This window comes from Sphaerisporangium sp. NPDC049457, from assembly GCF_055586705.1.
The window spans coordinates 170,439-226,830 of the sequence record NZ_JBVJHR010000004.1; the positions used below are offsets into that span (position 1 = coordinate 170,439).

A 56,392-nucleotide genomic window follows, 5' to 3' on the forward strand; every position below is an offset into this window, starting at 1 on the left:
GGGGGCGGGTGGGGCTTCGGGACACCGAGGCCCCAGAGAGGGCACCCTTCGTGGTGAGCGCGAGCGTGTGGGACGCCTTCATCGACGGCGCCAAGAAAGGCGAGTTCGACTTCTGACATCCACCCCCGCAAGCACATCCCCCAACACCTGTCAGAGAGGCGACGAGGACATGGAGTTGAGTGAGGAGCTCCAGACAGCGGCGTGGCGAAAGGCCGCCAAGAGCGGCCCCAACCAGGGCGACTGCCTGGAGGTGGCGCCGCTGTCCGGGGGGCGGGTGGGGCTTCGGGACACCGAGGCCCCAGAGAGGGCACCCTTCGTGGTGAGCGCGAGCGTGTGGGACGCCTTCATCGACGGCGCCAAGAAGGGCGAGTTCGACTTCTAGCCAGACCGGCGCCGGCGTCATCGAGGCTGGATGCGGAGTTGGCGCGCTGCGATGAGACGATGGTCGAATGTGACTTTCTGTACCGATATGGGTACGTTGAGCGACGACCATAGAGGCTGTGGAGCTGGTTCGTCAACTGGCTCGGCATCGTGACGCCGACTTACGTCGGCCTTCCTCAGCAAGGGGGCGGCCCAAGCGGCGATGGCGGCCGTTGATGGGTTAGGCAGCAGGTCAGGGCGGGAGGCTGCTTCGATCGCAGTCCTCCCGCCCCTCCATCATCAAGTGTGCCGGGCCCCCAAGGGGTACCGCTCTGCCGCGCGCGCCACGGTTCAACTCCGATCAACATCGATCGGTACCATGGCCTTCTCTCGGCGAGGAGGAGCCATGACTGAGACCGCCGGACGGCCCTCGCCCACCCCGCTGCCGTACGAGCGCCGCGCCCAGGTGATCGAACTGCTGCGCCGGCGCGGCGTCGTGCGCGCCAACGACCTCGCCGCCGAGCTGGACGTCTCGGTCATCACCATCCGCCGGGACATCGCGCTGCTGGCCTCCCGCGGGCTCGTCCGCCGGGTCCGCGGCGGAGCCGTCCTGTCCGACGGGGCGCCGGACGGCGGGTACGAACCGGAGCGGCGGGCGGTCGCGGACGCCGCCGGCGTGGCCAGCGCGGTCGCCACGGCCGGGCGGCAGGTCACCGTCGGCGTGGTGGTGCCGTCGCTGACCTACTACTACCCGGACGTGATCCGCGGCGTGCGCGAGGCGGCCGCGCCCTCGTCCGCCCGGGTCGTGCTGCGGGCAGCCACCTACCAGGCCGAGGACGAGCGGCGGCAGCTGTCCTGGCTGGTGGAGTCCATGGATGTGGACGGCCTGCTGGTGGCGCCGACCACCACCGGCGAGGAGGGCGAGGCGCTGGTGCGGTGGCTGCGGTCGGCCGAACCGCCGGTGGTGCTGCTGGAGCGCGCCGCGACGGCGGGGCCCTACCGCGAGGCGATGGAGTCGGTGGTCAGCGACCACGCGCTCGGCGCCGCCATGGCGGTACGGCACCTCGCCACGCTGGGCCACCGCCGGGTCGGCGTGCTCACCTCGGCGCAGAGCCCGACCACCGCGCACGTGCGGCGCGGCTGGCGGCAGGCGTGCGAAGAACTCGGACTCGCGCTGGACGGCACCCCGGACGTGAGCCCGGCCGGCCACGGCGAGGCCACGAAGGCGGCCGTGCTCGACGGTGTGCTCGACGCGTGCCTGGCCTCGGGGACGACCGCCATGCTCGTCCACTCCGATCCTGAGGCGATGTCGCTGGTGGAGCGCTGCCAGGTGCGCGGCGTCCGGGTGCCCGGCGATCTCAGCCTGGTCGCCTATGACGACGAGGTGGCCGAGCTGTGCGATCCGCCGCTGACCGCGGTCCGCCCGCCGAAGGCGGCCGTCGGCCGGGCGGCCTTCGAACTGCTCGCGGCGCGCCTGGCCGACCAGGACGCGCAGCGCCCGGCCCACCGGGTGGTCATCGCCCCTCGCCTGATCGTGCGCTCGTCCTCCACGCCGCCCCGCTGACCATCGGCCTTACCTCCTTGGCGGGGTGCCGGACACGGCAGCGATGGTGTCGATGACGTCGGTCGTTCCGTCGGGCCAGTTCACCCGGGCGGACGCCGGGTCGTCCCACGAGACGGACGGCCACCCGGCCGGCTCGCCGTGTCCCAGGTAGACCAGCGCCTGGTACCACTCGTCCGGCCGCGCGGCCGACGGCGTGGCGCACCACGGCACGAGCGTCCAGGGGGCGAGCGGGGAGGAGTCTTCGGCCGAGAGGACGCCGGACGCCGCCAGGCCCGGCCCGGCGAGCAGGCGCGAGCACAACACGCCGCCGCCCGCCGCAGACGTCCCTTCGTGGTAGGGCTTCGGCGCGGGTAGTGGCCAGCCGCCTACGCGCAGCGGGCCCTGCCAGTCCGTCCCGCCGGGGACCGACAGCCGTACCAGGCGCGCCTCCCAGGGGCCGCGCACCACCGAGATCACCTCGATCCACGGTCCGAGGCGCACGGGCCCCGGACGTCCGTGCCCGTGGTCCACGCTCCCGGTCTCAGGGGTGACCCAGTGGGCCTGCCAGCGTGACGCTCCGACCAGCGTCCCGGACGGGAGGCGACCGGCGGACAGCGTGTCGAAGCCCGTACGGTGGCTCGCCTCCCCGTCCGCGTCGAGGAGCACGACCGACTGGTCGAGCGGACCGGCCGCGTGCTCTCCGGCCAGGATCGGCGCGGTGGCGGTCGAGTACCCCAGACGCGCGTACAGCGGAGAGTCGGTCAGGTGCGATCCGGGGAAGGAGTGGTCGGTGCCGTGGTTGACCACGCGCACCACGCCGTCGGCGCGGGTCCCGCTGACCAGCCATCCAGGCGCGGAGACCATGAGATGGAAGTCGCCGGACTCCACCGGCAGCGGCTCCTCGACGGCCGTCCACACCGGGTGGTCCTCGGGCAGGGCGAGGCCGAACAGCCCTTTCGCGGCCCAGTACGGGGAACCGGGCCCGGAGTAGGACTGGGCGATCGGCCGCCACGGCCGGTGCCAGCCGAGGGTCAGCAAGCCGTCCTCGTCGGGCGCCCCCCGGTCGGCGAAGTGCCGGGCCATGCCGGAGGCCGCGCGGCGCAGCAGCCCAGGTGCGGGCGACGTCAGCCCGGCGCGCGCGCCGGTCCAGAACTGGGCGGCGGCGGCGAACCGGTAGGTGAGGCTGCGTCCCTGGATCAGCGGCGAGCCGTCGGCGCCGACGAGGTGGAGCGCGTCGTGCAGGTACCGTTCCAGCCGGCGCAGGTACACCGGCCGCCGGGAGTCGGCCCGCGGGTCGCCCGCCGCCATCTCGGTCCACAGCAGTGGGTAGAACTGCAGCGCCCACCCGGCGTAGTGGTCGTAGGAGCGTTCGGCGCCGTCGGCGTACCAGCCGTTCTCCCGCGCGAAGCCGTCGGACAGTTCGAGCCCCGCGTCGATGTCCCGTGGCGAGACGGGGCCGCCGACCGAGGCCAGGAACTGCTCCACGACGATCTGGAACCAGACCCAGTTGATCGGCGGGTACTCCCCGCCGATCGCCGGCGCGAGGTAGCCGACGGCCTGTTCGCGCACGACCGGGCTCAGGCGGTCCCACAGCCACGGCCTGGTCAGGTGGAGCACCATGGCGATGGACGCCGCCTCCACCTTGGCCTGGCCGTGCTCCTCCAGCCGCACCCAGCGTTCGGGCGAGCGGGGATCGGTGCCCGCGGCGAGCCCTTCCGCGTACCACTCCATCAGGCCCAGCGGGTCGCGCCCGTCTTCGCCGGCCACCCGGAAACCGGCGGCCAGGAAGGTGCGCGCGAAGCCTTCCAGCCCGTCGACGTCGGCTCCGTAGCCGCCCGGCGGGCCGGGGAAGGAGATGCGCGCGTGGGCGGGGGACGCGTACCGCCGCGCCGACAGCAGAAGGTGGTCGGCGAGCGCCGCCCAGTGGTTCCTCGTCCATCCGGTGAAGGGCGACAGCTCACGGTCGTCGAGCTCCGGCCACATGCTCATGGACCCTCCAGGGCGCCGGTCACGCACAGATCGATCAGGAATGATCAGAAAGTTACGACTTCTTGTACTTAACACACCGTTGACATGAAAGTAATGACCGGACATGATCGGCGCACTGGTAAGCGCTTACCCGCCGCCGAAGGGATCGCGCGTGACGCACCCACGACGCCCGCAGGCCCTGCTGGTCATGGACCCCGCGCACTTCCGCGTCCAGTTCCACGAGCCGCAGCTACGGCGGCTGCGCGACCTGGTCGAACTCGGCGAGCCCGCCACGACCGCCGACCTGGACGCGGCCCGCGTGCGGCGCCGGCTGCGCGAGGTCGAGGTGCTGGTGACCTCGTGGGGCTGCCCGCCGCTGACGACCGCGCGGCTCGCCGACGCCCCACGGCTGCGGGCGGTGTTCCACTGCGCGGGCACGGTACGCCCGTTCGTCACCGACGAGGTGTGGCGCCGCGGCATCCTGGTGACCAACGCCGCCCACGAGAACGCCGTCCCGGTGGCAGAGTTCACCCTCGCCGCCGTCATCTTCGCCGGCAAGAAGGCGCCGTTCCTCGCCCAGGACGCGCGCCGGCACCGCGACGACTGGTCCTACGTGGCCCACCGCGGCGAGCTGTCCAACCGCGGGCGCACCGTCGGCGTCGTCGGCTTCTCCCGGGTGGGGCGCCGCGTCGTGGAGCGGCTCCGCGACCTGGAGCTCGACATCCTGGTCGCCGACCCGTACGCCGCGCCCGCCGAGGTGCGGGCGTCCGGCGCCCGGCCGGTGGAGCTGACCGAACTGCTGCGCGGCTGCGACGTGCTCACGCTGCACGTCCCCGCGCTGCCGTCCACCCGCCACCTCATCGGCGCCCGCGAGCTGGCGCTGCTGCGCGACGGAGCGACCGTGATCAACACCGCCCGCGGCGCCGTCCTGGACACCGCCGCCCTGGAACGCGAGTGCGCGGCGGGCCGGCTGGACGCGATCCTCGACGTCACCGAGCCGGAGCCGCTGCCGGCCGGCTCGGTGCTGTACGACCTGCCCAACGTCATGATCACTCCGCACGTCGCCGGGTCGCTCGGAGCCGAGACCCGGCGGATGAGCGAGGCCGCGCTCGACGAGCTCGACCGCTATCTGACCGGACGTCCGCCCCGCGCCGCCGTGACCCCCGCCGAATTCGTCACAGGCGCCTGAGCCCCGCACGGCCCGACCGAGAGGAGACCGGAACGATGAGCACAACGAACATCCCAGCAGGCCCCGGCATGCGACGCCGCCTCGCGGGGTGCCTGGCGGCAGCGGCCGCCGTCTCCCTCGTACTGACAGCGTGCGGCTCGGGCGACCGCTCCGGCGACGCCGACGCCGGCGGCGGTGGCGGTGGCGGGCCGGTCACCCTGACCGTCGCGGCGTGGAGCCTCGCGAAGACGCCCGAGTTCGGCGCGCTCTTCGACGCGTTCGAGAAGGCCAACCCCGGCATCACCGTCAAGCCGGTGGACATCGCCACCGACGACTATCCCGCGAAGGTCACCACCATGCTCGCCGGCGGCGACAGGACCGACGTGATCACGATGAAGACCCTCACGGACTACTCGCGCCACGCCGGCCGGGGGCAGCTCCTCGACATCACCGACCTGGTCAAGTCGGCCGGCGCCGGCGGCGGCGAACTCGCGGGCCTCGCGGCCTACGACCTGCGCGGCTCCTACTTCGCCATGCCGTACCGCCAGGACTTCTGGCTGCTCTACTACAACAAGAAGTACTTCGACGAGGCCGGCCTGCCGCATCCCGACGGGCTGACCTGGGACGAGTACGCCACGATCGCGCGGCGGCTGACGAAGGGCGAGGGGGCCGCGAAGGTCTACGGCGCCTACCACCACACCTGGCGGTCCGTCGTCCAGGCCATCGCCGCCGCGCAGACCGGCGGCGACCAGCTCGGCGGCGACTACGGGTTCCTCACCGACCAGTACAACCTGACGCTGGGGCTGCAGAAGGCGGGCGCGACGCTCGACTTCGGGACCGCCACCTCCCAGCACTCCGACTACCGCGTCATGTTCGAGACCGGCAAGGCCGCGATGATGCCCATGGGCACCTGGTACATCTCCGGCATCCTGGCGGCGAAGAAGAAGGGCGCCTCCGACGTCGACTGGGGCATCGCGCCGATGCCGCAACGCCCCGGAGCCGACGGGGTCACCACGTTCGGCGCGCCCACCGCCTTCGCCGTCAACAAGAGGGCGGCGCACGCCGAGGCCGCCAGGAAGTTCGTGGCCTTCGCCGCGAGCAAGGCGGGCGCCGAGGCCATCACCAAGATCGGCGTCGTGCCGGCGCTGAAGTCCCCGGAGATCACCGAGGCGTACTTCTCGCTCGACGGCATGCCCTCCGACGAGCTGTCCAAGAAGGCGTTCACCCCGGACAAGGTCGTCCTAGAGATGCCGGTCAGCGACAAGAGCTCCGATGTCGACACCATCCTCGGCGAGGAGCACGAGCTCATCATGGTCGGCGACAAGTCGGTCGCCGAGGGCGTGCGCACAATGAACGACCGTGTCAAGACCGAAGTCCTGAACTAGTGCGCCGTCAACACCGGGCTCGGCGGGAGGTGTGAAGGGGGGCCATGATCGATGCAACGACGCGGGCCGCGCCTGTGGCGCCGCATGAGCCGCCCGTGTCCGCGCGGGCCGGGCGGCGGGCCTGGCGGGACACGCTGATCGGGTGGAGTTTCATCCTGCCGAACTTCGCCGGCTTCGCCGTGTTCACGCTGGTGCCGGTGCTGGCGGCGATCGTGCTGGCCTTCATGGACTGGGACTTCTACGGCGACCCCGAGTGGGTGGGGCTCGCGAACTTCCGCCGGCTGCTCCGCGACGAGAACGTGCGCGTCGCCCTGGTCAACACCCTTTACTACGCCGCCGGCCACATCCCGCTGACGCTGGTCGCGGCGCTCGGTCTGGCGCTCGCGCTCAACGGCAGGCTCCGCGGCGCCCGGTTCTTCCGCACCGCGGCGTTCCTGCCCTACATCACCTCGCTGGTCGCCGTCGCCGCCGTGTGGACCATGCTGTTCAACCCGGCGGCGGGACCGGTGAACCAGGCGCTCCAGGCGCTGGGGGTCGCGGACCCTCCTCGATGGATCGCCGGTACGAGCTGGGCGATGCCGGCCGTGATCATCACCAGCGTGTGGCGGGACATGGGGTACTACATGGTGCTCTACCTGGCCGGACTGCAGACGATCCCGGCCGAGTACCACGAGGCCGCCAAGGTCGACGGGGGGAACGCCTGGCAGCGCTTCTGGAGCATCACCCTGCCCTGCCTGCGGCCCACGACGTTCCTGGTCCTGGTCATGCTGACGATCCAGAGCTTCAAGGTGCTCGACCTCATCGTGGTGATGACCGACGGCGGGCCGGGCCGCAGCACGCTGGTGCTGTCGCAGCTGGTGTACCGGGAGGGCATCGTCGAGGGCCGTTTCGGCTACTCCTCGGCGATCGCGCTGGTGCTCTTCGCGATCGTCCTCACCGTCACCGTGGCCCAGTTCCGGTTCAACGAGCGGAGGCGACTTCGATGACCACGACGCACGACGTCCCTCCGGCGACGGCCGCCCCGCGCCCGCCCGAGTCGCGCTCCGCCCGGGCCGGCGGACGCGGCCCGCTGCGCACGGTGCTGGCCTACGCGTCCCTCACCGCCGTGACGCTGCTGATCCTCGTGCCGTTCGGCTGGATGGTGTCGGCGTCGCTGAAGCGCGACAACGAGGTCTTCAGCATCCCGATCGAGTGGATCCCAAGGGAACTGCGCTGGTCGAACTTCGCCGACATCTGGGAGCGCATCCCGATGCTGACCTACCTCGGCAACTCGGCCCTGCTGTCGGTCGCCGTCACCGTGCTGCAGGTGCTGACCGGCAGCTTCGCCGCCTATGGGTTCGCCAAGGTGCGCTTCCCGGGCCGCGACGTGCTCTTCGTCGCCTACATCGCCACCATCGCCGTGCCGTGGCAGGCGTACATGGTGCCGCAGTACATCATGATGCGAAGCGCCGAGCTGACCGACACCTACTGGTCGATCATCCTGCTCCAGGCGTTCGGCGCGTTCGGCGTCTTCCTGATGCGCCAGTACTACATGTCGATCCCCGACGACCTGTGCGAGGCGGCGCGCATCGACGGGCTGAGCGAGTACGGCATCTACCTGCGCATCATGCTGCCGCTGTCCAAACCCGCGCTCGCCAGTCTGGCCCTGCTGACGCTCGTCACCACCTGGAACGACTACATGGGGCCGTTCATCTATCTGACGAGCAACGAGCTGTGGACGGTGCAGCTCGGCCTGCGCTCGTTCATCGGCCAGTACGACGTCGAGTACGCGATGATCATGACGGGGGCGATGCTGTCGGTGCTGCCCATCCTGGTGATCTTCCTGTTCGGGCAGCGGTACTTCATCCGCGGCATCGCCACGAGCGGCCTGAAGGGGTGAGCGCGATGCTGAGACTGCTCCGGCCGGCCGAGCAGGCCACGTACGAGAAGGTGTTCGCCGCCGTGTACGCCGGGCTGGTGACCAACGTCCTGGTGGCCGTCGCCTGCGCGCCGCTGCTCGCCGCGCTCGCGGTCGTGCGCGATCCCCTGGCGTCCTGGCCGTTCTTCGCGGTCCTGTCGCTGATGTGCGCGCCCGCGCTGGCCGGGGCGTTCGGCTGTTTCGCCGCGCTCGGCGAGGGGCCGGCGGAGGTCTTCGGCACGTTCTGGCGCGCCTACCGCCGGAGCGCCGCCCGTGCGCTGGCCGCCTGGGCGGCCGGGCTCGCGGCCGCCGGCGTGCTGGCCGTGGACGCCGTCGCAGTGGGGCGGACGGCGTGGGGGCCGGTACTCGCGCCGTTCTTCGTGACCGCCGCCGTCCTGGTCGCTGCCGTCGTCGCCGCCGTGCTCGTGCTGGCCGCCGAGCCTTCGACCGGCCGGTTCGCCCGTCCGCGCGACGCCGTCCGGCCGTGCCTGTACCTGGTGGCCCGGCGCTGGTACCTCGCGGCCCCCGCCGTCGGTGCCCTCGCCCTGGCGGCGATCGCCGTCCTGGTGAAGCCGGTGGCGGGCGCCCTCGTGCTGTGCTCTCCCCTGCTGTACGCCGGGTGGGCCACCATGCGGTACGTCGTCGCCCCCCTGCTGCCCGCCGACCGGGCGGCGGCCTGATGGTCGGCGGCCTGCGGCTGACCGCGGGGGTGTGCAGTGTCACCTACCGGGCGCTCACGGCCGACCGCGTCATCGCGCTCGCGGCGCGGGCCGGGCTCGACCACATCGAGTGGGGCCAGGACGCCCACATCCCGCTCGGCGACGAGGCCGAGGCGCGCCGGGTGGCCGAGTCGACCAGGGCCGCCGGCCTGTCGGTGTCGTCTCTGGGGTCGTACTACAAGGCGGGCGCCATCGCCGATCCGGGCGAGGACCGTCGCGTGTGGCGGGCGGTGCTGGCCGCCGCCCGCGCGCTGGGCGCGCCACGTGTCCGGGTGTGGGCGGGCGACCGGGGGTCGGCGGAGGCGAGCCCGGACGGCCGCCGCAGGACGCTGGACGCCCTGAAGCGCTGCGTCGAGACCGCCGGTGACATCACCGTCGCCACCGAGTACCACTCCGGCACCCTCACCGACGACTCCCGTTCGGCCCGCTCGATGCTCGACGAGGTTCCGGGGCTGCGCACGTACTGGCAGCCGCCCAACGGGATGCCCGACGAGGAGGCCTTGGCGGGGCTGCGCGCCGTGCTGGACCGCGTGGACGCGGTGCACGTCTTCAGCTGGTGGCCGACGCCCCGCGAGCGGTGGCCGCTCGACCATCGGGCGGCGCTTTGGCACGAGGTGGCGCGGCTGCTCGCCTCGACGGGCAGGCGCGTGTCCGCCTCGATCGAGTTCGTCCCCGGCGACGACCCCGGGCTGCTGGCGGCGGAGGCGACGAGCCTGCGCCGCTTCCTCGCGGCGGGCACCAGCCGACAGGGCGCGTGAGACACGGCGGGGACGCGTAGGGCGGCGGGTCAGGGCGCCGCCCTACGCGTGTCTCTTCGCCGGCGCCGCGCGGCCGGAAGCCGGGCGGGATCGGCTCCCTATCTTTGGGGAGCTCGGGGTCTTCAGGCGCCCGCGGCTTTGTTAGCGCTAACAATCAGTCGGGCGGACCGGCCTTGGCGCGGTCGCGTCTCCTCGGGGTCGCCGAGCGGCTCCGTGCCGCGGTGCGGTCAGTGTTAGCGCTGACATCCGGAACCGTCAAGGCTCCGGCGACCCGTCCACGCAAGATGCCGGAGTGCGCGATGAACGTTTCAGCCGCAGAACGGGTCTGTTAGCGGTAACAACGTCATCGCCCGGCCGACGCCCCCGGCGCTCCGCGGGCGCGGAGCGCAAGGTAAGTTGGCAGGCAGGTGCGCCGGGAAGTCTGGTCGGCTGTCCTTGACCCGATCTCACGAACGGAGCATTCATGCGAGGCGTCGCCCGTCCTGCCGCGCTGTTCACCCGCGCGCTGCCCGAGCTGAGGCGCACCGCCGACATCCTGCGCCGCGAGACGATCGGCGGGGCCCTGCTGCTCGCCGCCGCCGTCGCCGCGCTGATATGGGCCAACTCGCCGTACGCTCCGGCGTACACCGCTCTTCGCGACCTCCGCCTCGGCCCCGCGTCGCTCCACCTGGACCTGACGCTGGCGCAGTGGGCGTCCGACGGCCTGCTGGCGATCTTCTTCTTCGTCGCCGGCCTGGAGCTCAAGCGCGAGTTCGTCGCCGGTGACCTGCGCGACCCGCGGCGGGCCGCGGTCCCCGTGGCCGCCGCGGCCGGCGGCGTCATCGTGCCCGCCCTGCTGTTCACGCTGGTGAACGCCGGAGGGGACGGGCTGCGGGGCTGGGCCGTCCCGACCGCCACCGACATCGCCTTCGCGCTGGCCGTGCTCGCGGTCATCGGCCGGCACCTGCCGCCGGCGTTGCGCACGTTCCTGCTGACCTTGGCGGTCGTCGACGACCTGCTGGCCATCGCGATCATCGCCGTGTTCTACACCGGGCATCTCGCGCCGGTCCCGCTGCTGGCGGCGCTGATCCCGCTGGCGGTGTTCGCCCTGCTCGTCCGGCGAGGAGTGCGGTCCTGGTGGCTGTTGCTGCCGATGGCCGCCGCCACCTGGACGCTCGTGCACGCCTCCGGGGTGCACGCGACCGTGGCCGGAGTGCTCCTGGGGCTGACCGTGCCGGTCCACGGCGGGGAACCCCGCGGCGGACGGGACACCGGGACGGACGACGGATCGGGGGCGGACGGCCAGTTCGCGGCGGACGGCGGGTCGGGACGCGGACCGGGTGACGGCGTCGGGCTCGCCGAGCACTTCGAGCACCGCTGGCGGCCGATCTCGGCCGGGATCGCCGTGCCGGTGTTCTCCTTCCTGTCCGCGGGCGTCGCGATCGCGGGGATCAGCACGGCGCTGACCGACCGTGTGGCGCTCGGCGTCGTCGCGGGCCTGCTGGTGGGCAAACCGCTCGGCGTCATGGCCGCCACCTGGCTGGTGGCGCGCTTCACCAGGGCGCACCTGGACGAGGGGCTGTCATGGGCGGACGTGCTCGGCCTGTCGATCCTCGCGGGCATCGGGTTCACCGTCTCGCTGCTCATCGGCGAACTGGCCTTCGGCCTTGGCAGCGCGCGCTTCGACCACGTCAAGGTGGCGGTGCTCGTCGGTTCGTTCGCGGCGGCCGCGCTCGCCGCGGTCGTCCTGCGGATGCGCAACGGCGTCCACCGGCGGCGACGCGATGTGGCGACGGAGGAAATCACGAGCGAGTAGAGCGCCGTAGAGCGAGTAGCAGGCGCACTCCGCGACGCTTTTCGGTACGCCAGGCGATCTGGAAATCCGCCAGAAAACCGGCATCCGGTTCGTCGCTCAGAGGCTTTCTCCCACGAGGCCGTGCGCGCCGTGTCCTCGTACGGCGAGAGCCGGCTCGGGCACGGCGCACACCGGAACCGGCTCCGGTGCACGTCAGAGCGGGTGCGGGAGTCGTGCGGACGGTCAAGCCGCGACCTGGTCCAGCCGGCCCGGCGTCCCCGGGCCATCTCGACGCGTCGATGAACACGGCGATTACGCTCACCGACCACGGCCACGCGTTCACGTGAGGACAAACAGCGCAGAAAACGCTATAACCAGCGAATGATGCTATATCCGTAAATAGCTTTCCGCCGATCGATCCAGAATCTGATCTTGTCGCCCCCGTACGCCTGGCGCCGTCCCGAATGGGCGGCACGAGCACGGCGGCCGCAAAGCGGCGGCGAAAGCCACGGGCGCAGGACGACTCTGAAACTTTCGGAAATGCGGCGCTCGCGCACCTGCGCATCAGCACGCGCCCTGACGGGTGGCAGGCGCGTCATCAGGCATGCTCACGCCCTATACTTCTGAGGTGGATAACGGTTTGATAGCTGTGCCTGCGGACCGTTGATCTCGATCTCCTCGCACCTTACTGTCCACCTAGACGACAACTTTCGGAAATAAACTCGAAATTTTCGAGAGGCTTTGTATGAAGAGACGCGCGTTGCTCATGCGCACCGACCACGGCAGTGCGGTGCCGGTCCTCGGCCTCACCCTCGCCGCCTGCGGGAACGGCGGCACCGCCGTGCCCGTCCGGCCGGCCCGAGGCCGGCCGCCCGGCCGTTCGTCGTCGGCTCGCCGAGCTTCGCACCGGTCTCGGCCACCCTCGGCACGCGGTCCGGCCACGGCCAGAACGGCCCGCCGGCGCCGCCCGACGCATACGCCCGGTCGAATCGCTTCGACATCCTCTCCGGCGGATTCGGGCAGCACCACCTCGACACGGTGATCGCCGGTCCGTACGACTCCCGGACGCGGTACGGGATCGACATCCCGGGGCCGCCGGCCGCGGTGATGCCTTCCATGGTCCCCATCCTGCTCGTGTATCTGTTCGCCCGTCGCGCCCTCGTACAGGGGCTGATGGGCGTCGGAGGAAAGTGACCCCAATCGTGTCCGTTGAGACAGACCCCGCCGCTCCCATCTGGCAGGACCCCGCTCAGGACGCCGAGACCCGCGTCGAGGCCCTGATCGCGGAGATGACCGTGGAGGAGAAGGTCGCGCAACTTGTCGGCGTCTGGGTCGGCGCCTCCCGCGATGGCGGAGAGGTGGCGCCGCACCAGCACGAGATGGAAGAGGCCGTCGACCTGGACGGCCTGCTGCCGAACGGCCTCGGACAGCTGACCCGGCCGTTCGGCACCGCTCCGGTCGACCCGGCGGTCGGCGCGCTGTCGCTGCTGCGCACGCAGCAGCGGATCACCGGCGCCAACCGCTTCGCGATCCCCGCCCTGGCACACGAGGAGTGCCTGGCCGGCTTCGCCACCTGGGGCGCCACCGCCTACCCCGTGCCGCTGTCGTGGGGCGCCACCTTCGATCCCGCGCTGATCCGCGAGATGGCGGCCGCCATCGGCGGCGACCTTCGCTCGGTCGGCGTGCACCAGGGCCTCGCCCCCGTCCTGGACGTGGTGCGCGACGCCCGGTGGGGCCGGGTCGAGGAGACCATCGGCGAGGACCCCTACCTGGTCGGCACCATCGCCACCGCCTACATCCAGGGCCTTGAGTCGGCGGGCGTCATCGCCACGCTCAAGCACTTCGCCGGATACTCCGCGTCTGTGGCCGGACGCAACCACGCCCCGGTGTCGATGGGCCCGCGCGAACGCGCCGACGTGATCCTCACGCCGTTCGAGATGGCCGTGCGCGAGAGCGGCGTGCGCTCGGTCATGCACGCCTACACCGACACCGACGGCATGCCCTCCGTGGCCGACGAGTGGCTGCTGACCACGCTGCTGCGCGACACGTGGGGGTTCGACGGCACGGTGGTCGCCGACTACTTCGGCATCGCCTTCCTCAAGACGCTGCACGGCATGGCGGGCACCTGGGCCGAGGCGGCGGGCGCCGCCCTGGCGGCGGGCGTGGACGTGGAGCTTCCCACCGTCAAGACGTTCGGGCCGCCCCTGATCGAGGCGATCGCCGCCGGACAGGTCCCCGAGGCCCTGATCGACCGGGCACTGCGCCGGGTCCTGGTGCAGAAGGCGCAGATCGGGCTGCTCGACCCCGACTGGAGCCCGGTGCCGTCCGGGCTGACCGGCGCCGACCTGAGCGACCCCGAGGCGCTGCGCGGGACGATCGACCTGGACTCGCCGGCCAACCGGGCCATCGCACGGCGCATCGCCGAGCAGGCCATCGTCCTGCTGCGCAACGACGGGACGCTGCCGCTGCGGCAGCCTGAGAAGATCGCGGTCATCGGCCCCAACGCCGACGACCCGCTGGCCGTCCTCGGCTGCTACTCCTTCCCCCTGCACGTGCTCGTCCACCACCCCGACGTGCCCACCGGCATCGAGCTGCCCACGCTGCGCGCGGCGCTCGCCGCCGAGTTCCCCGGCGCCGAGATCGTCACCGCGCCGGGCGCCACCGTCGACGGACCGGACACCGGCGGCTTCGCCGAGGCGATCGAGCTGGCGCGCGGCGCGGACGTCGTCGTGGCGGCGCTCGGCGACCGGGCCGGCCTGTTCGGGCGGGGCACCAGCGGCGAGGGCTGCGACGCGGAGTCGGCGGCGCTTCCGGGCGTCCAGCAGCAGCTGCTCGACGCCCTGATCGACACCGGGACGCCGGTGGTGACCGCCCTGCTCGCCGGCCGGCCGTACGCGCTGGGCGCGGCGGCGGACGGCTCCGCGGCGATCGTCCAGTCGTTCTTCCCCGGCCAGGAGGGCACCTCGGCGATCGCCGGGGTCATCAGCGGGCGGGTCGGCCCGTCGGGGCGCCTGCCGGTGAGCATCCCGCGGCGGGCGGGCGTGCATCCGTCCACCTACCTGTCGGCGCGGCTCGCGCACGCCAACGAGGTGTCCAACATCGACCCGACGCCGGCCTTCGGCTTCGGCCACGGCCTGTCGTACACGACGTTCGAATGGTCCGGCCTCGAAGGCGACGGCGCGCGGGCCGGCACGGACGGCGAGCTGAGCCTGGCCTTCACCGTGCGCAACACCGGCGACCGCGAGGGCACCGAGATCGTGCAGCTCTACCTGCACGACCCCGTCGCCTCCGTGGTGCAGCCGGTCCAGCGCCTCATCGGGTACGCGCGGGTGCCACTCGGTCCGGGGGAGGCGAGCCGCGTCCACGTCTCGGTGCCCGCCGACCTGGCGTCGTTCACCGGCCGTGCGGGCCGGCGGGTCGTCGAGCCGGGAGAGCTGGAACTGCGGCTGAGCGCGTCGAGCACCGAGCCGCGCCTCACCGCGACGGTCACGCTGACCGGGGCCGTTCGCGAGGTGGACCACACGCGCCGTCTGCATGCAACGTTCACCGTGTCGGGCCCCGGCGCCTGACCGCCGACTGCGGGGCAGGCCGTCGCGACCTCGGTGTCCGTCCACGGGCACCGGGGCACGGCGGCCCCTGCGCACGGAGAGGCGCCGTACTTGCTATGGGAGCGCTCCCAGTTCCCGTAGCTTACGTGTGCATCATCCGTCGCAAAGGAGTTCTTCGTGCGGAAATGGTTATCCGTGGCCTCGCTGGCCATGCTGCTGCCCCTGACGGCCACCTCGGTCGCCGCCGCGGCCGGACCCGCCCACCCGGGCGCCGGCACCTGCGCCGACCGGACACTGCTGTTCTGCGAGGACTTCCAGAACCTGCCCGTCGGCGGCGCGGCCAGCCTCGCCTGGGGGATCGACACCAAGCACGGCGCCCTCACCGTCGAGCGCGGGCACGAGGGCCGTGACGGCCGGGCCGGCCAGAAGGTGCTGCACGTGCGCACCGAGGGGAACGGGCGCGCCTTCCTCAAGGTCGACGACTTCGCCCCGCCGGGCAACAGTTTCTACGGCCGGGTGCGCCTGCGCGTCAAGGCGTTCCCCGTCGCGCCGGACTGGGCGCACTACACCCTCATCGAGACGACCGGCGCCGGCCCCGAGATCGTCCGCCCGCTCGGCGGCCAGTACGTCCCCGAGGTGAACGGCGGCGTCGCGCTCTGGGGCGTGGGCGCGGACGGCGGGCCCACCGGCGACTGGACGAACTGGCGCGAGAGCGCCCCCTCGCAGGCGGGCGTGTGGCAGTGCTTCGAGTGGCGGATGGACGCCGCCGACAACCGCATCACCACCTGGTTCAACGGAGTGCCCCGGCCCGAGCTCGGCGCCTCCACCCACGAGCACGGCGGCAACGACGTCGACTTCGTCTTCCCCCGTTTCGACACCGTCAAGATCGGCTGGCAGCTCTACCAGGGCAACCCCTCCCCGTCCGCCTATGACGTGTGGCTGGACGACATCGCGCTGAGCACGCGGCGCGTCGGCTGCGCCACCTGACCGGCCGCACGCCGCCACGGCCGGCCGGCCGTGGCGGCGTGGGTGGCGCGCACTCTTGTCAGGTATCGCCTGACACGATACGGTCTCGCATGCCGTCAGGAGATGCCTGACACGATGGCGAGAGGACCGGACATGGCCACGATCATCGACCCGACGCCGACGGTGCGCTGCTCCTTCTGCGGCAAGGGCAGGACGGAGGTCGCCAGGATCGTCGCCGGCGCGGGCGTCTTCATCTGCGACGAATGCGTGCGCCTGTGCACCGAGATCATCGAGACGCTCGACGACGTGGAGGAGCCGAGCATCCCGGTGTGGGACACGATGACCGACGAGCAGATTTTGGACCACCTCCCCCGCGTCGCCGCCGTCGGCAAGCAGGCCGAGGAGAACCTCCGCGACTGGGTGCTGCGCCTGCGCGAACGCAAGGTCACCTGGGCGCGCATCGGCGCGGCCCTCGACATGACCCGCCAGTCCGCCTGGGAGCGCTTCTCCGGCGAGGAGTGACCGGCGTGGACGGCCGGGGCGGGTCATATGATCGGCCCCGGAGGTGGCGCATGAAGAAGGCCGAGTGGGACCGGCGCTACGAGGCGAGCGGGTTGCTCTGGACCGCCGAGCCGAACCGCTTCGTGGTCGAGCACCTTTCCGGGCTGAAGCCGGGACGAGGCCTCGACCTCGGAACCGGTGAGGGCCGCAACGCCGTGTGGCTCGCCGAGCGCGGCTGGCGGATGACCGCCGTCGACTTCTCCGCCACCGGCCTGGAGAAGGCCCGGCGGATGGCAGGCGAGCGCGGCGTCGACGTCGAGTGGGTCATGGCCGACCTCGTCGAGTACCGTCCCGAGCCGGGCGGGCACGACCTCGTGCTCATCGCCTACCTGCACCTGCCGCCGGACGACCTGGCCGTCGTGCTGCGCGGCGCCGCCGCCGCGCTGGCGCCCGGCGGGCGCCTGCTGATCGTCGGGCACGACGTCACCAACCTCCAGGACGGCGTGGGCGGTCCGCGCGACGCCGGCGTCCTCTACACGCCCGAGACCCTCACCGCGTCACTCGCGCCGCTGACCGTCGCGCGCGCCGGGCGCGTACGCCGTCCGGTCGCCACCGACACCGGCGTACGCGACGCCATCGACACCCTCGTCATCGCCGATCGCGACGTTCCCGGCGAAGCGACGCGCCCGGGAGCGTGAGACCGGGAGCGTGAGACCGAGGGCATGGCCGCGCGCCGACGTGTGATCCCTGTGACGCGCCGACAGGGACGCGCAACTGGTGCGGTGGCCACGCCGGGTTGGCCGCCGTAAGGGCGGCGCCGGTTCCGCCGTACCCATGACCGGCCGCTTCGGCGCCGGATGACGCATCCACTGGGGCGGCGGACGCCTTTCTGAGTGATCCTCAGCGTTCCTCGATGACCTCGGTGGCCGGGCGGCGGACGCTCGGGCGGTGCTCGGCGACGTAGCCGAGCCTCATGATCATTTGTGGGTGCTCGCCCGAGCACACCTGTTCGCGCAGGAACTCCCGCAGCTGGGGCATCTCCAGCGCCTGGGTGTGGAAGGCGGCGCTGACGCCGTTGGCCGAGGCGTGCAGCAGGACGCGCTGCAGCGCCTGGCCGGCGGCCAGCCAGTCCTCGCGGGCGTCGCCCACCGTGGTCAGCAAGGCCACCAGCCCGGTGGCCCTGGCCTCGGGATGCTCGGTGTCGCCGCCCCACCCGTGGCCGTGGGCGTAGTCCCGCTGCGCGAAGTGCTGCGGGTATGTGCGCCCCGGCGCTCTCGGGTACGCCTCCGCGACCACGCCGTCGCGGCGGGTGCTGCCGGGCGGCCGGCTCCAGCGGATGATCTCCAGGCTGAACAGACGGTGCTGCGACTGCGCCTCCTGAGCCGCGTTGGTGATCGCGCCGAGCACGCGGACGGCGGCCTGCGACCGGACCGGCGTCAGCCGGGCGCCCTCCATGGCCGCCTGCGCGGCCAGCGCCTCGACCAGGGACTCCGGCAGCGGCCGCTCGGTGAACCCTTCCCGGTGCGTGTGGCGCCGCTCGACCTCCCCGTACAGCATGCGGGCGTGCTCGTCGGCCGCCGCGCCGGCCCGCGGCCGGACCCTCGCCAGCAGAGAGGGACGGTCGGGGTCGGGCAGCAGCGCCACCTCGGGCTCGTATCCGAGCGCGTGCAGCGCGACGCGCACGTCCAGCAGGGCCGCGCCGCAGCTGATCATCAGCTGCCGGCCCGCCGGGTCGGCGATCGGCAGGACGCGGTCGGGGTCGGCGCGCAGGCTGATCTCGTCGCCGGCCACGCTGAACGACCACGGCTGGGTGTTGTGCACCGAGGGCGCGTGGATCGCCGCCTCCACCGCGTACCGGATCGCCTCCGCGGTCCCACGGGCCGACGCGCGTGTGTTCATGGCTCTCCCTCCCCTCCTTGCCGGCCCGCCGGTCCTCCGGCGGCCGGGAACGGCAAGCGTTCGCCTCTGTCTTCCAGACTTCCCGTGGCGGAGCCGGGATACCCGGGGCGCTGGTCCCGCGTGCCCGGGACGAAAGACCCGTCCCCGGCGGGCTCGACGACCCGGCCGCGGCGCCTTTTCGGGACCAAGGGCCCAGCAGCGGCCGCGGGCGGCCTCCGCAATCAAGGACTTGCGGCTCTCCACGCCCGGCGGCGACCGGGGTGAACTCAGGGGAGAGGCGCCACGCCGGAGGAGGACACCATGCGGGTGAAGGTCAACGAGGTCATGACCAGGGACGTCGCGTCGGTCAACGGCAGTACGCCGTTCAAGGACATCGCCGAAGTGCTCATCGCCCACGGCGTGAGCGCGGTACCGGTCGTCGACGGGGACGGCCACGTCATCGGCATCGTCTCCGAAGCCGACCTGCTGCTGAAGGAGGAGTTCAAGGAGCAGTACTACCGCGAGGGGTACCAGCCGCCGCTGCGGGCGCGGCTGCGCGACCGCCTCGGTCAGAATCGGGGCACGGCCCGCGAGAAGGCGCGGGGCGAGACGGCCGTCGAGCTGATGACCCACCCGGCCGTGACCATCAGACCCCAGGCGTCGGTGGTGCACGCCATGCGGATGATGAACGAACACGGCGTCAAGCGCCTGCCCGTCGTCGACGAGGACGGCGTCCTGCAGGGCATCGTGAGCCGCGCGGACCTGCTCAAGGTGTTCGTCCGCCCGGACGAGGACATCGCCGGCGAGATCCGCGACGACGTCCTCGTCCGATCGCTGTGGATGGACGCCTCCCGCGTGCGGGTCACGGTGCGGCGGGGCGTCGTCACGCTGGCCGGGGAGATGGACCGGCGCAGCAACGCGCACATCGCCGCCCGCGCCGTCATGCGGGTCAACGGCGTGGTGGACGTGGTCGACGAGCTCGGGTGGGCCGAGGACGACACTCCGACGTGGGAGACGCGATAGGCCGTGGCCGGGCCGGGTAGTTCCGGCACGATGGGTGGGCGCGCCGGAGGAAGCCGGGCGATCGGGCACGACGAAGGAGAAGATCATGTTCGGGCTTGTCACCGTCGCGGTCGACGGTTCCTCCTCCGCTCTGGCGGCGGTCGACTGGGCGGCGGACGACGCGGCCCGCGCGGGAAGCGCGCTGCGCGTCGTGCACGTCCGGGAGCCGTGGGCCACCGAGTATCCCTTCCACCGCGTCGAAGGGTTCGACGAGTCCCTGAACGAGTACTGCGCGGGCGTGCTGGCGAAGGCCGCAGAACGCGCCCGTGAGCGGGCGCCGGGCATCGCCGTCACGACAGAGCTGGTCACCGGCGCGGTCGTGGAGCGACTGCGGCAGGAGTCGGACAAGGCCGACGCCCTGGTGCTCGGCAGCCGCGGCATGGGCGGCTTCACCGGCCTGATCGTCGGATCGGTGGGCGTCGCACTCGCCGGGCACGCCGCCGGGCCCGTCGTGATCGTGCGCGAACCGCCGCAGGAACGGTTCGGCGAGGTCGTCGTCGGGGTCGACGGGTCGCCGCACTCCGAGGCCGCCCTGGAGTACGCCTTCGAGCAGGCTCGGCTGCGCGGGGCGCGCGTGCGGGCGGTGTACGCCTGGTCGGTCCCGATGTTCTCCTCGCTCGCGGCCGCCTACACCGATGTCGTGCAGGAAGTCTTCGAGTCGGGACTGCGGCGGGTCGAGCAGTGGCTCGTCCCGTGGCGCGAGAGGTACCCGGAGGTGCCGCTGGAGGAGTCGGGTGTGAGCGGGCACCCCATTCCGGCCCTGGTCGAGGCGTCGGAGAAGGCCGACCTGCTCGTCGTCGGGTCCCGAGGGCTCGGCGGGTTCAAGGGGGCGGTGCTCGGTTCGGTCGGCCACGGCGCGCTGCACGGCGCCCACTGTCCCGTCGCCGTCGTCCGCCCCCGCGACCAGGAGGAATGAGCCGGGGCCGGCCCGCGACGCGAGAGGCGAGCCGGGTCAGCCCTCGACGCTCGTGGCCGCGTGCGGTGTGCCTACCGATGTCGCGGTCTCCGGCTGCCCGCGCATTCACCGCCCGAGACGGCGTCCCCGCGCCCGTGTGCGACGCTCGCGCCGGACCGCCCTCGACCGCGTACGCCTCGGGACTCCGGGCCGGAGGTCAGCGGCCGGCGTCCCTGGCGTAGAGCTCGCCGAGGGACGCGAGTTCGGCTTGCCGCGCGGACAGCCGTATCGGGCCGGGCTCGGAGAGCGGCGAGCCGACCTGCGGCCAGGCGACGTAACGGCTGCCCCGGTGAAGGCGGCGGATGACCATCCTGACCAGCGCCGGCGCCTGGCCTCCCGGCCCGCGTTCATAGCCGAACAGCTGCCCGGTGTGCCGGGGCACCACGATGAGGCCGGAGAGCCGGAAGGCGTTCTGCACCTCCTCCAGCAGCGGGCCGTCCTGGGTGAGCTGGACGTCGGCCACCTGCCCGACCGGCGCGCCGTCGGCGTCGACGACCTTGCGGCCCATGAGCAGCCCCAGGCGCAGGCGGCCGGAGCCGGGGGGCTCGTCGCTCGACAGGGGCGGGGGCGGCGGGACGGGCGGCGGCCGGCCGTCCCCGTCGTCGCCGCCGTCGCCGCTGCCGGGGATGGGCGCGATGAGGTGGTCTCTGACCCAGCGTTCGAGCGCCGGCTCGGGCGGGTCGCCGCTCACCTGCACGGCGCCGCCGATCTCCGACACCAGGGCCATCGGGATGCGCTGGGGCGCGGGGTGCTCCTCCGGCCGGAACAGTTCGGTGGTGGCGACGATCAGCCGTCCGGCCACGCCGCCGATCCTCGGCCCGAGCGCGAGCGGCCCGGTGAGGATCGCGGTCGCGTACGGGCGGCCGTCCTGGCCGGTCGCCATCTCCACGTCGTCGACCTTGCACAACAGGCGGCCGTCGCCCGCGTGCACGACCTGCCGGTCCAGCAGGTGGAGTTGCGCGTGCAGGACCCGCGCCGGGGCGTTCACTGGCCCGCCTTCGTCGCGATCATCAGCGGGATCGCCGCCACGGCGACCACGATGAGCAGCACCATGTACACCGTGCCGAGCGCGTTGCTGAACCTGCCGTTGACCTGGTCGCCCATGTAGTCGGGATCGTTGCTGATCATCAGCACCGGCAGGTAGGTCAGCGGGAGGGCCGCGGCGGAGAAGACCAGGGAGTACTCGGTCACCTTGATCGGGTCCACGGTGGTGAGCACCAGGGCGGCCGCGACGATGGTGACCACCAGCACCACCGCGTGGAACCGCGCCGCCTGCCGGGGCCGCACGTACTTGCCCCACTGCCAGCCGAAGTACTGGCTGAGCGTGTAGCCGGACGACAGCGCCGTCTCCAGCGTCGCGCCGAAGGTGGCGGCGAACACCCCGAAGATGACCAGCGCCAGGCCGAGCTGACCGAGTCCCAGGCCGACCGGCAGCAGCATCTGGCCCAGGCTGTCCACCTGGGCGTGCACCGGCAGGAACACCGTGGCCGCGCACCCCGCGATCGCCAGCGAGAGGAAGCCGCCGAGGGGGAACCCGACGAAGACGTTGGCCCGCGCCGTGACCAGGTCCTTGCCCGTCCAGCGCTCCTCGACGCCGCCGGAGGAGAAGAAGAACACCTCGTAGGGCGTCATGGCCCCGCCGAGCAGGGCGATCGCGTAGTACCAGTAGGTCGGCGCGCCCTCGTCCGGCGGCGGGTGGGCGACCTGGTGGGCCAGCAGCCCCCAGTCGGGGCCAAGCGTCCACATCGCCACCGCGAAGACGACCAGGGCCAGCCCGGCCAGTCCGAAGACGCGCTCCATCGTCTCGAACTTGACCCGCCACATCACCAGCCACGCCACCAGTGCCACGCCCGGCACCCACAGCAGGTAGTCGATGCCGGTGACCAGCTCCAGCGCCAGCGCGGCGCCGCCGATCTCGGCCGCGAGGGTGAGCACGTTGATGAAGAACGACGCGCCCAGGTTGACCAGCCCTGCGCGGGGTCCGAGCCGCTCGCGTACCAGATCGAAGACGGGACGCTGGGAGGCGACCGCGATGCGGCCGGACATCTCGGCGAACAGGCAGATGCCGACGACGCCGACGACCACCACCCAGGCCAGCGACATCCCGAACCGGGACCCGACGACGGCGTTGGCCACCAGGTCCCCGATGTCCACGAAGCCGCCGAACGCGGTGAGGATGCCCAGGGTGACGGCGAACAGCTTCTTCACCGGTGGGCCTCCTCGACCGCCCGCAGCCGCGCGGCCAGCTCCCCGAGCTTGCGGTCGGCCTCCCGCGGATCGCGCGGGCCGTCCCGTCTGACCTCGATGAGCAGGTCCTGGACCTCCTCCTCCGCCTCGGAGGTCAGGTCGGTGACCCGCGTGCGCAGCTCGTCGGCGGCGTCGGAGGGCGGCTGCACCGCGCCGAACTGGTCGTTCACGCTCCCGAGGTCGCCCGCCGCCTCGGTGAGGACGGTCTTCAGGTACGGGGTGGTGAGCCGGTCATGGCCTCTGATCGCCAGCCGGACCAGCTCGACGCTGGACGCGGCGGCCCCCGCCGTGGCCCCGGCCTTGAGCCCGTAGTCGTGGTCGCTCCAGGCGGGGCTCACGCAGCCGGTGGCGAGCGCGAGCGCCAGCACGGCCGCCGGGACGGCACGCACGGCCCCCGGGACGGTGCGCGCGGCGGGCACGGCACGGGAACCGGGCGACGCGGCGCGGGGGCGACCGGACGGCGTCGCGCGCGGGGGCCTCATGGGCGGGTCCGCAGCAGGAAGTACCCGAGCAGCCCCAGCAGCACGAGCAGCTGGCCCCACGCCAGCAGCAACACCAGTCCCTCATCGACCACAGATGCTCACTGCCCGGGAGAAACGGCCCTAGTCCTGGATTCCACGCCGGCGGCGTCCCTGCGCGCTACTTGAGCGGGTCGTGGCCCCAGTTCATCAGCGAGTGGCGCCAGCGGGAGTCGCGGACATCGTGCGAGGGACGCTGGGCGAGGTGGCGGTGGACGTATCCGGTGACCTTGCGCATGTGGGCGTAGTCGTCCTCGGACAGTTCGCTCTTCTTCTTGCCGAGGATCTCCACGATCCGGCGGCCGGACGCGTGCCCGGTGGACTCGCCGCCGCCGGACCTGTCGCCGGCCGCCTTGGACTCCGGCGTGTCCAGCCACCGCTCGATCTCTTTGGGCGTCATGTTGACCGCCTCGCCGAACTCCGCGGCGATCCGGCCCTCGTCGCCGGCCATCTCACCCCTTCTTCCGCAACGCCGTCGCCTTGTGCACGGCGCTCCTGCCGCTCTTGTCGCTGCGCACCAGGTACTGCGGTTCCTCGTCGGAGGCGTCGACGACGCGCCCGGCCCGCTCGGTGCGTTCGGTGATCTTCTCTTCGACCGTCCCCGAGGCGGTGGACCCATGGCTCTTCCAGGTCACCGCGTCGCCGACGGACACTTCGCGATGTTGTGTCTTTTTCGCCATACGAAAGGTGTGCCCGGCAATAAATCGGACAATCGACTCGATATCTTCGCCGACCCGCCGGCCGCGCCCGGCGGGCTCAGCCGCGCAGGCTCCAGCGGGGGCCCTGGGGGGTGTCCTCGATGACGATGCCGCCCTCGGTCAGCGCGTCCCGCACCGCGTCCGCCGTCGCGTACGCGCCCTCCTTGCGCAGCCGTCCGCGCAGAGCGAGCAGGGGATCGACCAGAGGGGCGAACCGGTCGCGCGGGGAGCTCAGGTCGGCCAGCCGCCCGAGGCGGGTCACCAGGTGGCGCAGCACCGCGCGCGCCTGGTCGACCCCGCCCTCGTCCTCCTCGGTGTCGGCGGCCCAGCGGCTGATCTCGGCCTCCAGTTCGAGCACGGCCTCGCTGAGCGCGGCGGCGTCGCCGCACTCGGCGGCGTCGTCGAACCGCGACTCGCACTGGTGCACCGACTCGGCCAGCGTCGCGCCGGAGGCGTTCTCCTCCTCGGCGGCGGGGGCGACCCGTTCGGCGGGGACGAACCCGGTGACGCCCTTGGTCAGCTCGCGCAGCTCGTCCAGGCCGAGCGCGCTGCCGGACGGGAACACGGTCGAGGCGCCCTGGCGGCGCACCGTCAGGCCGCCGCGTCCGCGCACCGTGACGGTCTCGGCCCGCAGGTCGATCTCGACGGCCGTGTGCTCGTCGATGCCCAGCACCGCGGCCTCCTCCGGCAGCTCGCGCTCCATCCGGGACAGCCGCCGCTCGCCGAGGTAGCAGTAGCGCGTGTCGTGCGTGCCGCCTTCGGCGTTGTCGTAGTGCGGGACCACCACGACCGGCAGCCCCAGCGCCGACAGCAGGTCGACGCCGTCACGCCAGTGCGGCTCGGCGCCCACCTTGTAGATCTCGTAGACCGGCACCGTGGCGACGCCCGCCGTGCAGGCCGCCGCCGAGGCCAGCACAGTGACGCCGCTGCGGGCGCCGACCCGGGCCCGCAGCGCGGCGCCGACCTCGCTCGCCCGCCAGTGGTCGAGCGCGTAGGTGGGGCTTCCCGGGCCGGAGAACACCCAGTCGGCGTCGACGAGGGCGCCGGCGCCGGAGGCGACCTCCACCGTCAGCCCGACGCTGTCGGCGAAGTAGCGCCTGGCACGCGCGGAGATCTCGGCGGCGTTCTCCTGGAACGCGTACGGCGTGTCGATCAGGACGGCGCGGGGGCCGCGGCCCAGCCTCCGCACGACGGAGCGGTGGACCTCCACCATGGTCGGGCTCGTCTCCCCCGACCCCATGAGCACCAGCACTCCCGGTCCCTCCGGCACAGCACTCACCTCCTCATGTGGCACCGAGTCCAAGCCACGCACACATGCGGCACTTACGGCAATAGCAGAGATGCGATGCGTGGTGACCGTACCTGCATACTCGTTGCAATAGCCCTGTTGGGGGACGCCCACCGGTGGGCCGAGGACGGGATGGAAGCGCATGCTGACAGATGAGATCGCCACCTCCACGACGACGGTGACCATAGAGGCCCTGGCATTGCGAGCGGACTCCTCCGGCGGATGGGCCTACCGCCGGATGCTCACCACGCCGCTGCCCGGCGAGAGCCCCGACCAGGCCGCCCGCCGCGTGGCCGGAGTGACCGCCGAGCAGGTGAGGGTGACCGTGCACTCCACGAGCTGGCGGTACGAGCCGACCGGCGAGGTCGTGCTGACGTACGCGGTGTGCCCGGACCCATGGCCGCACCTGCCCGCCACCCCGTTGCCCTACATGCGCGTGGCGAGGGGAGGCGCGCCCGCCACCCCGAGCCCTGACGATGTGACGGTGGCCAACGTCGTCGCCCACGGCATCCGCCACCTCGCCTTCTTGAAGGTCACCGACCCCGTCGTGCGCGCGACGCTGGAGGTCGTGCCCGAGATCGCCGCCGGTCTGGACAAGCTTTGCCCGATCTCCAGCCTGGGGGTGACGGTGCCGCAGAGCCTGTTCCTGTGACCGGCGGCCGCACGCGCGGCCTCTCACACTGGACGGCGGCCCGGCCTCTGCGGTCCGGTTCTGAGGGGCCGGACGCGGGGGTCGGGCCTTCCCCAGGTCCGGCCTCGGAATCTGGGCACGGATTCGCCGGCGCGGGGCCGGGTTCGGCCGCCTGGGGTGAAAATTTCAGCTCGTCCTGCCCTCGCCGCACCGCCGGGGCGCGGGCCGCGCGTGACGTCCCGGTGGCGTCTTGCGATGTCGCGGCGGCCGCCGGCGGCGGGCGGCCGCGCGCAGGGAGGGTGCCGACGCGCTCGCGCGGCCGGGCGCAGGCTGTACATCCGCGCCGGATACGCCGACTCTGGCGACACTGCCCGTTCACTTAACCGGTTAACGGTTCCCGCGGAAGGTGTCCCATGAGAAAGCGATTCCGAACGGCGGAGGCGGCCGTCACCGCCATGCTGGCGCTGCTGCTGTCGATGCTCGTCGCCGCGCAGCCCGCGAACGCCGCGACGGGCCTGCACGTGAGCGGCAGGAACATCGTCGAAGCGAACGGCAGCGCCCTCATCCTGCGAGGCGTCAGCCACGCGCACACCTGGTACGCCGGCCAGACCACCTCGTCGCTCGCGGGCATCAAGTCCCTCGGCGCCAACGCGGTCCGCATCGTGCTGAGCGGCGGCCGCTGGACGGCCAACAACGCCGCCGACGTGGCGAACGTCATCGCGCAGTGCAAGGCGAACCGGTTGATCTGCGTTCTGGAGAACCACGACACGACCGGCTACGGCGAGCAGGACGGCGCCGTCACGCTGGACGCCGCGGTCAACTACTGGATCAGCGTCAAGAGCGCGCTCGCCGGCCAGGAGGACTACGTCATCCTGAACATCGGCAACGAGCCGTACGGCAACAACAACGTGAGCGGCTGGACCCAGGCCACCTCGAACGCGATCAGCCGGCTGCGCTCCAACGGCTTCCAGCACCTGATCATGGTGGACGCGCCCAACTGGGGCCAGGACTGGCAGTTCGTCATGCGCGACAACGCCGCGACCGTCGCCGGCGCCGACCCGCAGCGCAACACCGTCTTCTCGATCCACATGTACGGCGTGTTCGACACCGCCGCGGAGATCAACGCCTACTTCGACGCCTTCCGGACGGCGGGGCTGCCGCTGGTCGTCGGGGAGTTCGGCGACCAGCACTCCGACGGCAACCCCGACGAGGACACGATCATGGCGCAGGCGCAGTCGCGCGGCATCGGCTACCTCGGCTGGTCGTGGAGCGGCAACAGCGGCGGCGTCGAGTACCTCGACATGGTCACCGGCTTCAACGCGGGCGCGCTCACCTCGTGGGGCCGGCGCATCTTCGACGGCGCCAACGGCATCAAGCAGACGGCCAGGGAGGCGACGATCTACAGCGGCGGCGGCGACCCGTCGGACACGACGCCCCCGACCACGCCGGGCACTCCGGCGGCCACCGGCGTGACCTCCTCGGGCGCCACGCTGAGCTGGACCGCCTCCACCGACTCGGGCGGCTCCGGCCTGGCCGGCTACGACGTCTACCGGGAGCAGGGCACCACGGACCCCCGGCTCGGGCAGACGACCACGAACTCCATCACCCTCACCGGCCTGAGCGCGAGCACGCGGTACCAGGTCTACGTGCGGGCGCGCGACGGCGCGGGCAACCTGTCCGGCGCCTCCGGCCTGGTGACCTTCACCACGGCGGGTAGCGGCGGAGGCGACCGCGGGTGCGCCGTCACCGCCACCACGCAGGGCCAGTGGGGCAGCGGCTACGTCATCCAGCCGGTCACGGTGACCAACACCGGCACCTCGCCCATCACGGGCTGGACGGTGACCTTCACCCTGCCCTCGGGCCACACCGTCAGCGGGGCGTGGAACGCGTCCCTCACCAGCAGCGGGCGGACGGTGACCGTGCGCAACGCCGCTTACAACGGCGCGCTGGCGGCCGGCGCCGGAACGACGTTCGGCTTCCAGGGCGGCCGGCCCGACGGCGACACCTCGGTGCCGTCGGGCTACACCTGCACCGCCTCCTGACCGGCCCCGTCGGGCGGGGGTACGGCCCAACCGGCCGTACCCCCGCTGTCTTTCGCCGCCATTCGATGCTCTTCAGCCCTTTGCCGCACATATGACCTCTTTGCTGGGTCTTATCGGTACATGTCCATGTGCCCGTCGGCGGTGGGGAAGGTCTTCATTGCCTGACGGCGGACAACCGAGGCACCGCGGCGAGGACACGAGGGGAACCGCAATGGCGAAGAGCAAGACCATGCCCGAGCTGATGGACGAGAACGACGTGGTGGGGCTGCTGATCCGCCAGCACGCCACCATCAGGGACATGTTCGACGAAGTGGAACAGGCCACCGGGGAGGCGCGGGCGGAGGCGTTCCAGGATCTCGTGCGGTTGCTGGCCGTCCACGAGACCGCCGAGGAGGAGATCGTCCACCCGTACGCCAGGCGCGCGCTCGACGGCGGCGACGCCGTGGTCGACGAGCGGCTGCGCGAGGAGAACGAGGCAAAGCAGCTCCTCACGCTGATGGAGGAGCGGGGCACCGACGACCCTTCGTTCCCCTCGCACCTGCAGAAGCTGCGCATGGCCGTGGAGGAGCACGCCCGGGCGGAGGAGCGCTACGAGTTCGCCCAGCTCGTCAGGGAGACCAGCTCGGCCGAGCGGCGGACGATGGCGCTCGGCGTCAAGGCCGCCGAGGCGCTCGCCCCGACGCACCCGCACCCGGGGGTGGAGTCGGCCAAGAAGAACGTCCTGCTGGGCACGCCGACCGCCATGATGGACCGCGTCCGTGACGTGGTGCGCCAGGCGATGGGCGGCAAGAAGAAGGGCGACCGCTGACCCGCTCGCCCATCCGTCCAGTCCCTACGCCTAACGCCGGCCCGCCCGAGAGTGGCGGGCCGGCGCCTGTCGTCGTCCCTTCCCCGGCCCGTCAGTCGTGGGAGGGGCGGCGCATGCTGGGCACGGGGTGCGGGCCCTCGGTCTCCATCCGGTAGTCCTGTCCGAACTTCGCCCGGGTCTCCTCCAGCACCTGGTCGCTGGGCGCGGTCTCGCCGCCGTGCAACCGCTCCTGGAAGCGCTGGAACCGCTCGTGCGCGTCGCGCACGTAGCCCGTTCCGAGCGTGGTGAGGTCGATCTGCGTGGCGAGGATCTCGCGGATGTAGGTCTTGTTCGGCTCGAACATCACCGGCGCCGGGAACTGGGGCGCCAGCATCTCGGCCGGCTCGCGGCCCTGGTGACGGCGCATCAGCTCGCAGGCGATGCGCAGGTGCTCCAGCTCCATGGCGAGATGGAGCTCCCACACCGCCTTCACCCGGTCGTCGGACTCGGTCTCCATGAACGAGTAGTACATGTAGCACTCGTTGTACTCATGGTTGACGAGCTGCTCCCACCAGGTCTCGTTCGGGTCGAGCAGCGACTCGTAGTGGGTGACGTGCTCCTCCTCGATCAGCCCGATCTCCTGGTAGAGCTGGCGGGCGATCTGCTCCATGTACTCGGGCCCGACGTTCATGTAGAAGTTCATGGTCTGCTGCTCGGCGGCCATGATCGTCAGGGTGTGCAGCTTGGAGAGCGGGCTCGCGGTGTCCTTGTCGTAGTGATCGCGCACGTTGTCGATCGGGTGCCGGTGGTGCAGCGGCGTGGGCCGTCCGGGCATGACCTCGGTCAGCGCGTCGACGATCTTCTCGGCCTTGCGGTGCTCGATCAGCTCGTACAGGTTGGCGTACCGGTACAGGTGGTCGAAGTCCTCCAGCATGCCGAACTCGAACGCCTGCTTGAGGTACGGGTCGGGCTCCATGCGGGCGACCCAGGCGGTCAGGTCGACGGCCACCTGCTCGTAGGCGATCGTGGTCTCCAGCACCGAAGCCAGCCCTGGAAGCAGCCAGTTGACGGCCTTCTGCTGCTGCTGCTCGATGTAGCGGACCTCGGCGAGCTGCCGGCGCACGTCCAGGTCGGGGCAGCGCCGCGCGAAGTGGTGGCTGAACATGACCGCTTCGACCTCGATGCCGTTCATGGTGATGACCCGGCACCGGGCGTAGGGGTCGGAGTGGTCGGGGTCGAGCTGGGGGACGTTGAGTTCCCGCCAGTTGCGCAGTTGCTGGTCCAGCGGGATGCCCTGCTGTTCCAAAGGGTTGAAAGTCATTGATATGACTCCTTTTGTCCTATTTCGGCGGGCGAGAACCATGTACCCGAGCCGAACGGACCACAACCAGATCCACGGAACGCCGATGTCCATCCCATATCGAGACTTTTTATCGTGTTTGCGGTCCGGCGCCGGTGATCGCATATGGCGGGATTTTGCCGTTGATGGGGAAAGCGCAACCCGTCCGGGAATTGACAGTCATGAACAGGACATGTGTCGTTCACCTTGGTCCCGGCCGGCGGACCGCGTGCAAACCGGCATTACGGCCATCGTGCACGAAGCCCGGAAGGTTCGCGGGCAGGCGCCTCAGACGATCTCCGCCGCCTGCCCCACGCCTCGCAGGGCCTGCGAGAAATGCTGCTCGGCCAGGAAGTGCCCCAGGCCGATCACCAGCGCCAGCGGCCATTCGATGACCTCGAAGGCGGCGAGCGCGCCGAGCGCCACATAGAAGGCCAACCGGTCAGGCGGCGGCATGACGACCCGGCCGACGAGCGGCAACGTCACTCCTGGCTGCGGGGCGACCCGTCCTCGCCCGGCGTCCTCCGGGGCGGCGATCGTCTTCTGCGCCATGGCGGCCTCCGTGGGTCAGAGATGTACTGCCCATCCCCGGCGGCAGACGCCGGGTAACGCCGCTTGGCGGGGACTTTGCGAGCTTCGCGGCGGCGCGAACCGACCGCGCACGGGCGCGGCGCTGGGGTGACCCCAAGCCCGCGGACACGGTCGCTCGCCTTCCGCGCCCATGACGTACCGTCTCTTCATGTGCCGGAGCATCAAGACCCTTCGCGAGCCCTACACCAGTGACGTCACCGACGACGACGTGCGGGCCGCCGCGCTGCAGTACGTCCGCAAGATCTCGGGGTTCCGCGCGCCGTCCGCGCGCAACACCGAGGCCTTCGAGCGCGCCGTCGAGGCCGTCGCCGCGGCCACCAGCACCCTGCTTGACGAGCTGCAACTGAAGCCGCTCGCCCGCTGAGCGCCTGAACGCGGCGCGTCCCGCGCCGGCCGGCCCTCAGGCCGGCCGGGCGGGAGGAGCCTGCCTATTCCGGCTGCTCGGGCACCGCGGGCCGCACCGGCACGGCCGACTGTGTCGGCACGGCCGGGATGGCGGGCACCGCGGACTGTGTCGGCACGGCCGGGATGGCGGGCACCGCGGACTCCGCGGGCGCGGCGGGCTGCGCCGACACGGCCGGCACGGCGGAGGTCACGACGTCGACGCAGTCCGCCGTGCCGTGGCCCTTCGCGCCGTCCTTCGGAGCCGTCCCGCCGTCGGTGCGGCCCTTCTCGTCCTGGACGCCTTCGCCGGCGCCCTTCTCGTCCTGGCCCCCTTCGTCCGCGCCCTTCTCGGCCGGAACGCGCTCGGCCCGCTCGCCGGGCACCCCCGGCGCGGCGTCCGCGTCGGGCACGGTCGACAGCCTGTGCTCGCCCTCGGGCACGCCCTCCGGCCGGGCCGCACCCTCGGGCGCGGCCTCGCCGGGCGGCAGGGCCGGCACGGCGAACGTCGTGTCGCCCGTGCTGAGTTCCCTGTGCTCCCGGTTCTCCGCGTCCACGGCCTTGCCGTCCTTGTCCACCATCGACGTCGTGTGCCGGCAGACGACAGTGGTGGCCGCGTCGGCGGGATCCTTGCCGGAGGGGTTGTCGGCGTAGCCCGCCGCGGTGAGGGTGGCGGCGACGGCCACCCCGAGCACCCCGGCGGACAGCACCATGCGCAGGCGCTTGGCGATCACGAATGGTCTCCCTTGCGGTCGGCCCGCCCCTCGCTGGGCGGCCTGGCGGATCTGTCGGGAGAGAGCCTGGCGAGGGCTACCTGAAGCCACCCTGAAGCCGGCCGAAAGGATCTTAAGCTGGGCTTCAGGTCCGTCCGGCACCCTTGACGCATGCGTGTGCTGCTGGTCGAGGACGAACACCGGCTCGCCGCCCTGGTGAAGAGCGGCCTGTCGAACGAGGGCTTCGCCGTCGACGTCGCCCACGACGGCACCGAGGGCCTGTGGATGGCGACCGAGAACGCCTACGACGCGATCGTGCTCGACGTCATGCTGCCGCGGCTCAACGGGTACGCGATCTGCCGCCGCCTGCGCGACGCGGGCGACTGGACGCCGATCATGATGCTGACCGCCAAGGACGGCGAGTACGACGAGGCCGAGGCGCTGGACACCGGAGCCGACGACTACCTGTCCAAGCCGTTCTCCTACGTCGTGCTGCTGGCCCGGCTGCGCGCCCTGGTGCGGCGCGGCGGCCGGGAGCGCCCGGTGGCGCTGACGGTCGGCGACCTGGTGATCGACCCGGCCGGCATGCGCTGCCGCAGGGCCGGGGTGGACATCGCGCTCACGCCCAAGGAGTTCGCCGTGCTGCACAGCCTCGCGCGCCGGCCCGGGGAGGTGGTCTCCAAGGCCGAGCTGCTGCGGCAGGCGTGGGACTTCGCCTATGAGGGGGATCCGAGCATCGTGGAGGTCTACATCAGCGCGCTGCGCCGCAAGGTGGACGCCCCGTTCGGCCGCTCGTCGCTGGTCACCGTGCGCGGGGCCGGCTACCGCCTCGACGGGCGGCGCTGATGCGGTGGTCGGTCCGGCTGCGCGCGACCGTGGCCGCGACCCTCATCGTCGCGGCCGCCCTCGCGGCGGCGGCCATCGCGCTGACCACGACCCTGCGCGCCGACCTGGTGCGCAGCGCGGGCGCGGAGGCCGCGCAACGGGCCGGGGTGGCGGCGAGCCACCTGGCCGCCACCCCGGTGCCTGCGATCCCCGACCCCCGCGTGGAGGGAGCCGCTCCGCCCGGCCGGGCGAAGGCGGCGGGTTCGCCCGCCCCCACGAACCCGGCGGGTTCGCCCGGCCCCGCGAACGAGGCAGGCTCGCCCGGTTCCGCGAAGCCGGCCCGTTCTCCCGGCCCGGCGAAGGCGGCCGGTGCGCCCGGGACCTCGGAGAAGGGCGCCGCGCTCGCGGTCGCCGCGCAGGCCTCGCCCGGCGCGCCGATCGACGTCTCCCTGCGGACGGTGCCCGACCCGGACGTCCATATCGGGTCTCCCGCCGAGGCCCCGGGCGCCGGCTGGGGCACCGGGGAGTACACGACGGCCAGCACCGTCGTGGAGACCGGCGCCGGGCCGGTGACGGTCATGGCGCGCAGTTCGCTCGGCCCGGCGCGCGAGGCGCTGGGGGTGCTGAACCGGCTGCTGATCTTCGGCATCCCGGTCCTGTTGCTGCTGGTGGCCGGACTGACCTGGTTCTTCGTGGGCCGGGCGCTGGTCCCGGTGTCCGGCATCCGGACCCGGCTGGCCGAGATCACCACGCGCGACCTGCACCGGCGCGTGCCCGTTCCCACGGCGCAGGACGAGATCGCTGCGCTCGCCCGCACCGTCAACGCCACCCTCGACCGGCTGGAGCAGGCCGTCGAGCGGCACAAGCGGTTCGTCGCCGACGCCGCCCACGAGCTGCGCAGCCCGATCGCGACGCTGCGCACCCGCCTGGAGCTGGCCCCGTCCTGCGAGACGACCGACGAGGCGCTGTGCGACGTCGACCGGTTGCAGTCGCTGGCGGCCGGTCTGCTCCTGCTCGCGGCCCTGGACGCCGGGGAACCGGCGAGGGACGACGAGGTGGACCTCGGACAGGTGGCCGCCGAGGAGTCCCTGCGGGCGCGTCCGAGGGCCGGCGTGCGGGTGCGGCCGCACATCGAGCCGGACGTGGTGGTGCGCGGCTCCCACTCCCATCTTTCGCGGATGGTCGTCAACCTGGTGGACAACGCCGTGCGGCACGCGTCCTCGGCCGTCAAGGTGCGCGTGTCGCGCGACGCGGACGACGCGCTGCTGGAGGTGCTGGACGACGGCCCCGGCATCCCCGCCGAGCGCCGGGAGGCCGTCTTCGACCGCTTCACCAGGCTGGACGGGGCACGGGCGAGGGACGCGGGCGGCGCGGGCCTGGGCCTCGCGATCGTCAGGGAGATCGCCCTGCTCCACGGGGGCGCCGCGGAGGTCACCGAGCGCCGGGGCGGCGGCGCGTGCTTCACCGTCCGCCTGCCCGCCCATGTCGCGAACCCCAACGAATCCGCCTTGACCTAACTACCCCCCTGATAGCCATTTATCACCTTAAGGGGTTATCGCAGGGCTTCAGGGATGGGATGGGCGCGGAAATCCGAGGACCTATATCGAATCGGTCCCAGTTGGCCGATCCCAGAGTAAGGTTCGATTCATGAGCCCTTCAGAGACCTCCCGGCTCGAATCGCGCTCGGGCAGGCTCGGTCCGGCTTTCCGACGTTGGAGGGCGTCCAGTTCGTTGCTGTTGTGAGGTCGTCGAGGTGCTTGCTGACATAAGCGGGAAACGGTGGCGTTTATCCCGGTTCGTAGTCACTCAAGATTCATCCGGTGAGCGGGTTCCGCGCGAGCGCCGTCCCCTGGCGCATTCACCGGCTCGCCGGTCCATCGCCGTGTTTCATCCGCATGGCGGCGCCGCCCGCGTCTGTGACCATCACGTAAGGCCAGAACGCTGTTCGCCGTTTCACCGCCTTGTTACAGTGGCCGCGGAGCACCGGGAAGTCTGGTCGGCACACCACCGAGACGGACCTATTCCGCGGAGGCATCCTGTGGCGAGCGATCGGCGTCGAGGACGGAGCGTCACGGCAGCGGGACGCCGCCTATGAGCGCGGTCAGTCGCAGAACGCAGCGGCTCATGGGGGCGCTGCCGTACGCCTCCCTGGGCATCGTCGCCGCGGTCGACTTCCTCTCAGGACCCGGCGTCGGATACCTCTCTCTGCTCGCGGTCGGCCCCGCGTTCGCCAGCCTGGTGGGCGGCGTGCGGCGCACGGTGCTCATCGGCGCCGTGGCGCTGGCCCTGTCGCTGGTCCTCGCCCTGTACTCGGGAGTCCTCGGCGACCGGCAGAGCAACATGAGCCTGATCTCCATCACCGGCGTCACCGCGGCGAGCATCCTCGCCACGGTCGGACGGCAGCGCCGCGAGCGCGAGCTCGCGACCGTCCGCTCCGTCGCCGAGGTGGCGCAGCGGGTGCTGCTCAGGCCGGTTCCCCGATGGGCGGGCCATCTGCGCGCGGCCGTCTCCTACACCTCCGCCAACGCCGAGGCGCGCATCGGCGGCGACCTGTACGAGGTCGTCACCGGCCCGAGCGGGGTCCGCGCCATCGTCGGGGACGTTCAGGGCAAAGGCCTTGAGGCCGTCGAGACGGCGGCGCTGGTGCTCGGCGCGTTCCGCGAGGCCGCCCACGACGAACCCGACCTGCGCGGCGTCAGCGGCCGGCTGGAGAAGGCCCTCAACCGCCGCCTGTCGGGCGAGGAGTTCGTCACCGCCATCCTCGTCGACGCCGACCCCGCCGGGCGGCTCACGCTGCTCAACTACGGCCATCCGCCGCCGCTGATCCTGCGCGCCAACGGCGAGATCACGCTGGCCGAGCCGCAGGACACCGCTCCGCCCCTCGGCCTCGCCGTCCTGGAGGTCGACGGCCCGAACCCCCACCAGGTCGCGTTCGCGTCCGGCGACCAGATCCTGCTGTACACCGACGGGGTGATCGAGGCCCGCGACCGCTCCGGCCGTTTCTACCCGCTCGCCGACCGGGCGTTCCTCCTCAAGGACGACGATCCTGAGGCCGCGCTGGAGGCCCTCCGGCTCGACCTGGTCGCCCACGTCGACGCGCCCCTGCACGACGACGCCGCGATGCTCCTGTTGCGCTGCCGCGACAACTGACCCTGCGTCGCCGAAACCCCCGCCCGCCCTTCGCCCGCCCGCGCGGACCTTCGAGCGGGCGGGGCGGCCCCTCCCCGTGACGCGACGGCCGCGCCCGCACGTCATCACCTTGTAAGGGTTGGTCGGGCCCGCGTGCGTCTACCGTCGCACGCATGGAGATCGACGTGGTGCTCCCCTGCCTGGACGAGGCGTCCGCCCTGCCCTGGGTGCTCGGGCGCATGCCGGACGGCTATCGCCCGATCGTGGTGGACAACGGCTCCACCGACGGGTCGGCCGAGCTCGCGGCCCGGCTCGGCGCGCGTGTCGTCAGCGAGCCGAGAAAGGGCTTCGGCGCCGCCTGCCACGCCGGGCTGGTCGCGGCGACGGCCGACTTCGTCTGCTTCATGGACTGCGACGCCTCCCTCGACCCCCGGCAGCTCCCTCGCGTGAGCGGCCCGGTCCTGGACGGGCGGGCGGAGCTGGTCCTCGGCCGCCGCAGACTCAGCGCGGACGCCTCGTGGCCGGCGCACGCGCGCCTGGGCAACGCCGTGCTCGCCGGCAGGCTGCGCCGCAGGACCGGCATGCCGCTGCGCGACCTCGGGCCGATGCGGGCGGCGTCCCGCGAGGGCCTCATCAAGCTCGGCATGGCGGACCGCCGGTTCGGCTACCCGCTGGAGACGGTGCTGCTGGCCGCCGCGGCGGGCTGGCGGATCACCGAGGTGGAGGTCGACTACCTTCCACGGGCGGGCCGTTCCAAGGTGACGGGCACGGTGCGGGGAACCCTGCGCGCGATCGGCGACATGCGCCGCGTCATGGCCGGCCAGGCGGGCGCCCGATGACGGGGCGGCCGGGACGCGGGCAGGTGGTGGTGATCGCCAAGGAGCCGGTGCCCGGCAGGGTGAAGACCAGGCTGACCCCGCCCTTCACCCCGGAGGAGGCCGCAGGACTGGCCGCCGCGGCGCTGGCCGACACGCTCGCGACGGTGGCGCGCGTCCCCGCCGCGGGGCGCGTGCTGGCGCTCGACGGCGACCCGGGCCCCTGGGTGCCCGCCGGTTTCACCGTGCTGCCGCAGCGCGGCCACGGCCTGGACGAGCGGCTCGCGGCGGCCTTCGAGGACGCCCACCGGCGGCTGCCCGAGCCGGTCGTGCTGATCGGCATGGACACCCCGCAGGTCAGGCCCGAGACGCTGTCCACGGCGCTGTCGCTGCTCGGTACGCACGACGCGGTGTTCGGGCCCGCGGCCGACGGCGGGTTCTGGCTGCTCGGCCTGCGCTCCCCGCGGCCGGAGTTGCTGCTCGGCGTGCCGATGTCCCGGTCGTACACGGGGGCGGCCCAACTCGCGCGGCTGCGCGAGGCCGGGCTGGACGTCGCCCTGCTGCCCTGCCTGACCGATGTGGACACCGCGCGGGACGCCGCCGAGGTCGCGGCGGCGGCCGAGGGCTCCCGGTTCGCCCGCGCGCTCGCCCGACTGGGCGCACTGCGCTGATCGCCGGACGCCCGTTCGCCGCTCTCAGCCCGGGGAACCGGTGCCCATGTCCTCGGGGGAGCCGCGGGGCGGTGTCGTGGTGGTGCGCAGGACGGCCTGCTGGAGGGCCCGGGTGAGGTCCGCGGTGGTGACCATGCCCACGACGTGATCGGCGTCGGCGACCACGGCCATCGGCTCCCCGGTGAACGACGAGAGCCCGAGGATGCGGTCGGCCTCGTCGTCCGGGTCGAGCACGTGGCCGGAGGGCAGGGGCTTGCACACGGTCGCGACGCGGCGGTCGTGGCGCTGCTCCGGCGGGATGGCCGTCAGCGTCTCCAGGGTCAGCGTGCCCGTGGGGCGCCCGGAGAGGTCGACCACGGGGAACACCAGCTGGCGGGAGCGCAGCGCCGTGTTCGCCACGAAGTCGTCGATGTCCTGCCACGCGGGGGCGACGTCGGGCGAGGGGGTCATGACGTCGCGCACCCGCCGGCCCTTCAGCCCTCGGTGGGCGGTGCGGACCATGCCTTCGCCGCGGGCGGCGCCGGCGAGGAACCATCCGATGAGCATCATCCACAGCCCACCGGTCCAGGCCAGCAGGATCAGCTGCAGGCCGCCGAGCGCGATCAGCGTCATGCCGAGCGCCTGTCCCGCCCTGGCGACCGATCGGTCGGCCCGCGCGCGGTCGCCGTGCCGGTGCCACAGGACGGCGTGCAGCACCCGACCGCCGTCCAGCGGAGCACCGGGCAGCATGTTGAACACCGCAAGGACGGCGTTCATCAGCGCGAGCCAGCGGACGGCGGAGACGACCAGGGTGGAGCCGTCGAAGGGCAGGACCGCCAGGAAGAACAGGCCGGACAGGAGGAGGCTGACCAGCGGGCCCGCCACCGACACCTGGAACTCGTCCTTCGGCGTCCGCGCCTCCTCGCCGGAGAACTCCGTCACCCCGCCGAGCAGCCACAGCGTGATCGACCTGACCGTGATCCCCCGACGGCGGGCGACCAGCGCGTGGGCCAGTTCATGGGCGAGCAGGGAGCCGAGGAACACGACCGTGGTGACCACGGCGACCGTCCAGTAGCGCGCCGCCTCCTGGCCGGGAACGGCCTCGGGCAGGACGGACAGGGCCAGCACCGCGCCGATCAGCCCGATGATCGCCAGCGTGGACCAGTGGGCTCCCAGCGGGATGCCGGCCACGTGACCGAACCGGAGGCTCTGTCTCATCCGCCCGTGCCCCCGTCCGCCGGCCTGGCAGGACGCGACCGCACGACCGCGACCGGGCTGTAGGCGTGGTGGAGCACGCCGTGGCCGACCGAGCCGAGCACCGCCGAGCCGAGGCCGCCTCTTCCCCGCGACCCGACGACCAGCAGGTCGGCCTCGGATGACGCCTGGCACAGTGCCTCCACCGGATGGGCGCGCACGACCGCGTCGCGCACCCGCACACGCGGGAACTTCTCCCGCCATGGCGCGAGCTGGTCCTGCGCGGCCCGCCTGCCGAGGTCGTGGATCCTTTCCAGGTCGGCGGTGTAGGTGGTGAACATCGGCAGGAAGACGTCCACCTGCCAGGCGTAGACGGCGCGCAGCAGGGCGCCCCTGCGGGCGGCCTCCTCGAACGCGTACTCAAGGGCGGCGTCGGACTCCGGTGCGGCGTCGTGGCCGACGACGATCTCTCCGTGCGCGTCGGACGTGACGGACGCGGCCCGTTCCGCGTCCCTGACGACCACGACCGGGCAGCGGGCGCGTCCGGCGACGCCCATCGAGACCGAGCCGAGGATCATGCCGAGGAACCCGCCCAGGCCCCGGCTGCCGAGGACCAGCACCTCGGCGTCCTGGGCGGCGATCAGCAGCGCCTCGCGTACGGTGCCGGTGAGGGTCGCCGTCTCGACGGCGAGCCCGGGGACGTGCTCGCGGGCCACGGCCGCGGCCTCGGCGAGCACGACGCCGGAGCGTTCCGACAGCGAGTCGTGGAACCCCGGCGGGGTGGCGAGCGGCTGGTCGAACACCCATGGGTCGATGACGTGGACGACGCGCAGGCTCACGCCGCGCCGCCCGGCGTCGGCGGCCGCCCAGCGCACGGCCGCCAGCGAGGGCGGTGACCCGTCGACGCCGACGGCGACGTGCCGGTTCATGTCACCACGCCTCTCAGGGCTGGCGCGGGCGACGCCACCGCTCGTGGACGCCGGCCCACTCCGCGTCCCACTCGGCGTAACGGCGGCGGTCGAGCAGCCACCGGACGAGCGCCAGGTTCAAAAACAGCACGCCTCCGGCCGCCGCCATTACGCCGAAGCCGGCGACGACCGTGTCGGCGACCGTCTGCGGACGCGTCCGCGGAGCGGCGGCCGGCCGCCCTGCGGAGTCGACCCACATCTTCAGGGCGGAGCCGGCCTTGGCCTGCGCGGGAACGGCCATGACCTCGGTGTGCGGCCTGCCGTCCGGGGTGTACCAGCGGACCTTGGCCTTGATGCCCAGCACGGCGCCCTGCGAGGAGACCGTGCTGGTGCTGGCGGCGTCCTCCAGCAGGACCGCGGTCACCTGCTTGCGCAGGACCGGCTCCTCGCGCTCGGCGGCGACGCCATGCTGGTAGACCACGCGGGCGGCGACGGCCGCGGGCCACAGACTGATCAGGAGTGCCAGCAGCGTGACCAGCACGGCGACGGCCTCGACGCGGTCAGAGCGACGGCGCAACGGGTTGCGGTCGAACCGATATCGGCGAGCACACCGCGTCGTCCACCTGGCCAAGGATCGCATGGGGCACCTCCCTGTCAGGGAATCCGCTATCCAGAGTCGGCCACGAGCGAGCGAACCGGCAGGGTCTTACGACGCCACTGCGATGTGACGTTGGACCCTGCCCGTCACCTGCGCCTTCGTACGCATGGTGACGCCTGTTATCCAAAATACGACGACTTCCCGGCAGGTGGTATTCCGGCCCGGGGGATGGGCGCGAGACCTTCCCCGGGCGGGCGGGCGAAGAATCTCCGCAGGTCGGGACGGGCCCGGGGCGTGCGATTACCCGCCTTCCCGCTTGTGATGTTCTGCGGCTTAGGTGATGGGTGGGAAGATTGCGAATGTTGAAAGAACTGTGAAGTTTCCGGACAGGCCGCTGTCGAAGCTGCTAAGAAGTTGCGCGGCCAGGTTTCAAAGCAGAGAGGTTCGAGATGGACCGCGACGGCAACCCGAGATCCCACGACGAGGATCCTCTGAAGCAGACCGGTCCCTTCAGCATCGACTGGGCCGCGGAGCCTGAGCGTCCGGGCGGCGACGTGCTCTCCGACGGATGGACGCCCGGGCGCGAGTCCGTCCACGCCCACGGCGACGACTCCGCCGACTTCGACCGCCCGGGTCATGAGCGCGGCGAGGGGTACGACGCGCCCGGCGACCACACCGAGCGCTACGACCACACCGAGCGCTACGACCACACCGAGCGCTACGACCCCGCGGAGGGCTACGACCCCGCGGAGGGCTACGACCCCGCGGAGGGCTACGACCGCGCCGAGGGCTACGACCGCGCGGAGGGGCCCGGCGAGCACACCGAGGGCTTCGAGGCGTCGGAGCACTACGAGCGGCCGGAAGGCTACGCGCGTCCGGACGGCGACGACTGGGGCCCCGACGACGAACACGCGCCCGAGGGCGAGGAGCAGCGCCGCGGGTTCCTCGGCTCCGGCTGGACCGGGGACAGCGACCTGGAGGAGGAGAAGAGCGGCAGGAACAAGGGCCTCATCCTCGCCATGGCCGCGATCGTCGTGCTGGCGGTCGCGGGCGGCTGGATCGTCTCCTCCTCGGTGGGCTCCAAGCCCGAGGCCGCGTGCGCGCCGGCCGCCGACTGCACTCCCGCCGGCCAAAAGGCGACCCTCGGCAGCGACGACCCGTCCGCCGGTTCGACCGACGCGGCCACCGAGCCGCCCGTCACGCCCGAGGAGAGCGAGGAGGCGACGCCGACGCCCAGCGTCTCGCCGTCCGCCGAGCCCACGACGGCCTCCCGGCCGCGGACGACGCAGCAGCCGACGACGCGGCCCTCGCCGACGCGCACCCGCCACACGTCGGCCCCGCCCACGCGGACGCCCGGCGAGCCCGAGCAGGAGCCCGAGCAGGAGGACCCGCGGGTGCAGGACGACAAGCCGACGGCGACGTCGTCGCCCTCCCCCACGCCTCCGCCCACCACGCAGGCGCCCGAGCCCCAGCCGACTCCGACCGAGAAGAAGCGCGGCGGCCTGCTCGACTGGCTGTTCTGAGACGGCGGCCCGCTCGCCCTGCCGTTCGCGCAGGGCTGCGCGGCCGTTCGCGCAGGGCTGCGCGGCCGTTCTCGCAGGGCGCGCGGCCGTTCCGCGGCGGCGCCGGACTCGCGTTCAGCGCCGCCTGAGCACCCTGCGCACCGCCCAGGCGACCGCGCCGAGGACCAGCACCCCGCCTCCGGCGAGCGTCGAGGACAGGGGAAGGCTGAAGGCCAGCACCAGGCAGCCGGCGAGCCCGATCACGGGCACGGCCCGCATGGGACGGCCCTCTTCAGCGGTCAGCGTGAGCGCCGAGGCGTTGGCGATCGCGTAGTACACGAGCACGCCGAAGGACGAGAAGCCGATCGCGCCGCGCACGTCCGCCGTGCCGGCGACGATGCCCGCCACCAGGCCGACGGCCAGCGCGGCGCGGTGCGGCACGCGGAAGCGGGGGTGGACGGCGTCCAGCGGGCGGGGAAGGTGACCGTCCCTGGCCATGGCCAGCACGGTGCGCGAGACCCCGAGGACGAGCGCCAGCAGCGATCCGAGGGCGGCCGTGGCCGCGCCGACCGTGATCAGCGGGACCAGCCCCGCCGCCCCGGCGGCCCGGACGGCGTCCGCGATGGGCGCGGTGGAACGGGCGAGACGCGCCGGGCCGAGCGCGGCGAGCACGGCGGCGGCCACGACGGCGTAGGCGACCAGGGTCAGCCCCAGGGCGATGGGGATGGCCCTGGGGATGGTGCGCGCCGGGTCCCGCACCTCCTCGCCGAGAGTGGCGATGCGGGCGTATCCGGCGAAGGCAAAGAAGAGCAGCCCGGCCGCCTGGAGCACGCCGCCCGGCGTCATCCCGGCGGGCGCCGGCGCCAGGAACGGCGCGGCACCACCAGTGAGACAGGCGACCACCGCGACGGCCAGCACCACCAGGACGACCGCCACGATCAGCCGGGTGAGCCAGGCCGCCTTGTGCACGCCCACGTAGTCGACCGCCGTGATCGCCGCCACGGCCGCCACCGCCACCAGGTGCTCGTGCCCGGGCCAGGCGTAGGCGCCCACGGTCAGCGCCATCGCCGCGCAGCTCGCGGTCTTGCCCACCACGAAGCCCCAACCGGCGAGATACCCCCAGAAATCGCCCAGGCGCTCGCGGCCGTACACGTACGTGCCGCCGGAGGCGGGGTAGCGGGCGGCGAGCCGTGCGGAGGAGGTGGCATTGCAGTAGGCCACCAGCGCCGCGAGGGCGAGCCCCAGCGGCAGCCCCGGCCCGGCGGCCGCGGCGGCCGGGCCGAACGCCGCGAACACCCCCGCGCCGATCATCGAGCCGAGGCCGATCACCACCGCGTCGCCCGTGCCCAGGCGTCGCGCGAGTGCGGCGGAGGATCCGTCCGCAGGGCCCGGGGCCGGCGACCGCGTCATGAGGGACACCTTAGACGCGGCGCGCAAGGCTGAAAAAGGCCGGTGGGGCAGCGGCGCATCGCGCGATCCGCCGGTGGGTCAGGCATGCATCGCGCGATCGCCGGACGCCGAGACGTCCTGGGCCGCGAGGCGACGGCGGGCCTGGCGCCGCCGGACGGCCATCAGCACGATGAGCAGCGCGATCACCAGCGCGGCCGTCCCGGCGCCGAGGACCGCGCCCGCGCTCTGGTCGGCGGCGCGGTCGGGCACCCACGGGGTGGCGAGCGCCGCGTACCAGTCCGCCCCCTGCGCCGGACCGGCGAGGAACAGCAGCACCACCCAGATCTGCACGGCCAGCGCGCCAGCCAGCATGCGGACGCGCACTCCCGGGCCGATCGCCCTGGGCAGCGGGTCCACCCCCAGCACGACGAAGAAGAACCACGTGCCCGTCACCGCCATGACGGCCATCGCGGCCAGGCGCACGGCGAGGCTCGACTGGACCGGCTCGAACAGGCCGGTGACGTAGAGCAGGAAGTACGGCAGGGCGTACAGGGCCGTGGCGGCCGCCGGGTGCGTCAGCGCGGTCGCCACCGGGCCGTTCGCCGCACGGCCCACCAGCGGCGCGGCCTCCCGCAGCGGCACCAGAGGAGCCCCGAGGGCGAGCAGGGCCGGGCCCACGGTGCCGATGAGGGCGTACTGCAGGGCGTGCATGGAGAACATCGCAGGACCATACGCGGCCACCCCGCCCGCCACGCCGTACAGCAGGACGAGGATGCCCGCCATCGCGGCCGCCGTACGACCGGCCGGCCATACCTGCCCGCCCTCCCCGCGGCCCTCCCCCCGGCGGGCGAGCCGCCACACGCCCACCAGGTAGGCGACGCCCACGCCGGCCACGAGCAGGATCAAGACGGGGTCGGGCCGGGTCTCGGTGAGCAGCCGCCAGGGCGAGAACGGCGGCAGGGAGTAGCCCAGCAGTTCGTGCTGGTCGTGCGGCGCGGCGGCGCGGGGCGGCGGGGTGCGCGACAGGCCGACCGCCAGCGCGATCGTGCAGGCCATCACCCCGGTCTCGGCGGCCGCCAGCCGCAGGAACGTCCCTCGGCCGCCGCCCCCGCCGTCCGCCGCCCCGGCCCCGCCGGACTCCCCTGGCTCCCTGGGCTCCCCGGATTCGCCGGACTCGCCGGACTCGCCGGACTCGCCGGATGCGTCGGACTTCCCGGATGCGTCCGGCTCGGCAGATTCGGCAGGTTCGGCGGGGACGGCGACGGCGGGGACGGCGGGGACGGCTTCCAGGGTCGCGATGGTGCTGCGGCGGTGGGTCCAGCCGAACCATCCCAGCACGCAGAGCGCCGCCACCTTGGCCAGGACCAGCAGGCCGTACCGGCTCTCCCACGCCTGGGACGCCCCGCCGAGCCGGACCCAGGCGTTGACCAGGCCGGAGGCCCCGACGGCGACGTAGCAGCAGAGCGCGACCGCGCTGAACCGCCGCACCGCGACGGCCGCCGCGGCCCCCCGGGCCCGCGAGCGGCTCAGGTGGACGACGAGCGCGAACAGGCCGCCCACCCAGAGCGTCACCCCGGCGATGTGCGCCATGAGGCTGGAGACGGCGATGTTGTGGTCGGCGGCCGAGGCGGAGTGGCCGACGTAGGCGGGCGGCAGGACGGCGAACAGCGCCACGGCGAGCAGCGCGACCCGGCCCCGGAAACCCCAGGACCGCGAGCTCGCGATCGCCACGACCACCGCGAGCAGCGTCACCAGCAAGAACGCCTGGCCCTGCGGCACCTGCGTGCTGTAGGTGGGCAGGAACCCCGACTCCAGCGCCTCCCCGACCGGCAGCCCGAGGAGGTCGGACATGGTGAGGATCTGGGTGAGCGCCGCGGCGAGTGCCCATCCGAGCGCCCACGGCCCGGCGGCGCGGATGATCGCGCGCCGGTCGTCCGGGCCGCCGGCCAGCGCCACCGCGGCGAGCAGCGTGCCGACCGTCGCGACCGCGCACACATCGTGGAGCAGCCGGACGACGGGCAGGCCCGCGGTCGTCAGCGGGCCGGGCGAGGGAAGGCCGGGGATCTGCCGCGGCGGCCATCCGCCGCCGAACCACATGGCCGCGAAGAGCACGGCGAGCGCCGCGGCGCTCACCGCCGCGGACACCAACACGATCGAGCGCCGGGGAGAGGCCATGGTCCCGCTTTCTCGTCATCGGACACGACGAATGCCACTGTTGCCCGCGCGTGATCAAGTATGTCCCGGGATCCCCGCCCATGGCGAGGTTTCCGTCGCTGATCCCCGTCCGGCTTTGTCGGCGCCTGGCAGGACTTGACGGAGTGGACGACCCTCTGCGGCGTTTACCCGCCCTCGCACCGGACAGGTGCAGTAGCGGGACAGACCCACAGCGAAGGGGGACTGATCATGGGTGCGGACGACAAGATCGCGAACGAGGCCGAGCAGCTCAAGGGCAAGGCCAAGCAGGGCGTCGGCGAGGTCACCGACGACGAGGAGCTGCGGGCCGAAGGCGAGGCCGACGAGGCCAAGGGCAGCCTGAAGCAGGCCGGCGAGCGGGTGAAGGACGCCGCGAAGAACGTCAAGGACGCCTTCAAGGACTGACCTTCCCGCCCGGCGCCGCCACGCGTACCCGCCCGGTGGACGGCGGGTACGCGCGGGCGGATCCGGCGAAGGCGCTCAGAGAGCGCGGCGAAGCTTGGCGACCATGTCCTCCCGGTATCTGTTGGCCTCCGCCAGCGTGGCGCCCTCGCGCAGCGCCGCGACGACGTTCTCCTCGGCGTCGGCGTACATGTAGGAGTCGGCGAACACGTCGGTCGAGGGCAGGGCGATCACCCCCGCGCCGTCCATGACGATGGTGGTGCTCTCGTCCACCGTCACGCCGCCGATCTCCACAGGGTCTCCGACGGCGGCGACGTGCACGCCGAGCCCGGGGCCGGCCGTCGCCTCGTACAGCGCCCACACGGGCAGGCCGAGGTCGCGGTAGGCGTTGACGTCGCGCACCCCGCCCTCGACCAGCAGGCCGCGCGCGCCCCGTGCCAGCGCAGCGCGGGTCAGGATCTCGTCCCAGACGGCCCCGGCCGCGGCCTGGGCACCGGCCACGACGATCACCCGGTCGGCCAGGCACTCGTCCATGATGGCGCACAGCGGTTCGAGACCGTGCTCGCCGGGTCCGGGCGCGAGCCGTACGGTGCGGGCCTTGGCGAACAGTCCCGGCGTTCGATGGACGGGGCGCAGCGGCGGGCTGAGGCAGCCCCTCTGGCCTCGTAACTGCAGTACATCCGCGATCGCGGTGGTAGGCGGAACCACGGTATCGATCACCTCTTATAGGTTGATTTCCGGATCTTGCCGACTGAGGTGGGCGCGTACGCACGCCCCTCGGGTGCGGTGTCAGACCTGCCGGAACGGGCCCTACCGGGTCGGATCACGCGCGCGCGGCGCGAGGCGGCGGATGTGCACGGCGCTCCTTCTTCCTGCGGTGGGGCCGGCCGCGCGAGCCGGCCGGCATCGTGTGGTGGTGGACGTCCTGAAACCGGTTCCAGTGAACCGCTTCAGCCGGCGCCCGTCCGCCGTGCGCCGGGGAAAGCGCCCGGCGGGCAGGCGGAGGGCGGCGGCGGGCGACGCCGTCAGTCGGCCCAGAGCGTGCGTACCTCCTCGAACACCTTCTGATCGTGGGAGATCTCGACGACGTTGCCGTCGGGGTCGGTCAGGGCGCAGACGTAGCCGACCGGGGGCGGCAGCCGCGTCGGCTCCCAGTGCAGGCAGCCGAGCTCCCGGGCGCGCCGGGCGATCTCGTCGACGTCCTGGTCGGCCGGCACCTCGATGCCGAGATGGGCGAACGGCGTCAGTTGCGGCTGCTTGCGTCCCCGGTCCTTGGCGAACTCCACCAGGACGAGCACGAAAGGAGTCTCCACCTGCCTGTCGTTGGAAAGCCAGGCGTTGCGCCCGTCCTTGTCCTCGTGTGTGGAGACCACCACGAGCGGGGTCATGGTCGTGTAGAACTCGATGGCCTTGTCGAGGTCGCCGCTTGGCAGCGCGACGTGCGTCCAGCGCGCCTCGGTGAGCTTCTTGCCGAGCACCAGTGCCTCCCTGAGCCGTCACCCTCGCCTCCGGCCGCTTCGCCCCGCCGGCCCGCCCGTCGCAGAGCCGTCGCCCGCCGGGCGGCCTTCGGCTTCCCTCCGTGGTACGTGCCCCGATTCGCGCCGCGGACGGCCCGCGCGCCTCCTCCGCCCCGCGGGAGTGATGTCGCCTGCGCGTAGTATCCGATCGGCGCGCCGCCGTGCCTAGAGGGCTCTCCGCCGTCCGCGTCCGCTCCGCGGGAATTCGGACACGGCATTCCCGAGCGAGGGGCCGGGCCGGTACGGTTTCCGGCCAGAGCCGGACAAGGCGTTGGATCTGCTCTACTGAAAGAGCGGGTTCCACGGGAGGACGAGGGCCGTGGTCGTCGATCTGATCTTCCTGCTGGGTGCGCTGGCCCTGGTCATCGCGAACGGCGTGTTCGTCGCGGCGGAGTTCTCGCTGGTGACCGTCGAGCGCGGCGAGGTCCAGCGGCTCGCCTCGGCGGGCGACCGCGGGGCCCAGGGAATCCTGGCGGCCGTGCGCCGCCTGTCGTTCCAGCTCTCCGGCGCCCAGCTCGGCATCACGATCACCTCGCTGCTGCTCGGCGTCATCGCCGAGCCCGCCATCGCCCACCTGCTGCGTCCCCTCGTCGACCGGGTCCCGGGGATGCCCGGCCAGGCGGGCGAGAGCGTGGCCGCGCTGCTCGGGCTGTTCGTCGCCACGGTGAGCCAGATGGTGCTCGGCGAGCTGGTGCCCAAGAACGCCGCCCTGTCGCGGCCGATGGCGATCGCCCGCATTTCCGCGCCCCCGCAGCGCGCCTTCTCCGCGGTGTTCGCACCGCTGATCAAGGCGTGCAACGCGACGGCCAACGCCCTGGTGCGCGCGCTCGGGGCCGAGCCGCAGGACGAGCTGGCCTCGGCGCGGTCCCCCGACGAGCTGAGCCTGCTGATGAGCCTGTCCGCCGAGGCCGGCGCCATGCCGACCGGCACCGCGGCCATGCTGCGCCGGGCGCTGCGCTTCGGCGACAGGACCGCCGCCGAGGCGATGACCCCCCGCACCGACTGCGTGACCGTGACCGACGGCGACACCGTCGCCGACTTCCTGACGCTCGCGCGGCGCGAGCGCCACCTGCGGCTGCCGGTGTCCGGCGGCGAGCTGGACGACATCGTGGGCGTCGCCTCGGTCGTGGACGCCTTCGCCGTGCCCGAGGCCGACCGGGCGACGACGCGGGTGGCGGCGATCCGGCGCCCTCCCCTGCTGGTCCCCGAGTCGCTCGATCTGGAGACCGTCCAGGAACGCCTGTTCTCCGCCCACAGGGAGATGGCGGTCGTGGTGGACGAGTACGGCGGATTCGCCGGCATCGTCACCGTGGAGGATCTGGCGGAGGAGTTGATCGGCGACATCGCCGACGAGTACGACCTGCCCGAGGAGGGGTCGGAGGAGCCCCGGGGCGCCCTGCTCGCCTCCGGCACGTCGGTGTCCGTCCCCGCGGTGCTGAGGGCGCACGAGGTGGAGGAGCGCACCGGCTTCCAGATGCCGGAGGGGCCGTACGAGACGCTCGCCGGCCTGCTGATCAGCCGGCTCGGCCGCCTGCCCGACCCTGGGGACAGCGCGGTGGTCGAAGGGTGGACGCTCAGGGCCGACACCGTGCGCCGCCACCGCGTCGAGCAGATCACGCTGACCGCCCCGGACGCGGAGGAGGGCCGATGACGATGCTGGACGCCCTGGCCATCGTGGTCCTGCTCGGGGTCAACGGGTTCTTCGTCGGCGCCGAGTTCGCGCTGATCTCCGCGCGCCGCACGCAGATCGAACCGGCCGCCAAGGAGGGGTCGCGGCGGGCGCGGGCCGTGCTGGCCGCCATGGACGCGGTGCCGCTGATGCTCGCCGCCGCGCAACTCGGCGTGACCCTCGCCTCGCTGGCTCTGGGCGCCGTCGGCGAGCCGGTGGTGGCGCACGCGATGGAGCCGCTGTTCGCCGCACTCGGCCTTCCGCCCGGCCTGGTCCATCCGGCGGCGTTCGCCCTTGCCATGATCGCCGTGGTCTCCGCGCACGTGATCATCGGTGAGATGGTGCCGAAGAACCTCGCCCTGTCGGGGCCCGACCGGGCCGCGCTGTGGCTGGTGCCCACGCTGCGCGTCGTCGCCCGCGCCACCCGCCCGCTGCTGGTGATGATCAACGCGATCGCGGCGGGCGTCCTTTGGGCGCTGCGCATCCCGCGCATCGAGGAGGTGCGGTCGGTCTTCACCTCCGACGAGATGCCGGCGCTGATCCAGGAGTCGCACCGGCACCGGCTGCTGGACCGGGACGAGCACGACCGCATGATCGCCGCCCTCGCCCTGTACGCGCGCCCGGTGGAGTCGGTGATGGTGCCGATCGGCGAGGTGGTCAGCGTCCCCGCCACCACCCGGGCGGCCGAGCTCCAGCAGTACGCCGGCCGGTACGGCCACTCCCGCTTCCCGGTGGGCGGCGCCGCCTCCGGCGGGCTCAGCGGCTACCTGCACGTCCTGGACGCGCTCAACGGCCACGCGCCGGACGAGCCGCTGCCGGCCCGCGACCTGCCGCACGTCGGCCATCGGACCACCATGGCCGACGTGCTGACGACGATGCGCAGGCGGCGGGCCCAGCTCGCCGCGATCACCGCCGACGACGGCACGGTGGCCGGCATCGTCACCCTGGAGGACGTCATCACCGGCCTGCTCCACCACGCCCGCCCGGACCCCGCCGCGTGACGGGGACCGCGAAGCGTTGACGGAGGGCCGTGCGCGGTCAGCGGGGGGGCAGGCGACGGGTGAACGGCGGGCAGGCAGCAGGTGAGCGGTGGGCCGGCCACGGGTGAACTGCGGGCCGCCTGTGACCGAAGACTCCCCGGACCGCGGTTAAACCCGCCGGTGTCCCGGGTACCGGGGCGCGAATGCGAGTCGCCACCCTCACGACGCCCCCGTCACCGCCCGCGCTCCGGGCGCCCGCCACCGGCCCGGCGCCGCGCGGCGTCCGGCAGTCATGGCTGGACGCCCTTCGCGGGATCGCCGCGCTGATCGTGGTCTTCGAGCACTCGCTGGACCCGCTGCTGCCGGAGGTCCGCGCGGCGATCAGCCCGTGGTTCGACTTCGGGCAGTACGGCGTGCTGCTGTTCTTCCTGGTCAGCGGCTATGTCGTGCCGATCTCGCTGGAACGGCGGGGCAGCGTCCGCGCGTTCTGGATCACCCGGCTGTTCCGCCTGTACCCGCTGTGGGCGTTCGCGGCGGCGGCGGGCACGGCCTTCGCCGTCATCGGGGTCTACAACGTCCTGCCCGCCCAGATCGCCGACCGGCCGTGGAGCGCCGCGCTCGCGCACGTCACCATGTTGCAGGACCTGCTGCAGGTGCCGAGCGTCGTCAACGTCTTCTGGACGCTGTCGTACGAGATGGCGTTCTACCTGCTGGTGACCGCGATGTTCGTGCTCGGCGCGCGCGGCGCCGGCGCCGGCGCCGCGCTGGCTCTGGCGGTGTGCGCGCCCGTCGCGGGCGCCCTCGTACCCGCGGGGCTGCTGTCGCGGAGCCTCGGCGTCGAGGCGGTCGTGGCCGTGACCGTGGTCGTGCTGGCCGGTGGCTTCGCCGCCGTGCTCACCCGCGACCCGCGCCTGCGGCGGGCCGGCGCGGTCGGCCTCGCCCTGCTCGCCGTCGTGCTGCTCGCCTTCAACAGCAGGGTGGGCGCGTGGCAGAGCCTGGTGATCATGGCGACGATGTTCGGCGGGACGGCCCTGCACCAGATGGAGCGCTCGGCCGCCCTGCGCGCGCGGTGGGGATGGGCGATCGGCCTGGTGCCGGCGCTGTCGGTCGCCGCGGCGGTGTGGCTCGGACCCGGCTGGGGCATGACCGAGGCGGGCCGGCAGGCGTTCACGTGGAGCTGGTCGGCCGCCGTGATCGGGGCCTGGCTCACGTTCACCGCCGGGCTCGCCCTGCGCCGCCGCGCCATCCCGCCCGCGCTGGCGTGGCTCGGACTGGTGAGCTACTCGATCTACCTGCTGCACCCGCTGCTGATCCAGGTGGTCCGGCGGATCACCGTGGACCCCTCGGCGATGGAGCTCGGCGTGCGGCTGGCGTGGGAGACGGCGCTGTTCGCCGCCGTGCTCGTCTGCGCCGCGCTCGGCCACCGCCTTGTGGAGCGCCCGGCGCAACGCCTGGGCCGCCGCCTGGCCGCGGGCCACCGCGGGGCCGACCGGCCGTCCCTGCAAAACCGATGATTTCCTGCGAATACTCCGCTGGTAACCACCACAATTGTGACGATCATGGCTAGACTTGCTCGCGGCTCGCCGGACGGGTGGATCCGGCGCCTGTAGTCGGCGTGTGGCCCGGAGCCACCAGCCCTGGCCATTTCCGTGGGGACAATGAACGGCGGGCTTGTCGGTGTGCGCCCTGACCGGCCTGTGGAGCAGTCCACGGGCGAGACGGCCGGCGGCGCCAAGGGGACGCGACCGTGGAAGCCATGGCTGTGGTGCCTGGTGGCGGCCGTCGCCGGGGTCTCCCTGGCGGCGACCGGCTCGCTGGTCGGCGCCTACACCAAGCTGAGCGGCAACATCAAGCACGTCGAGGTGGACGCCAGGGAGCTCGGCACCCGGCCCGCCAAGGTCAGCAAGGCGCTGAACATCCTGGTCGTGGGGTCCGACACCCGCGCCGGGGCGAACATCAAGTACGGTCACCGCCAGACGGGCGAGCGCACCGACACGATCATCCTCGCGCACGTGTCCCCGAGCAGGGACAACGCGCTGCTGATCAGCTTCCCGCGTGACTCGCTGGTGCAGCTGCCGGCCTGCGCGCCGAAGAACGGCCTGCCGGGCCAGCGGCCGCACATCGGCATGATCAACGAGTCGTTCAACTTCGGCGGCATCGGCTGCACCTGGAAGACGATCGAGTCGCTCACCGGGATCCACATCGACCACTTCGCCAAGGTCGACTTCACCGGGTTCAAGAGCATGGTCAACGCGCTCGACGGCGTCGAGATCTGCGTGCCCAAGCCGATCAACGACACCAAGGCCATGCTGCACCTGGCCGCCGGCCGCCAGGTCGTCAAGGGCGAGCAGGCCCTCGGCTACGTGCGCGCCCGCTACAGCCTGGGAGACGGCTCCGACATCGGCCGCATCCAGCGGCAGCAGATGTTCATCGCCTCGATGATCAAGAAGGCGATGAGCGGCGCCACGCTGACCGACCCGGCCCGGCTGTTCCACTTCCTGGACGCCGCGACCAAGTCCGTCACCACCGACCCGCGGCTCACCGTGGGCGTCATGAAGGACCTGGCGACGAGCGCCGAAGGGCTGGCGGCGGGCGACATCCGCTTCGTCACCACCCCGTGGCGTTACTCGCTCACCCGGCCCGGCCGGGTCGAGTGGGTCCAGCCGCAGGCCAGGCAGCTCTTCCACCTCGTCGCGACCGACACCAAGATCAAGCCCTCTGACGTCAGAACCGGCCGCCAGACCACCAAGGTGCCGAAGTCCAAGATCGAGATCTCGGTGCAGAACGGCACCTACCGCGGCGGCCTCGGCCGCCAGGTCGCCGCGGCGCTGGAGCAGCGGGGCTACACGGTCGTGAAGGTCGGCGACCTCAAGCGCAAGCCGTACGCCAAGACGACGATCAGGTACGCGGCCGACGGGCAGACCCGGGTGCCGACCCTCGCCGGCGACCTCGTGGTCTCGCGCAACCTGCCGGTGACCGGCGTGACGACCCGGCGGCTCCAGCTGGTGATCGGCGCCGACTGGAAGGGGCTCAAGCCCGCCGCGGTCTCCGAGGCCGACCTGAAGGGCATCGACGCCACGCAGGACTCCTGCTCGGCGAACTGACGCGCCCTGGCGGCGGCGTGCCGGAGCGAGTGAGCGCGGCCGCCCTGCCGGGCCGTTCGCGCCCCGCCTAGTTGGATCATCGCCGTCCGGGGTACGGAAACCGGCATGTGTCACTCTCCGCGCTCCACGCGGTGAGATCCGGCACGGCGGGCATTCCCGCCGTTCGGGAGCGTCGAGCGGCACGGGGGGCGGGCGAGTGCCCGGTGTCACACAGGGACGGTGAACGATGCGACGCGGAGTGATCTTCGATATCGACGGCACGCTGGTCGACACGAACTACCTGCACGTGGTCGCCTGGTGGGAGGGGTTCCGGCGGCAGGGCCACGACATCCTCATGGTGGACGTCCACGGGGCCATCGGACGGGCCGACCGGGCGCTGATCGACTACCTGCTCCCGCAGGCGAGCGACGAGGAGGCCGAGGCGATCGCCGAGACGCACGCCCAGTTGTACAAGCCGCGGCTCGACGAGGTGCGTCCGGTGCCGGGGGCGGGCGAGCTGGTCAAAGCGGTCGCCGACCGCGGATTGACCGTCGTGATGGCGACCAGCGCCCCCAAGGACGACGCCGAACGGCTGATCGCCCTCACCGGCGCGCAGGACGCGGTCTCCGAGCTGGTCCACGCCGACGACGTCGACAAGTCCAAGCCCAACCCCGAACCGGTGCGGCAGGCGCTGGAGAAGTCCGGCCTGCGCCCGCAGGACGCGGTCATGCTCGGGGACACCCTCTGGGACATGCTGGCCGCCCGTTCTGCGAAAGTAGGGTGCGTGGGCCTGCGCTCGGGCGGCATCGACACCGGCTCCCTGCTGGAGGCGGGCGCCGAGGCCGTCTACAAGGACTGTCATGATCTCCTCCAGCACCTGGAGGACAGCCCGATAGGACGGCTTCTCCGGAATTGATCCGGCCGGTGCCCGGGTTACCTTGATGGCCCAGCGTGGAGGCTCCCCTCGCTCCATCGAACCGGGTGGGCACTTACGGCGTATTGCCGGATCAGAAGGAGAGTGATCGGACATGGCACAGCAAGCGGTCATCGGTGTGACGGGACTCGGGGTCATGGGCCGCAATCTCGCGCGCAACTTTGCCAGGCACGGGTACACGGTCGCCGTGCACAACCGGACCAACACCAAGACCAAGGCGCTGATCGAAGAGTTCGGTCACGAGGGGGAGTTCATCCCCGCGGAGACGCCCGAGGAGTTCGTCGCCTCGCTGGCCCGGCCGCGCAAGATGGTCATCATGGTGCAGGCCGGCGCCTCGACCGACGCCGTGATCGACGAGTACGCGCCGTTGCTGGAGCCCGGTGACATCTTGATCGACGGCGGCAACGCCCACTTCGCCGACACCCGGCGCCGGGAACACGCGCTGCGCGAGCGCGGCATCCACTTCGTCGGCGTCGGCATCTCCGGCGGCGAGCAGGGGGCCCTGGAGGGCCCGAGCATCATGCCGGGCGGGTCGCCCGAGGCCTACGAGTCGCTGGGCCCGATCCTGGAGGACATCGCGGCCAAGGTCGACGGCGTGCCGTGTTGCACCTACGTCGGGCCGGACGGCGCCGGGCACTTCGTGAAGATGGTGCACAACGGCATCGAGTACGCCGACATGCAGCTCATCGCCGAGGCCTACGACCTGCTGCGCAAGGCGTCGGGGATGTCGCCCGGCGAGATCGCCGGCACCTTCCGCACCTGGAACGAGGGCCGGCTGGGCTCCTACCTCATCGAGATCACCGCCGACGTGCTGTCCCACGTGGACGCCGCCACCGGCAAGCCGTACGTGGACGTGGTGCTCGACCAGGCCGAGCAGAAGGGCACCGGCCGCTGGACCGTGCAGGCGGCCCTCGACCTCGGGGTCCCGGTCACCGGCATCGCCGAGGCGGTCTTCGCCCGGTCGCTGTCCGGCCACGTCGACATGCGCGGCGCGGCGCGCGGGCTCGCCGGCCCGGCCGGCGGCGGGCTCGGCCACTCGTTCGCCGACGAAGTCGAGCAGGCCCTGTACGCCTCGAAGGTCGTCGCCTACGCGCAGGGCTTCAACGAGATCCAGGCGGGCAGCGCGGAGTACGGCTGGAACATCGACCTCGGCGCGATGGCCACCATCTGGCGCGGCGGCTGCATCATCCGGGCCAAGTTCCTCGACCGCATCCGCGAGGCGTACGCGGCCGACCCGAGCACGCCCACCCTGCTGACCGACGCGCGGTTCGCCGCCGAGGTGGGCGACGCGCAGAGCGCGTGGCGCGACGTGGCCATCACCGCGACCAAGAACGGCATCCCCGCGCCCGGCTTCGCCAGCTCGCTCGCGTACTACGACGGGCTGCGCGCCGACCGGCTCCCGGCGGCGCTGATCCAGGCGCAGCGCGACTTCTTCGGCGCCCACACCTACCGCAGGACCGACCGCGACGGGGTCTACCACACCCACTGGGAGCTGACCGACCGCCCGGAGGCGCGCGTCGACGTCTGACGGCGCGGACGCGGGCGAGCGCCTCCCGGCGGGGTGCGACACCTGACGTCCGCCCGCCGACCGCCCGAGGCCCGGCCAGGTCCCGCTCCACGCGGGCCCCGGCCGGGCCGGGAGGCCGGTCCGAGCCGCCCTCCGTACCTGCCGCTCAAGCGTCAAAGTTCGGTAGATTGCCGACAACAGGCGACAGACAGCAGATGACACGGAGGGCGCGATGAAAGCCCGTATATCGGGCGTCGCGACGCATCTGCCCGCGCGCACCATGACCAGTGCCGACGTCGAGGCGCGCATCGAGGGGTACGTCCCGCACCGCGGCGTCATCGAGCGGATGACGGGCGTCGTGCGGCGGCACATCGCCGCCGACGACCAGCAGGCGTCCGACCTGGCGGCCGAGGCGGCGCGCGGCCTGGAGCACGAGGACGCCGACCTGCTGATCTTCGCGTCGGCCTCGCAGGACATGGTGGAGCCGGCGACCGCGCACATCGTCGCGGCGAAGCTCGGGCTGTCGTGCCCGGTGTTCGACGTCAAGAACGCCTGCAACAGCCTGCTGAACGGGCTGCAGGTCGCCGACGCGCTCATCCGCACGGGCGCGCACCGCAAGGTGCTGGTATGCACCGGCGAGATGCCGTCGCGCGCCGTACGCTGGCGGGTCGAGGGCCGGGCGCAGTTCGCGGACGCCTTCGCCGGCTACACGCTGTCGGACGCGGGAGCGGCCGTGCTGGTCACCGCGGACGCCGACCGCGGCATCTTCTACCGCGACTTCTCCGCCGACTCCACCGCCTGGGCGATCGGCACGCTCCCCGGCGGCGGCTCGGCCCACCCGCGCGACCCCGAGTACTCCTACTTCCGCGGCGACGGGCGGCGGCTGAAGGAGGCCTTCGAGCTGATCGGCCCGGACATCTTCCTCGACGCGCTGAAGCGCACCGGGCTCACCTGGGAGGACTTCTCGCTGGTGGCCGTGCACCAGGTGGCGCTGCCCTACCTGGCCGTTCTCACCCAGGCGCTCGGCATCCCCGAGGACCGCCTGGTGGTGACGCTGCCCGAGCACGGCAACTGCGCCTCGGCCACCCTGCCCCTCCAGCTGTGCGCCGGAGGCGCCCGGCCGGGCGACCGTGTCGCGCTGCTCGGGCTCGGCGGCGGCGTGAGCCTCGGCGTGCTGTTCGCGGATCTGTGAGGAAGCGCTCCATGAACCTGTGGGTGGTCGTCCCCGCGTACAACGAGGCCAAGGGCATCGAGGCGACCCTGCGCGCGCTGGAGGCGCAGGACGATCCCGCCTTCACCCTGCTCGTGGTCGACAACATGAGCACCGACGGGACCGCTGAGGTGGTGAAGTCCTACGCCGCCACGTCCCCGATGCGGATC

52 protein-coding genes (1 of these 52 running past the window's edge) are annotated in these 56,392 nt (G+C 72.6%); 34 read left to right on the forward strand and 18 right to left on the reverse strand.

Annotation, left to right across the window (positions count from 1 at the left end; all coding sequences use genetic code 11):
* The first annotated feature begins 169 nt into the window (after nt 1–169).
* On the forward strand, nt 170–382 hold the full coding sequence (locus ACZ6QO_RS08350) for a DUF397 domain-containing protein (protein ID WP_465848886.1): 213 nt from the start codon (nt 170–172) through the stop codon (nt 380–382).
* A 384-nt stretch (nt 383–766) separates the two neighbouring features.
* The gene (locus tag ACZ6QO_RS08355) at nt 767–1,924 is read left to right on the forward strand and encodes a substrate-binding domain-containing protein (protein ID WP_465848887.1); all 1,158 of its coding nucleotides are present in this window, start codon (nt 767–769) and stop codon (nt 1,922–1,924) included.
* Nucleotides 1,925–1,933: 9 nt separating this feature from the next.
* Here ACZ6QO_RS08355 and ACZ6QO_RS08360 read toward each other — a convergent pair whose 3' ends face one another.
* The gene (locus ACZ6QO_RS08360; RefSeq protein ID WP_465848888.1) at nt 1,934–3,892 is read right to left on the reverse strand and encodes a DUF2264 domain-containing protein; all 1,959 of its coding nucleotides are present in this window, start codon (nt 3,890–3,892) and stop codon (nt 1,934–1,936) included.
* Between the two features lie 151 nt (nt 3,893–4,043).
* On the opposite strand from ACZ6QO_RS08360, the gene ACZ6QO_RS08365 reads away from it, so the two are divergent.
* From ACZ6QO_RS08365 to ACZ6QO_RS08415, 11 genes are all read left to right on the forward strand, one after another.
* On the forward strand, nt 4,044–5,060 hold the full coding sequence (locus tag ACZ6QO_RS08365; RefSeq protein WP_465848890.1) for a hydroxyacid dehydrogenase: 1,017 nt from the start codon (nt 4,044–4,046) through the stop codon (nt 5,058–5,060).
* Nucleotides 5,061–5,095: 35 nt separating this feature from the next.
* Nucleotides 5,096–6,424: an ABC transporter substrate-binding protein gene (locus ACZ6QO_RS08370; protein ID WP_465848891.1), complete on the forward strand. Its 1,329-nt coding sequence runs from the start codon at nt 5,096–5,098 to the stop codon at nt 6,422–6,424.
* A gap of 95 nt (nt 6,425–6,519) precedes the next feature.
* On the forward strand, nt 6,520–7,410 hold the full coding sequence (locus ACZ6QO_RS08375) for a carbohydrate ABC transporter permease (protein ID WP_465848892.1): 891 nt from the start codon (nt 6,520–6,522) through the stop codon (nt 7,408–7,410).
* Entirely contained in the window at nt 7,407–8,303 is an 897-nt protein-coding gene (locus ACZ6QO_RS08380) for a carbohydrate ABC transporter permease (RefSeq protein ID WP_465848893.1), read from the forward strand. Before ACZ6QO_RS08375 ends, ACZ6QO_RS08380 begins: the two co-directional genes overlap by 4 nt.
* A gap of 5 nt (nt 8,304–8,308) precedes the next feature.
* The gene (locus ACZ6QO_RS08385; protein ID WP_465848894.1) at nt 8,309–9,001 is read left to right on the forward strand and encodes a hypothetical protein; all 693 of its coding nucleotides are present in this window, start codon (nt 8,309–8,311) and stop codon (nt 8,999–9,001) included.
* Nucleotides 9,001–9,798: a sugar phosphate isomerase/epimerase family protein gene (locus ACZ6QO_RS08390; RefSeq protein ID WP_465848895.1), complete on the forward strand. Its 798-nt coding sequence runs from the start codon at nt 9,001–9,003 to the stop codon at nt 9,796–9,798. The genes ACZ6QO_RS08385 and ACZ6QO_RS08390 overlap by 1 nt, the downstream gene beginning before the upstream one ends.
* Before the next feature lie 463 nt (nt 9,799–10,261).
* Nucleotides 10,262–11,593, forward strand: coding sequence for a Na+/H+ antiporter NhaA (gene nhaA, locus ACZ6QO_RS08395; protein WP_465848896.1), 1,332 nt, complete (start codon nt 10,262–10,264; stop codon nt 11,591–11,593).
* Nucleotides 11,594–12,774: 1,181 nt separating this feature from the next.
* Nucleotides 12,775–15,141, forward strand: a complete 2,367-nt coding sequence (locus ACZ6QO_RS08400; protein WP_465848897.1) for a beta-xylosidase/alpha-l-arabinosidase — start codon at nt 12,775–12,777, stop codon at nt 15,139–15,141.
* Nucleotides 15,142–15,297: 156 nt separating this feature from the next.
* A complete protein-coding gene (locus tag ACZ6QO_RS08405) occupies nt 15,298–16,107 on the forward strand; it encodes a hypothetical protein (protein WP_465848898.1) in 810 nt (269 codons plus the stop codon).
* A gap of 132 nt (nt 16,108–16,239) precedes the next feature.
* Nucleotides 16,240–16,608, forward strand: coding sequence for a ClpX C4-type zinc finger protein (locus ACZ6QO_RS08410; RefSeq protein WP_465848899.1), 369 nt, complete (start codon nt 16,240–16,242; stop codon nt 16,606–16,608).
* A gap of 50 nt (nt 16,609–16,658) precedes the next feature.
* Complete coding sequence (locus ACZ6QO_RS08415) at nt 16,659–17,285, forward strand: class I SAM-dependent methyltransferase (protein ID WP_465848900.1); 627 nt, start codon at nt 16,659–16,661, stop codon at nt 17,283–17,285.
* 202 nt (nt 17,286–17,487) lie between these two features.
* Here the strand turns inward: ACZ6QO_RS08415 and ACZ6QO_RS08420 are convergent, their stop codons facing one another.
* On the reverse strand, nt 17,488–18,486 hold the full coding sequence (locus tag ACZ6QO_RS08420; protein WP_465848901.1) for an Acg family FMN-binding oxidoreductase: 999 nt from the start codon (nt 18,484–18,486) through the stop codon (nt 17,488–17,490).
* 300 nt (nt 18,487–18,786) lie between these two features.
* Here ACZ6QO_RS08420 and ACZ6QO_RS08425 point away from each other — a divergent pair, with 300 nt between their 5' ends.
* Both ACZ6QO_RS08425 and ACZ6QO_RS08430 read left to right on the forward strand, forming a co-directional pair.
* Nucleotides 18,787–19,488 (forward strand): CBS domain-containing protein, encoded by a 702-nt coding sequence (locus ACZ6QO_RS08425; RefSeq protein ID WP_465848902.1) that lies wholly within the window; start codon nt 18,787–18,789, stop codon nt 19,486–19,488.
* Between the two features lie 85 nt (nt 19,489–19,573).
* Nucleotides 19,574–20,443, forward strand: coding sequence for a universal stress protein (locus ACZ6QO_RS08430; protein ID WP_465848903.1), 870 nt, complete (start codon nt 19,574–19,576; stop codon nt 20,441–20,443).
* 196 nt (nt 20,444–20,639) lie between these two features.
* Here the strand turns inward: ACZ6QO_RS08430 and ACZ6QO_RS08435 are convergent, their stop codons facing one another.
* The 6 genes from ACZ6QO_RS08435 to ACZ6QO_RS08460 all read right to left on the reverse strand — a co-directional run bounded on the left by ACZ6QO_RS08435 (nt 20,640) and on the right by ACZ6QO_RS08460 (nt 25,224).
* Nucleotides 20,640–21,470, reverse strand: a complete 831-nt coding sequence (locus ACZ6QO_RS08435) for a hypothetical protein (protein ID WP_465848905.1) — start codon at nt 21,468–21,470, stop codon at nt 20,640–20,642.
* On the reverse strand, nt 21,467–22,690 hold the full coding sequence (locus tag ACZ6QO_RS08440) for an NRAMP family divalent metal transporter (protein WP_465848906.1): 1,224 nt from the start codon (nt 22,688–22,690) through the stop codon (nt 21,467–21,469). The genes ACZ6QO_RS08435 and ACZ6QO_RS08440 overlap by 4 nt, the downstream gene beginning before the upstream one ends.
* The gene (locus ACZ6QO_RS08445; protein ID WP_465848907.1) at nt 22,687–23,118 is read right to left on the reverse strand and encodes a hypothetical protein; all 432 of its coding nucleotides are present in this window, start codon (nt 23,116–23,118) and stop codon (nt 22,687–22,689) included. Before ACZ6QO_RS08445 ends, ACZ6QO_RS08440 begins: the two co-directional genes overlap by 4 nt.
* 250 nt (nt 23,119–23,368) lie before the next feature.
* Nucleotides 23,369–23,698, reverse strand: coding sequence for a DUF3140 domain-containing protein (locus ACZ6QO_RS08450; protein ID WP_465848909.1), 330 nt, complete (start codon nt 23,696–23,698; stop codon nt 23,369–23,371).
* 1 nt (nt 23,699) lies between these two features.
* Nucleotides 23,700–23,900, reverse strand: coding sequence for a hypervirulence associated TUDOR domain-containing protein (locus ACZ6QO_RS08455; RefSeq protein ID WP_465848911.1), 201 nt, complete (start codon nt 23,898–23,900; stop codon nt 23,700–23,702).
* 103 nt (nt 23,901–24,003) lie between these two features.
* Nucleotides 24,004–25,224, reverse strand: a complete 1,221-nt coding sequence (locus ACZ6QO_RS08460; protein ID WP_465848912.1) for a hypothetical protein — start codon at nt 25,222–25,224, stop codon at nt 24,004–24,006.
* 151 nt (nt 25,225–25,375) lie between these two features.
* On the opposite strand from ACZ6QO_RS08460, the gene ACZ6QO_RS08465 reads away from it, so the two are divergent.
* The 3 genes from ACZ6QO_RS08465 to ACZ6QO_RS08475 all read left to right on the forward strand — a co-directional run bounded on the left by ACZ6QO_RS08465 (nt 25,376) and on the right by ACZ6QO_RS08475 (nt 28,714).
* A complete protein-coding gene (locus ACZ6QO_RS08465; protein WP_465848914.1) occupies nt 25,376–25,885 on the forward strand; it encodes a hypothetical protein in 510 nt (169 codons plus the stop codon).
* Between the two features lie 392 nt (nt 25,886–26,277).
* Entirely contained in the window at nt 26,278–27,906 is a 1,629-nt protein-coding gene (locus tag ACZ6QO_RS08470; protein WP_465848916.1) for a cellulase family glycosylhydrolase, read from the forward strand.
* A 211-nt stretch (nt 27,907–28,117) separates the two neighbouring features.
* Nucleotides 28,118–28,714, forward strand: coding sequence for a hemerythrin domain-containing protein (locus tag ACZ6QO_RS08475; RefSeq protein ID WP_465848918.1), 597 nt, complete (start codon nt 28,118–28,120; stop codon nt 28,712–28,714).
* A 91-nt stretch (nt 28,715–28,805) separates the two neighbouring features.
* Here the strand turns inward: ACZ6QO_RS08475 and ACZ6QO_RS08480 are convergent, their stop codons facing one another.
* Nucleotides 28,806–30,014, reverse strand: a complete 1,209-nt coding sequence (locus tag ACZ6QO_RS08480; protein WP_465848920.1) for a hypothetical protein — start codon at nt 30,012–30,014, stop codon at nt 28,806–28,808.
* Between the two features lie 306 nt (nt 30,015–30,320).
* Nucleotides 30,321–30,584 carry a hypothetical protein gene (locus ACZ6QO_RS08485; protein WP_465848921.1) on the reverse strand — a complete coding sequence of 88 codons (264 nt, stop codon included), beginning with the start codon at nt 30,582–30,584 and terminating at the stop codon, nt 30,321–30,323.
* A gap of 187 nt (nt 30,585–30,771) precedes the next feature.
* On the opposite strand from ACZ6QO_RS08485, the gene ACZ6QO_RS08490 reads away from it, so the two are divergent.
* Complete coding sequence (locus ACZ6QO_RS08490; protein WP_465848923.1) at nt 30,772–30,987, forward strand: DUF2277 domain-containing protein; 216 nt, start codon at nt 30,772–30,774, stop codon at nt 30,985–30,987.
* Between the two features lie 64 nt (nt 30,988–31,051).
* On the opposite strand, the gene ACZ6QO_RS08495 is transcribed toward ACZ6QO_RS08490, so the two are convergent.
* The gene (locus ACZ6QO_RS08495; protein WP_465848925.1) at nt 31,052–31,738 is read right to left on the reverse strand and encodes a hypothetical protein; all 687 of its coding nucleotides are present in this window, start codon (nt 31,736–31,738) and stop codon (nt 31,052–31,054) included.
* Between the two features lie 150 nt (nt 31,739–31,888).
* On the opposite strand from ACZ6QO_RS08495, the gene ACZ6QO_RS08500 reads away from it, so the two are divergent.
* From ACZ6QO_RS08500 to ACZ6QO_RS08520, 5 genes are all read left to right on the forward strand, one after another.
* Nucleotides 31,889–32,563, forward strand: a complete 675-nt coding sequence (locus ACZ6QO_RS08500) for a response regulator transcription factor (RefSeq protein WP_465848926.1) — start codon at nt 31,889–31,891, stop codon at nt 32,561–32,563.
* Nucleotides 32,563–34,059: an ATP-binding protein gene (locus tag ACZ6QO_RS08505; protein ID WP_465848928.1), complete on the forward strand. Its 1,497-nt coding sequence runs from the start codon at nt 32,563–32,565 to the stop codon at nt 34,057–34,059. Before ACZ6QO_RS08500 ends, ACZ6QO_RS08505 begins: the two co-directional genes overlap by 1 nt.
* Before the next feature lie 574 nt (nt 34,060–34,633).
* Nucleotides 34,634–35,692, forward strand: a complete 1,059-nt coding sequence (locus ACZ6QO_RS08510) for a PP2C family protein-serine/threonine phosphatase (RefSeq protein ID WP_465848929.1) — start codon at nt 34,634–34,636, stop codon at nt 35,690–35,692.
* Nucleotides 35,693–35,844: 152 nt separating this feature from the next.
* Nucleotides 35,845–36,510: a glycosyltransferase family 2 protein gene (locus ACZ6QO_RS08515; RefSeq protein WP_465848931.1), complete on the forward strand. Its 666-nt coding sequence runs from the start codon at nt 35,845–35,847 to the stop codon at nt 36,508–36,510.
* Entirely contained in the window at nt 36,507–37,157 is a 651-nt protein-coding gene (locus ACZ6QO_RS08520; protein ID WP_465848932.1) for a TIGR04282 family arsenosugar biosynthesis glycosyltransferase, read from the forward strand. Before ACZ6QO_RS08515 ends, ACZ6QO_RS08520 begins: the two co-directional genes overlap by 4 nt.
* A gap of 24 nt (nt 37,158–37,181) precedes the next feature.
* Here ACZ6QO_RS08520 and ACZ6QO_RS08525 read toward each other — a convergent pair whose 3' ends face one another.
* From ACZ6QO_RS08525 to ACZ6QO_RS08535, 3 genes are read right to left on the reverse strand one after another with little or no spacing between them, the layout of a single operon-like run.
* Nucleotides 37,182–38,354, reverse strand: coding sequence for a site-2 protease family protein (locus ACZ6QO_RS08525; RefSeq protein ID WP_465848933.1), 1,173 nt, complete (start codon nt 38,352–38,354; stop codon nt 37,182–37,184).
* Nucleotides 38,351–39,259, reverse strand: coding sequence for a universal stress protein (locus tag ACZ6QO_RS08530; RefSeq protein WP_465848934.1), 909 nt, complete (start codon nt 39,257–39,259; stop codon nt 38,351–38,353). Before ACZ6QO_RS08530 ends, ACZ6QO_RS08525 begins: the two co-directional genes overlap by 4 nt.
* A gap of 13 nt (nt 39,260–39,272) precedes the next feature.
* Complete coding sequence (locus ACZ6QO_RS08535; RefSeq protein ID WP_465848936.1) at nt 39,273–39,878, reverse strand: Rv1733c family protein; 606 nt, start codon at nt 39,876–39,878, stop codon at nt 39,273–39,275.
* Nucleotides 39,879–40,285: 407 nt separating this feature from the next.
* Here ACZ6QO_RS08535 and ACZ6QO_RS08540 point away from each other — a divergent pair, with 407 nt between their 5' ends.
* Nucleotides 40,286–41,359, forward strand: a complete 1,074-nt coding sequence (locus tag ACZ6QO_RS08540; RefSeq protein ID WP_465848937.1) for a hypothetical protein — start codon at nt 40,286–40,288, stop codon at nt 41,357–41,359.
* A 114-nt stretch (nt 41,360–41,473) separates the two neighbouring features.
* Here ACZ6QO_RS08540 and ACZ6QO_RS08545 read toward each other — a convergent pair whose 3' ends face one another.
* Together ACZ6QO_RS08545 and ACZ6QO_RS08550 are read right to left on the reverse strand one after the other, a co-directional pair.
* Complete coding sequence (locus tag ACZ6QO_RS08545; RefSeq protein ID WP_465848938.1) at nt 41,474–42,748, reverse strand: APC family permease; 1,275 nt, start codon at nt 42,746–42,748, stop codon at nt 41,474–41,476.
* Between the two features lie 78 nt (nt 42,749–42,826).
* On the reverse strand, nt 42,827–44,902 hold the full coding sequence (locus ACZ6QO_RS08550; RefSeq protein ID WP_465848939.1) for a bifunctional copper resistance protein CopD/cytochrome c oxidase assembly protein: 2,076 nt from the start codon (nt 44,900–44,902) through the stop codon (nt 42,827–42,829).
* A gap of 228 nt (nt 44,903–45,130) precedes the next feature.
* Here ACZ6QO_RS08550 and ACZ6QO_RS08555 point away from each other — a divergent pair, with 228 nt between their 5' ends.
* Nucleotides 45,131–45,325: a CsbD family protein gene (locus tag ACZ6QO_RS08555; RefSeq protein ID WP_465848941.1), complete on the forward strand. Its 195-nt coding sequence runs from the start codon at nt 45,131–45,133 to the stop codon at nt 45,323–45,325.
* A gap of 75 nt (nt 45,326–45,400) precedes the next feature.
* On the opposite strand, the gene ACZ6QO_RS08560 is transcribed toward ACZ6QO_RS08555, so the two are convergent.
* Entirely contained in the window at nt 45,401–46,042 is a 642-nt protein-coding gene (locus tag ACZ6QO_RS08560) for an RraA family protein (RefSeq protein WP_465848943.1), read from the reverse strand.
* Nucleotides 46,043–46,347: 305 nt separating this feature from the next.
* Nucleotides 46,348–46,800 (reverse strand): VOC family protein, encoded by a 453-nt coding sequence (locus ACZ6QO_RS08565; RefSeq protein ID WP_465848944.1) that lies wholly within the window; start codon nt 46,798–46,800, stop codon nt 46,348–46,350.
* Between the two features lie 358 nt (nt 46,801–47,158).
* Between ACZ6QO_RS08565 and ACZ6QO_RS08570 the strand changes: the two genes are divergently transcribed.
* The 8 genes from ACZ6QO_RS08570 to ACZ6QO_RS08605 form a co-directional block, all read left to right on the forward strand.
* Entirely contained in the window at nt 47,159–48,490 is a 1,332-nt protein-coding gene (locus ACZ6QO_RS08570) for a hemolysin family protein (protein ID WP_465848945.1), read from the forward strand.
* Complete coding sequence (locus ACZ6QO_RS08575) at nt 48,487–49,509, forward strand: hemolysin family protein (RefSeq protein WP_465848947.1); 1,023 nt, start codon at nt 48,487–48,489, stop codon at nt 49,507–49,509. Before ACZ6QO_RS08570 ends, ACZ6QO_RS08575 begins: the two co-directional genes overlap by 4 nt.
* Before the next feature lie 182 nt (nt 49,510–49,691).
* Nucleotides 49,692–51,002 (forward strand): acyltransferase family protein, encoded by a 1,311-nt coding sequence (locus tag ACZ6QO_RS08580; RefSeq protein ID WP_465848949.1) that lies wholly within the window; start codon nt 49,692–49,694, stop codon nt 51,000–51,002.
* A gap of 144 nt (nt 51,003–51,146) precedes the next feature.
* Nucleotides 51,147–52,592, forward strand: coding sequence for an LCP family protein (locus tag ACZ6QO_RS08585; protein WP_465848951.1), 1,446 nt, complete (start codon nt 51,147–51,149; stop codon nt 52,590–52,592).
* Between the two features lie 226 nt (nt 52,593–52,818).
* Nucleotides 52,819–53,487, forward strand: coding sequence for an HAD family hydrolase (locus ACZ6QO_RS08590; RefSeq protein WP_465848953.1), 669 nt, complete (start codon nt 52,819–52,821; stop codon nt 53,485–53,487).
* A 112-nt stretch (nt 53,488–53,599) separates the two neighbouring features.
* Nucleotides 53,600–55,033: an NADP-dependent phosphogluconate dehydrogenase gene (gene gndA / locus ACZ6QO_RS08595; protein WP_465848954.1), complete on the forward strand. Its 1,434-nt coding sequence runs from the start codon at nt 53,600–53,602 to the stop codon at nt 55,031–55,033.
* Between the two features lie 211 nt (nt 55,034–55,244).
* The gene (locus tag ACZ6QO_RS08600) at nt 55,245–56,204 is read left to right on the forward strand and encodes a 3-oxoacyl-ACP synthase III family protein (RefSeq protein ID WP_465848956.1); all 960 of its coding nucleotides are present in this window, start codon (nt 55,245–55,247) and stop codon (nt 56,202–56,204) included.
* Nucleotides 56,205–56,215: 11 nt separating this feature from the next.
* Nucleotides 56,216–56,392: the 5' portion of a glycosyltransferase family A protein gene (locus tag ACZ6QO_RS08605; protein WP_465848958.1), read on the forward strand. The gene runs 573 nt beyond the window's last position; only the first 177 of its 750 coding nucleotides appear in the window; the start codon lies at nt 56,216–56,218; its stop codon lies beyond the right edge, outside the window.

Coding starts and splice junctions, on each gene's coding strand:
- ACZ6QO_RS08520 (WP_465848932.1), top strand. CDS start 36,507: ATGACGGGGCGGCCGGGACGCGGGCAGGTGGTGGTGATCGCCAAGGAG.
- ACZ6QO_RS08530 (WP_465848934.1), bottom strand. CDS start 39,259: ATGAACCGGCACGTCGCCGTCGGCGTCGACGGGTCACCGCCCTCGCTG.
- ACZ6QO_RS08410 (WP_465848899.1), top strand. CDS start 16,240: ATGGCCACGATCATCGACCCGACGCCGACGGTGCGCTGCTCCTTCTGC.
- ACZ6QO_RS08360 (WP_465848888.1), bottom strand. CDS start 3,892: ATGAGCATGTGGCCGGAGCTCGACGACCGTGAGCTGTCGCCCTTCACC.
- ACZ6QO_RS08385 (WP_465848894.1), top strand. CDS start 8,309: ATGCTGAGACTGCTCCGGCCGGCCGAGCAGGCCACGTACGAGAAGGTG.
- ACZ6QO_RS08590 (WP_465848953.1), top strand. CDS start 52,819: ATGCGACGCGGAGTGATCTTCGATATCGACGGCACGCTGGTCGACACG.
- ACZ6QO_RS08430 (WP_465848903.1), top strand. CDS start 19,574: ATGTTCGGGCTTGTCACCGTCGCGGTCGACGGTTCCTCCTCCGCTCTG.
- ACZ6QO_RS08485 (WP_465848921.1), bottom strand. CDS start 30,584: ATGGCGCAGAAGACGATCGCCGCCCCGGAGGACGCCGGGCGAGGACGG.
- ACZ6QO_RS08355 (WP_465848887.1), top strand. CDS start 767: ATGACTGAGACCGCCGGACGGCCCTCGCCCACCCCGCTGCCGTACGAG.
- nhaA (WP_465848896.1), top strand. CDS start 10,262: ATGCGAGGCGTCGCCCGTCCTGCCGCGCTGTTCACCCGCGCGCTGCCC.
- ACZ6QO_RS08525 (WP_465848933.1), bottom strand. CDS start 38,354: ATGAGACAGAGCCTCCGGTTCGGTCACGTGGCCGGCATCCCGCTGGGA.
- ACZ6QO_RS08545 (WP_465848938.1), bottom strand. CDS start 42,748: ATGACGCGGTCGCCGGCCCCGGGCCCTGCGGACGGATCCTCCGCCGCA.
- ACZ6QO_RS08585 (WP_465848951.1), top strand. CDS start 51,147: ATGAACGGCGGGCTTGTCGGTGTGCGCCCTGACCGGCCTGTGGAGCAG.
- ACZ6QO_RS08540 (WP_465848937.1), top strand. CDS start 40,286: ATGGACCGCGACGGCAACCCGAGATCCCACGACGAGGATCCTCTGAAG.
- ACZ6QO_RS08450 (WP_465848909.1), bottom strand. CDS start 23,698: ATGGCCGGCGACGAGGGCCGGATCGCCGCGGAGTTCGGCGAGGCGGTC.
- ACZ6QO_RS08600 (WP_465848956.1), top strand. CDS start 55,245: ATGAAAGCCCGTATATCGGGCGTCGCGACGCATCTGCCCGCGCGCACC.
- gndA (WP_465848954.1), top strand. CDS start 53,600: ATGGCACAGCAAGCGGTCATCGGTGTGACGGGACTCGGGGTCATGGGC.
- ACZ6QO_RS08415 (WP_465848900.1), top strand. CDS start 16,659: ATGAAGAAGGCCGAGTGGGACCGGCGCTACGAGGCGAGCGGGTTGCTC.
- ACZ6QO_RS08390 (WP_465848895.1), top strand. CDS start 9,001: ATGGTCGGCGGCCTGCGGCTGACCGCGGGGGTGTGCAGTGTCACCTAC.
- ACZ6QO_RS08580 (WP_465848949.1), top strand. CDS start 49,692: ATGCGAGTCGCCACCCTCACGACGCCCCCGTCACCGCCCGCGCTCCGG.
- ACZ6QO_RS08475 (WP_465848918.1), top strand. CDS start 28,118: ATGGCGAAGAGCAAGACCATGCCCGAGCTGATGGACGAGAACGACGTG.
- ACZ6QO_RS08535 (WP_465848936.1), bottom strand. CDS start 39,878: ATGCGATCCTTGGCCAGGTGGACGACGCGGTGTGCTCGCCGATATCGG.
- ACZ6QO_RS08490 (WP_465848923.1), top strand. CDS start 30,772: ATGTGCCGGAGCATCAAGACCCTTCGCGAGCCCTACACCAGTGACGTC.
- ACZ6QO_RS08470 (WP_465848916.1), top strand. CDS start 26,278: ATGAGAAAGCGATTCCGAACGGCGGAGGCGGCCGTCACCGCCATGCTG.
- ACZ6QO_RS08420 (WP_465848901.1), bottom strand. CDS start 18,486: ATGAACACACGCGCGTCGGCCCGTGGGACCGCGGAGGCGATCCGGTAC.
- ACZ6QO_RS08505 (WP_465848928.1), top strand. CDS start 32,563: ATGCGGTGGTCGGTCCGGCTGCGCGCGACCGTGGCCGCGACCCTCATC.
- ACZ6QO_RS08380 (WP_465848893.1), top strand. CDS start 7,407: ATGACCACGACGCACGACGTCCCTCCGGCGACGGCCGCCCCGCGCCCG.
- ACZ6QO_RS08515 (WP_465848931.1), top strand. CDS start 35,845: ATGGAGATCGACGTGGTGCTCCCCTGCCTGGACGAGGCGTCCGCCCTG.
- ACZ6QO_RS08575 (WP_465848947.1), top strand. CDS start 48,487: ATGACGATGCTGGACGCCCTGGCCATCGTGGTCCTGCTCGGGGTCAAC.
- ACZ6QO_RS08555 (WP_465848941.1), top strand. CDS start 45,131: ATGGGTGCGGACGACAAGATCGCGAACGAGGCCGAGCAGCTCAAGGGC.
- ACZ6QO_RS08465 (WP_465848914.1), top strand. CDS start 25,376: ATGCTGACAGATGAGATCGCCACCTCCACGACGACGGTGACCATAGAG.
- ACZ6QO_RS08350 (WP_465848886.1), top strand. CDS start 170: ATGGAGTTGAGTGAGGAGCTCCAGACAGCGGCGTGGCGAAAGGCCGCC.
- ACZ6QO_RS08500 (WP_465848926.1), top strand. CDS start 31,889: ATGCGTGTGCTGCTGGTCGAGGACGAACACCGGCTCGCCGCCCTGGTG.
- ACZ6QO_RS08510 (WP_465848929.1), top strand. CDS start 34,634: ATGAGCGCGGTCAGTCGCAGAACGCAGCGGCTCATGGGGGCGCTGCCG.
- ACZ6QO_RS08370 (WP_465848891.1), top strand. CDS start 5,096: ATGAGCACAACGAACATCCCAGCAGGCCCCGGCATGCGACGCCGCCTC.
- ACZ6QO_RS08425 (WP_465848902.1), top strand. CDS start 18,787: ATGCGGGTGAAGGTCAACGAGGTCATGACCAGGGACGTCGCGTCGGTC.
- ACZ6QO_RS08550 (WP_465848939.1), bottom strand. CDS start 44,902: ATGGCCTCTCCCCGGCGCTCGATCGTGTTGGTGTCCGCGGCGGTGAGC.
- ACZ6QO_RS08480 (WP_465848920.1), bottom strand. CDS start 30,014: ATGACTTTCAACCCTTTGGAACAGCAGGGCATCCCGCTGGACCAGCAA.